At 60.5% G+C, this 57,671-nt stretch carries 41 protein-coding genes, 1 tRNA gene, 2 rRNA genes and 3 pseudogenes (1 of these 47 only partly in view); 27 read left to right on the top strand and 20 right to left on the bottom strand.

All coding sequences use genetic code 11. From position 1 onward, the window contains the following. Positions 1–11 precede the first annotated feature (11 nt). The 4 genes from ACRAQ3_RS20290 (at position 12) to ACRAQ3_RS20305 (ending at position 4,516) form a co-directional block, all read left to right on the top strand. A 23S ribosomal RNA gene (locus ACRAQ3_RS20290) occupies positions 12–2,844 on the top strand. A 187-nt stretch (positions 2,845–3,031) separates the two neighbouring features. After that, a 5S ribosomal RNA gene (gene rrf / locus ACRAQ3_RS20295) occupies positions 3,032–3,146 on the top strand. A 93-nt stretch (positions 3,147–3,239) separates the two neighbouring features. Then, a tRNA-Met gene (locus ACRAQ3_RS20300) sits at positions 3,240–3,316 on the top strand. A gap of 100 nt (positions 3,317–3,416) precedes the next feature. Continuing rightward, positions 3,417–4,516 (top strand): IS3 family transposase gene (locus tag ACRAQ3_RS20305; protein WP_432257151.1). Its coding sequence is split into 2 segments (ribosomal slippage): positions 3,417–3,666 and positions 3,666–4,516, totalling 1,101 coding nucleotides; the frame shifts between segments, so codons are not numbered across the junction. Between the two features lie 76 nt (positions 4,517–4,592). Here the strand turns inward: ACRAQ3_RS20305 and ACRAQ3_RS20310 are convergent. The 13 genes and pseudogenes from ACRAQ3_RS20310 to ACRAQ3_RS20370 form a co-directional block, all read right to left on the bottom strand. Beyond that, positions 4,593–10,478: a hypothetical protein gene (locus ACRAQ3_RS20310; RefSeq protein ID WP_432257152.1), complete on the bottom strand. Its 5,886-nt coding sequence runs from the start codon at positions 10,476–10,478 to the stop codon at positions 4,593–4,595. 624 nt (positions 10,479–11,102) lie between these two features. Beyond that, positions 11,103–11,789: pseudogene (locus ACRAQ3_RS20315) on the bottom strand (response regulator transcription factor); the annotation flags it as partial. A 482-nt stretch (positions 11,790–12,271) separates the two neighbouring features. Continuing rightward, on the bottom strand, positions 12,272–14,362 hold the full coding sequence (locus ACRAQ3_RS20320; protein ID WP_432257153.1) for a hypothetical protein: 2,091 nt from the start codon (positions 14,360–14,362) through the stop codon (positions 12,272–12,274). A 355-nt stretch (positions 14,363–14,717) separates the two neighbouring features. Then, positions 14,718–15,877, bottom strand: a protein-coding gene (locus ACRAQ3_RS20325) for an IS3 family transposase (RefSeq protein ID WP_432257154.1) whose coding sequence is annotated in 2 segments (ribosomal slippage) — positions 14,718–15,628 and positions 15,628–15,877 — 1,161 coding nt in all. Because the reading frame shifts where the segments join, the coding sequence is not laid out codon by codon here. Between the two features lie 241 nt (positions 15,878–16,118). After that, a complete protein-coding gene (locus tag ACRAQ3_RS20330; protein WP_432257155.1) occupies positions 16,119–17,990 on the bottom strand; it encodes a malectin domain-containing carbohydrate-binding protein in 1,872 nt (623 codons plus the stop codon). A gap of 799 nt (positions 17,991–18,789) precedes the next feature. After that, positions 18,790–19,788: an IS30 family transposase gene (locus ACRAQ3_RS20335; protein WP_432257156.1), complete on the bottom strand. Its 999-nt coding sequence runs from the start codon at positions 19,786–19,788 to the stop codon at positions 18,790–18,792. A gap of 306 nt (positions 19,789–20,094) precedes the next feature. After that, on the bottom strand, positions 20,095–21,120 hold the full coding sequence (locus tag ACRAQ3_RS20340; RefSeq protein WP_432257093.1) for an IS110 family transposase: 1,026 nt from the start codon (positions 21,118–21,120) through the stop codon (positions 20,095–20,097). A gap of 237 nt (positions 21,121–21,357) precedes the next feature. Beyond that, entirely contained in the window at positions 21,358–21,990 is a 633-nt protein-coding gene (locus tag ACRAQ3_RS20345) for a hypothetical protein (RefSeq protein WP_432257094.1), read from the bottom strand. 303 nt (positions 21,991–22,293) lie between these two features. Further along, a complete protein-coding gene (locus ACRAQ3_RS20350) occupies positions 22,294–22,872 on the bottom strand; it encodes a hypothetical protein (protein WP_432257095.1) in 579 nt (192 codons plus the stop codon). Positions 22,873–23,204: 332 nt separating this feature from the next. Then, positions 23,205–23,702: a hypothetical protein gene (locus ACRAQ3_RS20355; RefSeq protein ID WP_432257096.1), complete on the bottom strand. Its 498-nt coding sequence runs from the start codon at positions 23,700–23,702 to the stop codon at positions 23,205–23,207. A gap of 908 nt (positions 23,703–24,610) precedes the next feature. Then, a complete protein-coding gene (locus tag ACRAQ3_RS20360; protein ID WP_432257097.1) occupies positions 24,611–25,000 on the bottom strand; it encodes a hypothetical protein in 390 nt (129 codons plus the stop codon). 28 nt (positions 25,001–25,028) lie between these two features. After that, the gene (locus ACRAQ3_RS20365; protein WP_432257098.1) at positions 25,029–25,391 is read right to left on the bottom strand and encodes a hypothetical protein; all 363 of its coding nucleotides are present in this window, start codon (positions 25,389–25,391) and stop codon (positions 25,029–25,031) included. A gap of 183 nt (positions 25,392–25,574) precedes the next feature. Next, a complete protein-coding gene (locus ACRAQ3_RS20370) occupies positions 25,575–26,063 on the bottom strand; it encodes a hypothetical protein (RefSeq protein ID WP_432257099.1) in 489 nt (162 codons plus the stop codon). Positions 26,064–26,417: 354 nt separating this feature from the next. Between ACRAQ3_RS20370 and ACRAQ3_RS20375 the strand changes: the two genes are divergently transcribed. Further along, entirely contained in the window at positions 26,418–27,431 is a 1,014-nt protein-coding gene (locus tag ACRAQ3_RS20375) for a hypothetical protein (RefSeq protein WP_432257100.1), read from the top strand. Positions 27,432–27,753: 322 nt separating this feature from the next. Here the strand turns inward: ACRAQ3_RS20375 and ACRAQ3_RS20380 are convergent, their stop codons facing one another. Beyond that, the gene (locus ACRAQ3_RS20380) at positions 27,754–27,930 is read right to left on the bottom strand and encodes a hypothetical protein (protein ID WP_432257101.1); all 177 of its coding nucleotides are present in this window, start codon (positions 27,928–27,930) and stop codon (positions 27,754–27,756) included. A gap of 624 nt (positions 27,931–28,554) precedes the next feature. Between ACRAQ3_RS20380 and ACRAQ3_RS20385 the strand changes: the two genes are divergently transcribed. Then, a complete protein-coding gene (locus tag ACRAQ3_RS20385; RefSeq protein WP_432257102.1) occupies positions 28,555–28,755 on the top strand; it encodes a hypothetical protein in 201 nt (66 codons plus the stop codon). 423 nt (positions 28,756–29,178) lie between these two features. Here the strand turns inward: ACRAQ3_RS20385 and ACRAQ3_RS20390 are convergent, their stop codons facing one another. From ACRAQ3_RS20390 to ACRAQ3_RS20405, 4 genes are all read right to left on the bottom strand, one after another. Next, entirely contained in the window at positions 29,179–29,553 is a 375-nt protein-coding gene (locus ACRAQ3_RS20390) for a helix-turn-helix domain-containing protein (RefSeq protein ID WP_432257103.1), read from the bottom strand. A 99-nt stretch (positions 29,554–29,652) separates the two neighbouring features. Further along, positions 29,653–31,065 carry a hypothetical protein gene (locus ACRAQ3_RS20395; protein ID WP_432257104.1) on the bottom strand — a complete coding sequence of 471 codons (1,413 nt, stop codon included), beginning with the start codon at positions 31,063–31,065 and terminating at the stop codon, positions 29,653–29,655. Next, complete coding sequence (locus tag ACRAQ3_RS20400) at positions 31,062–33,008, bottom strand: hypothetical protein (protein ID WP_432257105.1); 1,947 nt, start codon at positions 33,006–33,008, stop codon at positions 31,062–31,064. Before ACRAQ3_RS20400 ends, ACRAQ3_RS20395 begins: the two co-directional genes overlap by 4 nt. A 134-nt stretch (positions 33,009–33,142) precedes the next feature. Further along, positions 33,143–33,505 carry a hypothetical protein gene (locus tag ACRAQ3_RS20405; protein WP_432257106.1) on the bottom strand — a complete coding sequence of 121 codons (363 nt, stop codon included), beginning with the start codon at positions 33,503–33,505 and terminating at the stop codon, positions 33,143–33,145. A gap of 640 nt (positions 33,506–34,145) precedes the next feature. Between ACRAQ3_RS20405 and ACRAQ3_RS20410 the strand changes: the two genes are divergently transcribed. The 6 genes from ACRAQ3_RS20410 to ACRAQ3_RS20435 all read left to right on the top strand — a co-directional run bounded on the left by ACRAQ3_RS20410 (position 34,146) and on the right by ACRAQ3_RS20435 (position 38,958). Then, a complete protein-coding gene (locus ACRAQ3_RS20410) occupies positions 34,146–34,892 on the top strand; it encodes a hypothetical protein (protein ID WP_432257107.1) in 747 nt (248 codons plus the stop codon). A gap of 418 nt (positions 34,893–35,310) precedes the next feature. Beyond that, a complete protein-coding gene (locus ACRAQ3_RS20415; RefSeq protein ID WP_432257108.1) occupies positions 35,311–35,574 on the top strand; it encodes a hypothetical protein in 264 nt (87 codons plus the stop codon). Between the two features lie 187 nt (positions 35,575–35,761). After that, entirely contained in the window at positions 35,762–37,729 is a 1,968-nt protein-coding gene (locus ACRAQ3_RS20420) for a hypothetical protein (RefSeq protein ID WP_432257109.1), read from the top strand. A gap of 116 nt (positions 37,730–37,845) precedes the next feature. Next, positions 37,846–38,079, top strand: a complete 234-nt coding sequence (locus tag ACRAQ3_RS20425; protein ID WP_432257110.1) for a helix-turn-helix transcriptional regulator — start codon at positions 37,846–37,848, stop codon at positions 38,077–38,079. Continuing rightward, positions 38,079–38,759: a HipA N-terminal domain-containing protein gene (locus ACRAQ3_RS20430; protein ID WP_432257111.1), complete on the top strand. Its 681-nt coding sequence runs from the start codon at positions 38,079–38,081 to the stop codon at positions 38,757–38,759. The genes ACRAQ3_RS20425 and ACRAQ3_RS20430 overlap by 1 nt, the downstream gene beginning before the upstream one ends. Continuing rightward, complete coding sequence (locus tag ACRAQ3_RS20435; RefSeq protein ID WP_432257112.1) at positions 38,740–38,958, top strand: hypothetical protein; 219 nt, start codon at positions 38,740–38,742, stop codon at positions 38,956–38,958. The genes ACRAQ3_RS20430 and ACRAQ3_RS20435 overlap by 20 nt, the downstream gene beginning before the upstream one ends. A 90-nt stretch (positions 38,959–39,048) precedes the next feature. Here ACRAQ3_RS20435 and ACRAQ3_RS20440 read toward each other — a convergent pair whose 3' ends face one another. Both ACRAQ3_RS20440 and ACRAQ3_RS20445 read right to left on the bottom strand, forming a co-directional pair. Next, a complete protein-coding gene (locus ACRAQ3_RS20440) occupies positions 39,049–39,450 on the bottom strand; it encodes a hypothetical protein (RefSeq protein WP_432257113.1) in 402 nt (133 codons plus the stop codon). A gap of 470 nt (positions 39,451–39,920) precedes the next feature. Continuing rightward, positions 39,921–40,310: pseudogene (locus tag ACRAQ3_RS20445) on the bottom strand (transposase); the annotation flags it as partial. Between the two features lie 156 nt (positions 40,311–40,466). On the opposite strand from ACRAQ3_RS20445, the pseudogene ACRAQ3_RS20450 reads away from it, so the two are divergent. The 15 genes and pseudogenes from ACRAQ3_RS20450 to ACRAQ3_RS20520 all read left to right on the top strand — a co-directional run. Then, positions 40,467–41,477 (top strand): annotated as a pseudogene (locus ACRAQ3_RS20450) (IS3 family transposase); the annotation flags it as partial. A gap of 2,197 nt (positions 41,478–43,674) precedes the next feature. Then, positions 43,675–45,027, top strand: coding sequence for a hypothetical protein (locus tag ACRAQ3_RS20455; RefSeq protein WP_432257114.1), 1,353 nt, complete (start codon positions 43,675–43,677; stop codon positions 45,025–45,027). Beyond that, a complete protein-coding gene (locus ACRAQ3_RS20460; RefSeq protein ID WP_432257115.1) occupies positions 45,027–45,932 on the top strand; it encodes a hypothetical protein in 906 nt (301 codons plus the stop codon). Before ACRAQ3_RS20455 ends, ACRAQ3_RS20460 begins: the two co-directional genes overlap by 1 nt. A 68-nt stretch (positions 45,933–46,000) precedes the next feature. Beyond that, a complete protein-coding gene (locus ACRAQ3_RS20465; RefSeq protein WP_432257116.1) occupies positions 46,001–47,209 on the top strand; it encodes a hypothetical protein in 1,209 nt (402 codons plus the stop codon). A 604-nt stretch (positions 47,210–47,813) separates the two neighbouring features. Continuing rightward, the gene (locus ACRAQ3_RS20470) at positions 47,814–48,701 is read left to right on the top strand and encodes a KpsF/GutQ family sugar-phosphate isomerase (RefSeq protein ID WP_432257117.1); all 888 of its coding nucleotides are present in this window, start codon (positions 47,814–47,816) and stop codon (positions 48,699–48,701) included. Positions 48,702–48,714: 13 nt separating this feature from the next. Next, the gene (locus ACRAQ3_RS20475; protein WP_432257118.1) at positions 48,715–49,506 is read left to right on the top strand and encodes a 3-deoxy-manno-octulosonate cytidylyltransferase; all 792 of its coding nucleotides are present in this window, start codon (positions 48,715–48,717) and stop codon (positions 49,504–49,506) included. After that, entirely contained in the window at positions 49,506–50,357 is an 852-nt protein-coding gene (gene kdsA, locus ACRAQ3_RS20480) for a 3-deoxy-8-phosphooctulonate synthase (protein WP_432257119.1), read from the top strand. Before ACRAQ3_RS20475 ends, kdsA begins: the two co-directional genes overlap by 1 nt. A 230-nt stretch (positions 50,358–50,587) precedes the next feature. Beyond that, positions 50,588–51,178 carry a dTDP-4-dehydrorhamnose 3,5-epimerase gene (gene rfbC, locus ACRAQ3_RS20485; protein ID WP_432257120.1) on the top strand — a complete coding sequence of 197 codons (591 nt, stop codon included), beginning with the start codon at positions 50,588–50,590 and terminating at the stop codon, positions 51,176–51,178. Next, on the top strand, positions 51,175–52,233 hold the full coding sequence (gene rfbB, locus ACRAQ3_RS20490; RefSeq protein WP_432257121.1) for a dTDP-glucose 4,6-dehydratase: 1,059 nt from the start codon (positions 51,175–51,177) through the stop codon (positions 52,231–52,233). Before rfbC ends, rfbB begins: the two co-directional genes overlap by 4 nt. Next, positions 52,233–53,102, top strand: a complete 870-nt coding sequence (gene rfbD / locus ACRAQ3_RS20495) for a dTDP-4-dehydrorhamnose reductase (protein WP_432257122.1) — start codon at positions 52,233–52,235, stop codon at positions 53,100–53,102. Before rfbB ends, rfbD begins: the two co-directional genes overlap by 1 nt. Before the next feature lie 11 nt (positions 53,103–53,113). Further along, on the top strand, positions 53,114–53,950 hold the full coding sequence (locus tag ACRAQ3_RS20500) for a sulfotransferase family 2 domain-containing protein (protein ID WP_432257123.1): 837 nt from the start codon (positions 53,114–53,116) through the stop codon (positions 53,948–53,950). Then, complete coding sequence (gene rfbA / locus ACRAQ3_RS20505; RefSeq protein ID WP_432257124.1) at positions 53,947–54,816, top strand: glucose-1-phosphate thymidylyltransferase RfbA; 870 nt, start codon at positions 53,947–53,949, stop codon at positions 54,814–54,816. Before ACRAQ3_RS20500 ends, rfbA begins: the two co-directional genes overlap by 4 nt. 167 nt (positions 54,817–54,983) lie before the next feature. Then, positions 54,984–55,889 (top strand): glycosyltransferase, encoded by a 906-nt coding sequence (locus ACRAQ3_RS20510; protein WP_432257125.1) that lies wholly within the window; start codon positions 54,984–54,986, stop codon positions 55,887–55,889. Positions 55,890–55,932: 43 nt separating this feature from the next. Then, complete coding sequence (locus tag ACRAQ3_RS20515; protein ID WP_432257126.1) at positions 55,933–56,784, top strand: hypothetical protein; 852 nt, start codon at positions 55,933–55,935, stop codon at positions 56,782–56,784. A 32-nt stretch (positions 56,785–56,816) separates the two neighbouring features. Beyond that, on the top strand, positions 56,817–57,671 hold the beginning of the coding sequence (locus tag ACRAQ3_RS20520) for a glycosyltransferase (RefSeq protein WP_432257127.1). 2,223 nt of this gene lie beyond the right edge of the window; 855 of the gene's 3,078 nt are visible here — the first part of the coding sequence; the start codon lies at positions 56,817–56,819; its stop codon lies beyond the right edge, outside the window.

Genomic DNA, 57,671 nt, shown 5'->3' on the forward strand with positions numbered 1-57,671 from the left:
TTTCTGGATCGGATCAAGCGCGAAAAGGGCGTTTGGTGGATGCCTAGGCAGTAAGAGGCGATGAAGGACGTGATACTCTGCGATAAGCCATGGGGAGCCGAGAATAGGCCTTGATCCATGGATTTCCGAATGGGGCAACCCACCTGAAACTTCGTTATTGTTGCTCGCAAGAGCACTCAATAGCGTCGTTAACCAGGTACTTTTGACCTGAATATATAGGGTTAAAAGAGCAAACCCGGGGAACTGAAACATCTAAGTACCCGGAGGAAAGGACATCAACAGAGACTCCGCTAGTAGTGGCGAGCGAACGCGGACCAGCCGAGCCTTGAATGTGACCAGAACGAGTTGGAAAACTCGGCCATAGCGGGTGACAGCCCCGTATGGGAAGCATGACGGGACGTATCAAGTAGGGCGGGACACGTGTAATCCTGTCTGAAGATCGGGGGACCACCCTCGAAGGCTAAGTACTCCTTACTGACCGATAGCGAACCAGTACCGTGAGGGAAAGGTGAAAAGCACCCCGACGAGGGGAGTGAAACAGTACCTGAAACCGAACGCCTACAATCAGTCGGAGCCTCCTTGCGAGGTGACGGCGTACCTTTTGTATAATGGGTCATCGACTTGGTCTCACGAGCAAGCTTAAGCCGGTAGGTGTAGGCGCAGCGAAAGCGAGTCTTAATAGGGCGCATGAGTTCGTGGGATCAGACCCGAAACCGAGTGATCTAGGCATGTCCAGGATGAAGGTGCGGTAACACGCACTGGAGGTCCGAACCCACACCTGTTGAAAAAGGTCGGGATGAGGTGTGCCTAGGGGTGAAAGGCCAATCAAACTCGGAGATAGCTGGTTCTCTGCGAAATCTATTTAGGTAGAGCGTCATCCGAATACCCCGGGGGGTAGAGCACTGGATGGGTAATGGGGCCCCACAGGCTTACTGATCCTAACCAAACTCCGAATACCCGGGAGTACTAGATGGCAGACACACGGCGGGTGCTAACGTCCGTCGTGGAGAGGGAAACAACCCTGACCTACAGCTAAGGCCCCCAATTCATGGCTAAGTGGGAAAGCAGGTGGGACGACCAAAACAACCAGGAGGTTGGCTTAGAAGCAGCCATCCTTTAAAGATAGCGTAACAGCTCACTGGTCTAAACAAGTTGTCCTGCGGCGAAGATGTAACGGGGCTCAAGCCATGAGCCGAAGCTTAGGATGCACATAGTGCATGGTAGCAGAGCGTGTGTGTGACATAATCCCATGTCTCCTTACCGACTCGGGTCGGCTTGGAGACGCGGGTTTTCTGTGAAGCCGGCGTGAGCCATCGTGGAGGTGGAGAGATCACAGCGAGAATGATGACATGAGTAGCGACAAACAGGGTGAGAGACCCTGTCGCCGAAAGTCCAAGGGTTCCTGCTTAAAGTTAATCTGAGCAGGGTAAGCCGACCCCTAAGGCGAGGCCGAAAGGCGTAGTCGATGGGAACCAGGTTAATATTCCTGGGCCAGATGGAAGTGACGGATTGCGAAGGTTGTTCGATCTTATCGGATTGATCGGGCCGCTTAGCAGTCCCTGGAAATAGCTCCATCATGAGATCGTACCCGAAACCGACACAGGTGGACTGGTAGAGAATACCAAGGCGCTTGAGAGAACGATGTTGAAGGAACTCGGCAAAATACCTCCGTAAGTTCGCGAGAAGGAGGCCCGGTTGTCACGCAAGTGGTGGCCGGGGGCACAAACCAGGGGGTGGCGACTGTTTACTAAAAACACAGGGCTCTGCGAAGTCGCAAGACGACGTATAGGGTCTGACGCCTGCCCGGTGCCGGAAGGTTAAAAGGAGAGGTGCAAGCCTTGAATTGAAGCCCCGGTAAACGGCGGCCGTAACTATAACGGTCCTAAGGTAGCGAAATTCCTTGTCGGGTAAGTTCCGACCTGCACGAATGGCGTAACGACTTCCCCGCTGTCTCCAACATCGACTCAGCGAAATTGAATTGCCGGTCAAGATGCCGGCTTCCCGCGGTTAGACGGAAAGACCCCATGCACCTTTACTACAGCTTCACACTGGCATCAGGATTGCGATGTGCAGGATAGGTGGTAGGCAATGAAGCGGGAACGCCAGTTCCCGTGGAGCCTCCCTTGAGATACCACCCTTCGCACTCTTGATGTCTAACCGCGGACCGTGATCCGGTTCCGGGACCCTGTGTGGCGGGTAGTTTGACTGGGGCGGTCGCCTCCCAAACAGTAACGGAGGCGCGCGAAGGTTGGCTCAGAGCGGTCGGAAATCGCTCGTCGAGTGCAATGGCATAAGCCAGCCTGACTGCAAGACTGACAAGTCGAGCAGAGTCGAAAGACGGCCATAGTGATCCGGTGGTCCCGAGTGGAAGGGCCATCGCTCAACGGATAAAAGGTACGCTGGGGATAACAGGCTGATACTGCCCAAGAGTCCATATCGACGGCAGTGTTTGGCACCTCGATGTCGGCTCATCTCATCCTGGGGCTGGAGCAGGTCCCAAGGGTATGGCTGTTCGCCATTTAAAGAGGTACGTGAGCTGGGTTTAGAACGTCGTGAGACAGTTCGGTCCCTATCTTCCGTGGGTGTAGGATACTTGAGAGGAGTTGCCCCTAGTACGAGAGGACCGGGGTGAACGATCCACTGGTGGACCTGTTGTCGTGCCAACGGCAGTGCAGGGTAGCTATGATCGGACAGGATAACCGCTGAAGGCATCTAAGCGGGAAGCCCCCCTCAAAACAAGGTATCCCCGAGGACCGTGGTAGACCACCACGTCGATAGGTCGGAGATGTAAGCGCAGCAATGCGTTCAGTTGACCGATACTAATGGTCCGATAGGCTTGATCCGATCCAGAAACAGCAAGGCTGGATCCGAAACCATACGCACCAAAACGGTGTACGACGACCTGGAACACCGCTCCCCGCAAGGGCAGGGCGGCTGATATGGTGACCTCCCATCGGAGCACGCGACAGGCCGCACCGGCCTCAAGCAGCCCTCCGGGCGGTAGGCCACCAACAAGATGTTCTTTCCTCGGTCTGGTGGCCATAGCACGAGCAAAACACCCGATCCCATTCCGAACTCGGCCGTTAAGTGCCGTCGCGCTGATGGTACTGCGTCTCAAGACGTGGGAGAGTAAGTCACCGCCAGACCTAGTAAAGAACATCACATTCTCTCTGGACGATCTCGAAAAGCACCATTCGGCCGCAAGCAGCCCTCCCGGGGCGACAGGCCAGACAAAATGGCGCGGGATGGAGCAGCCCGGTAGCTCGTCAGGCTCATAACCTGAAGGTCGCAGGTTCAAATCCTGCTCCCGCAACCAAATCCACTAGTATTGGTCTACTCCCATTTTAACCGGGGTGACCTGAGACCCTGTTCCTCCTCCAGTTTGGAGTAGAGTCCGTCCAACTCAGGAGACGGACATGAAGCGATCGCGTTTCACGGAAGAACAGATCATCGGAATGCTGAAGGAGCAGGAGGCCGGGCTATCGACGGCCGAGGTATGCCGCAAGCACGGCGTCAGCCAAGCCACTTTCTACAAATACAAGGCGCGCTTCGGCGGGCTGGAGGTGTCGGACGCGCGTCGGCTGCGGGCCCTCGAAGATGAGAACGCCAAGCTCAAGAAACTGCTGGCCGAGCAGATGCTCGACAACGCCATCCTGCGGGATGTCGCGGCAAAAAAATGGTAGCGCCCGGCGTCAGGCGGGAAGCGGTGGCTCATGCCTGTGCATCGCACGGGGTGAGCCAGCGCCGGGCGTGCCAGGCACTGGCGGTGGATCGATCGAGCGTGCGCTACCGGAGCATTCGGCCCGACGACGCCGAAGCGCGCATGGCCATGAAGGCGGTGGCTTCGGAGCGACGGCGGTTCGGCTACCGGCGCATCCATGTGATGCTGGAGCGGCAGGGGATCGTGATGAACCTCAAGAAGCTGCGGCGGCTGTATCGCGAGGAGAAGCTTCAGGTGCGCCGTCGTGGCGGCCGCAAGCGGGCCTTGGGCACGAGGCGTCCCTTGCTCGTGCCGGATGCTGCGAACCAGCGCTGGAGCCTTGATTTCGTCAGCGATGCGCTGACGGATGGCCGCCGGTTTCGGATACTCGCCGTGGTCGACGACTTCACTCGCGAATGCTTGGCGCTGGTCGCGGACACCTCGTTGTCGGGGCTACGGGTGGCTCGGGAGCTCGATGCGCTCATCGCCCGGCGCGGCCAGCCACAGACCATCGTCAGCGACAACGGGACCGAGTTCACCTCCATGGCCATCCTGACCTGGAGCCAGCGCACGGCGGTTGGCTGGCATTACATCGCGCCCGGCAAGCCGATGCAGAACGGCTTCGTCGAGAGCTTCAACGGGCGGCTCCGGGACGAGCTGCTCAACGAGGTGCTATTTTCGACGCTCGGCGATGCCCGACGTCAGATCCAGGCATGGCAGCTCGATTACAACCTGCACCGCCCCCATTCAGCCCTGGGCAACATCCCACCTGCCGAATTTGCCATGAAAACAACACTGGAACAGCAGGCCGCATAGCCTCAGAAATCACCCACGGATTCTCCGTCAAACCGGAGGAAAGACGGGTCTCAGGTCAGGGGGCGTATGCATGGGCTCACATCGTGAGCGTGCTTCCGTCGTCGAGCACGAGGACCAGCTCGGGCGCGTCGCCGTTGTTGAAGCTGCTCGCCACCCGGCTGCCGCTGCCCGCGACGATGAAGGCCAGGGCCGCGTTCGAGGCCCCGTCGGCGCCGATCACCGTTTCGATCAGTTCGCTGATGTCGGGCGTCCGGTAGGTTCCCCCGGCGGTCCACTGCTCGACATTCGACCAGGCGAACTCGTCGACGATGACGCGCGATTGCGGTGGCGCGCTGGAGGAGAAGGTGGCGGCGCTTTCGCTGCCCTCGATGCCGATGGTGAAACTCGCGGCGCCCGAGGACGTCCCGAATGCGGTGAATTGCAGGTAGACATCGGTGATGATCGCCGTCTGCGGGATGTCGATCCCGTCGAAGCGCATCCCCACGGCCTGTGCCCGGCTGCCGTTCAGGCCGAACTCGAGGACACTGCTGCTGCCGCCGCCGAACTGCTCCCAATCGTCGGAGGAAGCGCCGATCGGCGTGACAATCGTCCCGAAGGTGCTGCCGGCACCGCCGCTCACCGGCCCGCCCTGGTTGGTGAGGTAGATCGGCTTGGTGATCGGGCTGATCGGCGCGTTGCCGTTGGCCGGGTCGACCACCGCGGCGACGAAGCCGATCGGGGACACGTCGTCGCCCGGGAAGGTGCCGTCGGCCTTGTTGTTGGCCGGGCTGTCGTCGTAGTCGAACCGGTGCGACAGATCCGCGATGCCGCTGCTGTTCAGCTTCACCACGACGTGCTGGTTGTCGAAGGTGTTGTTGGCCTTGAAGGCGTAGGCGTCGAGCCGGTTTTCGACCAGCGCCGGGATGTCGCCCGCGCCCTGCACCGGGTTGAAGCCCTTGGTCAGCGTCACCATCACCGTGTCGCCCGGGGTGCCGGACACGATCACCGAGGGCTGGCTGCCGCCATAGGTGCCGGTGCCGCCCGCCCCGACGCCGTTGACGCTCAGCGTCGGCGCCGCCGCGCCGGCGCCGCTCTGCGTGGCGATGGCGTGGCTGCCCGAGGCGCTGCCGTCGGAGCCCAGCTGGCCCGAGGCGGTGGTGCCGTCGTCGAACAGCACCGTGAAGGTCGAGCCGATCAGCTCGTGCCCCGAGATGCCGCCGACGTCCCAGCCGTCGACGGCCAGGGCGTCCAGCGAGCTCTTGGTCAGCCCGGCGATCGAGTTCGGGTCCATGTCGCCCGAGAAGCCGACGGTCTCGTTCTTGCCGAAGCCGCCGCTGACAGTCGGGTCGAACTTGACCATCGCACCCTTGTAGCCGCCATTGGAGGGCTTGCCGGTGCCGGTGGTGTTGGGCAGCGGGTCGGGCCCGGGCAGGAAGTAGCCGCCGGTGCCGCCGCCGATATAGGCGCCGGTGTTGCCCGCTGCGTTGACCGCCCAGGGCTTGGTCGCGCTGTCACCGCCGGCGCCGTCGGGGTCGAAGACGCTGTCGGGGTAGAGCGCGCTGGAGACGTCGATGAAGATCGCCGAGATCTTCTTGTCGCCGGTGTTGGTCACCTTGAAGCTGTTCAGGCCGAAATTCGACGCCTCGATGTTGGCGTTGCCGAGCATGATGCCGAGCTTGGCCGCACCGACGGTCCCGGCCGCGTAGCTCTGCGAGGTATCGAGATCACCCTGCGCCGCGAAGGCCTCGAGCGCGTTGGTCGGCTGTGGCGGCGGGGCAGTCACGTCGTCTTCGGTGACCATGCCGCTGGCCTTGGCGGTGCCGAGCGTCGCCGCCACGCCGGTTCCGCTGGCCCCGGCCAGGGTGAGCGCCACCGTTTCGGTGCCGTTGGCCAGGTCGTCATTGGCGACCGGCACGACCAGCGTGCCGACCCCATTGACGAAGTTGACGCTCTGGCTCTGGTTCGTCGCCGTCCCGGTGTCGTAGGCCACCTGCAGGGTGCCGGTGAAGCCGGTGTCGTCCAGGCTCAAGCCGAAGGCGAGATCGGTGGTCCCGGTGTCACCGGTCTCGACCAGCGTCGGCGCGTCGGCGATCGAGAGAACGATGGCAATGACGTCGTCTTCGGTGACCACGCCGCTGGCCTTGGCGGTGCCGAGCGTCGCCGCCACGCCGGTTCCGGTGGCCCCGGTCAGGGTGACCGCCACCGTTTCGGTGCCGTTGGCCAGGTCGTCATTGGCGACCGGCACGACCAGCGTGCCGAGCCCACCGGCGAAGTTGACGCTCTGGCTCTGGTTCGTCGCCGTCCCGGTGTCGTAGGCCACCTGCAGGGTGCCGGTGAAGCCGGTGTCGTCCAGGCCCAAGCCGAAGGCGAGATCGGTGGTCCCGGTGTCACCGGTCTCGACCAGCGTCGGCGCGTCGGCGATCGAGAGAACGATGGCAATGACGTCGTCCTCGGTGACCATGCCGCTGGCGGTCGCGGTGCCGAGCGTGACCGCCACGCCGGTGCCGGTGGCGCCGGCCAGGGTGAGCGCCACCGTTTCGGTGCCGTTGGCCAGGTCGTCATTGGCGACCGGCACGACCAGCGTGCCGACCCCATTGACGAAGCTGACGCCCTGGCTCTGGCTCGTCGCCGTGCCAGTGTTGTAGCTCACCTGCAGAGTGCCGGTGAAGCCGGTGTCGTCCAGGCTCAGCCCGAAGGCGAGATCGGTGGTCCCGGTGTCACCGGTCTCGACCAGCGTCGGCGCGTCGGCGATCGAGAGGACGACGGCAGTGACATCGTCCTCGATGACCATGCCTTTAGCCGTGGTGGTGCCAAGCGTCGCCGCCACGCCGGTGCCGGTGGCGCCGGTCAGGGTGACCGCCACCGTTTCGGTGCCGTTGGCCAGGTCGTCATTGGCGACCGGCACGACCAGCGTGCCGAGCCCACCGGCGAAGTTGACGCTCTGGCTCTGGTTCGTCGCCGTCCCGGTGTCGTAGGCCACCTGCAGGGTGCCGGTGAAGCCGGTGTCGTCCAGGCCCAAGCCGAAGGCGAGATCGGTGGTCCCGGTGTCACCGGTCTCGACCAGCGTCGGCGCGTCGGCGATCGAGAGAACGATGGCAATGACGTCGTCCTCGGTGACCATGCCGCTGGCGGTCGCGGTGCCGAGCGTGACCGCCACGCCGGTGCCGGTGGCGCCGGCCAGGGTGAGCGCCACCGTTTCGGTGCCGTTGGCCAGGTCGTCATTGGCGACCGGCACGACCAGCGTGCCGACCCCATTGACGAAGCTGACGCCCTGGCTCTGGCTCGTCGCCGTGCCAGTGTTGTAGCTCACCTGCAGAGTGCCGGTGAAGCCGGTGTCGTCCAGGCTCAGCCCGAAGGCGAGATCGGTGGTCCCGGTGTCACCGGTCTCGACCAGCGTCGGCGCGTCGGCGATCGAGAGGACGACGGCAGTGACATCGTCCTCGATGACCATGCCTTTAGCCGTGGTGGTGCCAAGCGTCGCCGCCACGCCGGTGCCGGTGGCGCCGGTCAGGGTGACCGCCACCGTCTCGGTGCCGTTGACGAGGTCGTCATTGGCCACCGGCACGGTCAGCGTGCCGAGCCCATCGACGAAGCTGACGCTCTGGGTCTGGTTCGTCGCCGTGCCAGCCTTGTAGCTCACCTGCAGAGTGCCGGTGTAGCGGGTGTCGTCCAGGCTCAGCCCGAAGGCGAGGTCGGTGGTCCCGATGTCGCCGGTCTCGATGAGCGTCGGGGCATCGGCGATCGAGAGAACGACGCCGGCAGGGGGCGCCGTGACGTCGTCCTCGGTGACCATTCCGCTGGCCGTGGCGATGCCGAGCGTCACCGTCCGGCTGGTGCCGCTGGCCCCGGTCAGGGTGACCGCCACCGTTTCGGGGCCGTTGGCCAGGTCGTCATTGGCGACCGGCACGACCAGCGTGCCGATCCCGCCGGTGAAGCTGACGCTCTGGCCCTGGTTCGTCGCCGTCCCGGTGTCGAAGCTCACCTGCAGAGTGCCGGTGTAGCGGGTGTCGCTCAGGATCAGGCCGAAGGCAAGGTCGGTGGTCCCGGTGTCGCCGGTCTCGATGAGCGTCGGGGCATCGGCGATCGAGAGAACGACGCCGGCAGGGGGCGCCGTGACGTCGTCCTCGGTGACCATTCCGCTGGCCGTGGCGATGCCGAGCGTCACCGTCCGGCTGGTGCCGCTGGCCCCGGTCAGGGTGACCGCCACCGTTTCGGGGCCGTTGGCCAGGTCGTCATTGGCGACTGGCACGACCAGCGTGCCGATCCCGCCGGTGAAGCTGACGCTCTGGCCCTGGTTCGTCGCCGTCCCGGTGTCGAAGCTCACCTGCAGAGTGCCGGTGTAGCGGGTGTCGCTCAGGATCAGGCCGAAGGCGAGGTCGGTGGTCCCGGTGTCGCCGGTCTCGGCCACCACCGGCGCATCCGCGATCGAAAGAACGATGGCGGTCACGTTGACCCAGTTGCCGCCTTCGCGGACATAGGTGGTGTCGTCGAACTCGAGCCGCTCCATGCCGCTCATCACGCTGCGGTCAGCATCGATGGTGACAATCACCTTCTTGCCGAAGGACATGTCGTAATCGCCGACATCACCGTCGAAGACGACCGTATCGCGGCCCCTACCACCGAACATCTTGTCGTTGCCGGGGCCGAAGATGAAGACGTCCGAACCACGGCGGCCCTTGAGCACGTCGTCCCCCTCGCCGCCGATCAACAGGTTACCGGCCTTGGAGCCCAGGAGCTTGTCGTTTGCACCGGAGCCGATCACGCCTTCCATGCTCTTGAACTTGTCGCCGCGCGCCTCGCCGCCCTTTCCGACACCCTTTTGCAAGTTGACCAAGACGCCCTTCGCGGAGTCGCTGTAATCGAGCGTGTCGAAGCCCTTGCCGCCCACGAACTTGTCGGGGCCCTTGCCGCCGGCCATGATGTCATCGCCCTTGCGGCCGATGAGCGTGTCCTTGCCGGCAAACCCAAGGATCAGGTCGTTGGCCTTCGTGCCCTTGAGCTTCTCGCCGGCATTGCTGCCTTCTACTATGTTGGTCAGTGCCGACAGCCAGCCCTCGGTGACGTCCTGCACGGCGATCTCGAAGTCTTCGGTCACGTTCACACCGTTCGCCGTCGCGGTGACAGACAAGCTGATCTTGTAGGCCTCCTCGAAGTCGAGACTGGTCCTGGCCTTCAGCTTCAGCACGCCGTCCACCACCTGGAAGCGGTCATCCGAAACGGTGAACACATACCCGTCGTCCGCGTCCGGACCGATGGTCGACAGATCGCCCACCGTGGCGCCGGGCTCGTTCTCGGCCACCCTACTGGAGGACAGCGCGATATCGGTGACCTCATCCAGGATCTGGCTGATCTGGATCGCGTTGATCTTCGGGTTTCGGTTGTCGTGCAGGAAGGTGAGGTTCAGCTCATCATCCACGGCCGTGTAGACCAGCTCGCGCGTGACCACCGTGCCAAGGAAGGGCTGTTTCGTTGCATTCTTCGACGGCGTTGGCGGCAGTTCTTGCTCCAACGCCGCCGCCGCTTCGCCCAGCGGGTTCAGATCGGCGAATTCGGCGAAGACCGTGCCATCGACCGTCACGTCGAAGATTCGATTGTTCCCTGGGCGGAACGCGCCGGTCCGGTTCTCGACGTAGAACAACGTGATCTTGTAGGTCGCACCAGTATCGACGTCGAAGTTGTAGGTCAGCGGCGCGTCGTCGTTCGGCGGCGGCCTGATCTTGTCGAAGCGCTCATGGACGAAGAGCTGCCAGGGCGCGATCACCGCCATGTCGGGGTCGGTGAAGGTGACCTCATCCTCGGTGTCTGTCAGCTTGCCGGTGAACTCGTGCTCGACATCGCCGGTGACGGAAACCGGGCCACTGGCGTTTTCGAGTGCCAGGTCGCCGGTCCAGCCCGGGCCGGCGTCGATCGCGGCGACATCGCCGCCACCGGCGTTGATGCGATAGACAATGCTCTCGCTGGAGTTTGTGGGAGAAATAGCCAAGATACTGGCCTCTGGAATACGCGTTAAAAAGGAGAAGCGCGAAATCCGCATCTCGAACGGCATGGTTGCCGGAACATGACGCGATCAGATTCGGAAGATGGCCTACAGAATGCAATAGGCCATCAGTCGGAATCCGTTCTCCTACTCGACGCTGCGATCACATTTGCGGATCCGCTCCCCCTCACACCTGTATCTGAGACGTCGACAGCCTTGTCTGAACGTGAAAGCGCGCGGAGTTGCAGGCGCCATGGTAGCTCTACTCGCAGGCCCCATGATCGCGCCAAGGAGATAACTGGGTAACGGTATTCGACTACATTTGCCGCATTGCCCAAGCCCGCTCCACCTTCGAGAACGGCTTCGGACAGCAGGACGGCGGCGCCAATATTATACCGAAACGGATCGAGACCCGACTGTTTTGCCAGAGCCCATGCCTCGGTGGAGCGACATGGCGAGCCCGCCTGCGACGGTGGAGTTAACACCATGCTGTGATCAAGGCTCGCGAGGCCGGATCGGTCTGGGGGTCTGCTCCGCGCCCCGCGCGACCGCAAAAGGCTCGTTGGGTGTGTTCAGAGACCTGACAAGCTTCTGACCAGTCACCGGCTCGGGCAATGGCGTTTCATAGACGCTGTAGCGGTAGCCGCTTCCATAGACCGTCTTGATGGCTAAAAAGCCTTCATCCACCTCGCGCATCTTCTTGCGGATACGCTTGATATGCCCGTCGATGATGCGATCGCACGAGGTGGTGTCGCCTATCTCGTCCAGAAGCTGATTGCGCGACACGACGATGCCCGGCCTGTGGGCAATGGCTTGCAACAGCAGGAACTCCGTCGGACTGAGCGACACCTGTTCGCCCCTCCACGTGACCTCATGGCGCGACGCATCCATGGTGAGCGGGCCACGGACCATGACCGGGACCTCGGTTCCGTCCTCATGGCTCGCCGCAGCCCAGATCCTCTGTCGGCGTAGAAGGGCGCGGATGCGCTCGAGCAGCACGAGTTGAGAGCAGGGCTTTCTGAGGTAGTCATCCGCGCCCATGCGCAGGGCCCAGAGTTCATCGATCTCGCCCTCTTTGGAGGACATTAGGATCACAGGAAGGCTGCTTTCTTCGCGTAGCCGCTCAAGCAGCTCCATGCCGTTCATCTGTGGTAACTTGCAGTCCAGTACGGCCAAGTCCGGCAGGCGCATGCTGAAGGCATCGAGCGCTGCCTCTCCATCGCTGTAGCTTTCCACCTCCAAGCCTTCCGCCTTCAAGGCCTTGGAGGCCGAAGCGAGAAACGTCCTGTTGTTACCCACCAGAGCAATCTTTGACATGAAACCACCTGACGACTAGTAAAAACGCCCCTCGAATGTCGGGCCAACACCCCAGATGCGCTGGGTAATTTGCAGCTCAGGCAACGCTTCCGTCTTGTGGTGTTGTGCTGGCTGGCGCGGCGTCGGCCCTCCTTCTCATGGTTCAGAGCTGGCAGCGGCAAGAGCGCCGGCAGCAGAAGCCAGCCTCAGGGGTGGTGGTCTATGCGGTGCTATTCCGCGTCCTCAATTACCTTCTGGCAGAATGGGCGAAAGACGAGGTTTCCAAGCTCTGCTTCTCTAACGATTCCGCCACCGTGGCCCATGCCTTGCAAGCGGAATTTCCCTAAGAGATCGCAGGCTGAGCTATGCACGCCGTAGAAGCTTGAAAACTCTACATCGAAAGCTCCATCGGGCGCGGGATCATTCCTATCAAGGCCCGCGATTCCGCATGGGAATTGGCTGGCCAGACGCCTGTCATGGTGTCCGGCCAGCGATGGTTCATCCTAGCCGAGCTCGCCCCAGCTGCCCCCCTCGCGAACATATATGGCGTCATCGAACTCCAGCCGTTCCATGCCGATCAGCACGTCGCGATCCTCGCCGATGGTCACGATCACCCTCTTGCCGAACGTCACGCCGTAATTACCGAACGCGCCGTCGAAGATGACCGTGTCGCGACCTGTGCCGCCGACCAACTTGTCGCTGCCGAGGTCGAAGATGAAGGTGTCGTCCCCGCCATCGCCCAGCACTACGTCATTGCCGGCACCGCCATCGAGCACGTCATGATCCGCACCACCGAAGAGCTTGTCGCGACCGCCATCGCCCGACAGCGTGTCGCCGCCCTTGCCGCCCAGAAGCTTGTCGTTGCCCTTGCCGCCATGGAGTTCATCGCTTCCGGTGCCGATGCCGCCCATGAGCTTGTCGCGGCCGGCATTGCCCCACAGCGTATCGTGGCCCTTGCCGCCCAGCAGCGTGTCGCGGCCACCGCCGCCCATGAGCTCGTCCCGGCCCGCATCCCCGGCAAGGATGTTTGCTCCGCCATCACCGATCAGCGTGTCATTGTGCGTGCTGCCATGGACGTTCTCGATCTTTACGAAGCGATCGCCCTCGGCTTCCCCGCCCGTGCCGGTTCCCTCCGCCAGGTTCACCGTGACGGCTTCATCCGAGTGGATGTAATCGGCCCAGTCGACGCCACCACGGCCATTGAGGATGTCGGCGCCATCACCGCCGATGAGCACGTTGCCGATCTTGCTGCCCAGAAGCTTGTCATCCGCAGCGGAGCCGATCGCGCCCTCGAAGCTCTTGAAAGTGTCGCCATCTTCATCGCCGCTCTTCGAGACGCCCTTCTTCAGGTTCACGGTGACGGCCTGCGCGAAAGAGCTGTAGTCGAGCGTATCGAAGCCCTTGCGACCGAAGAGCATGTCGGCATCCGCGCCGCCAGCGACGATGTCGTCGCCCTTGCGGCCGAGCACCATGTCCTCGCCGCCCAGACCGACGAGCAGGTCGTTGGCCTTCGTGCCCTTCAAGGTTTCGCCAGCATCGCTACCTTCCACCACATTGGTCACGGCCGAGAGGCGACCTTCGGCCACGTCTTGAACGGCGATCTCGAAATCACGGGTCAGGCCCAGTCCGGTTGAGTCCGTCGCAGTGACCGCGAGGGTGATGCTGTAGGCGTCCTCGAAATCGAGACTGGCCTTGCGCTTCAGCTTCAGCATGCCGCCGTCAGTCACCTTGAAGCGGTTGTCGGAGACGCTGAAACCATGCGTGTCGTCGGCATCCGGATCGGTGACGGTCAACCGGCCCACCTTGGCGCCGGTCGCGTTCTCGGCCAACAGGCCGAAGGAGGAGAGGGCGATATCGCTTGGGCCATTCAGGATCTGGCTGATCTGGATCGCGTTGATCTTGGCATTCTGGTTGTCCTTGATGAAGGCCAGGTTCAGCTCGTCATCCACGGCGGTGTAGACCAACTCGCGTGTCAGGACCGTGCCCAGGAAGGGCTGCTTCTCCGGCGGGTTCGAGGTTTTCGGAGGTAGCTCTTGCCCCAGCGCCGCCGCCGCCTCGCCCAAGGGGTTGAGATCGGAGAACTCGTCAAAGGCCACACCGTCCACCGTCACGTCGAAGATGCGGTCCTTGGCCGGAATGTCGAAGGCCCCGGTCCAGTTCTCGACATAGAGCAGCGTGATCTTGTAATGCGCACCGGCCTCGACCTCGAAATTGTAGGTCAGCGGCTCTTCCTCATCCGCCGTCGACGGCCGGCTTCTGTCAAAGCGCTCATGAACGAAAAGCTGCCAAGGCGCGTAGCCCGCCACCTCCGGGTCGATGTAATCGACCTCGTTTTCTGAGTCGGTGAGCTTGCTCATGAACTCGTTGTCGACATCACCGGTGACGGAGACCGGCCCCGGGCCGTTCTCAAGCGCCAGATCGCCGGTCCAGACCAGGCCGCCATCGATCGCGGCCACATCGGTGCTGCCGGCATTGACCCGGTAAATGATGTTTTCGGTGAAGTCGGGAGGATTGGAGTGAATAGCCAAAACAATGACCTCTGGGTTACACGTTAAAAAAACCGAGAGACGCAAAACCCGCGCCTCAGACGGCACGTCATGGGCTGTTGGACACGAAACGACAAAGCGGGAATGATCAACCAGAAATGGTAAAAACAATCATTCGCAATTCTGGTCCTATTCGACCCCGCAATCGCTTTTACGGATCCGTGGCTCCTCGCACCTGCCTTGAGGTTAAACGGACGCCGCCACGAAGCAACCATTTTTTTGCCACAATCCGCTGGCGATGAAATGATCTTGCGTCAGGATTCCCTATTGTCACCAATTTGGAAACGCTCCATCCGGCTATGCGCTTGGTTGCCGTGAGCAATAGGGCGTGCCCCTGCTTCGCAATCCGCGGGCCCTGCGGCTTCGGTCAAGACCGGTGACCTGCCCCCCGCCGGTCCCTCGGTCATAGTGAGAGTTTGCGGGTTTGAGATTGGTAGTTGGACTGGTCGTTTCGGGCAAGCGCGCCGGGCGCGGCGCTCTCAAATTGCTCAAGCGCTCGGCGCGCCTCGAGCGGCGTCTGGTTCCCGAGCGAGGAGTGCGGCCTGACGGTATTGTAGTCGTAGCGCCAGAAGGCCAGCTTTCGCCGGGCATCGTCCAAGGTGTCGAAGACCTCCTCGTTCAGCAGCTCGTCGCGCACGCTGCCGTTGAATGACTCGATGAAGGCATTCTGCTGCGGCTTTCCGGGGTCGATATAGTGCCAGGGCACCGCGTTCTGATCGGCCCATTTCAGAATGGCCCGACTGGTGAGCTCCGTTCCGTTGTCGCTGACAATGCAAGCGGGCTTCCCGTAGATCCGCACCAGCGCGTCCAGCTCGCGCGCGACACGGGCACCCGAGATGCTGGTGTCGGCGATCAGGCACAGGTTCTCGCGGCAGCAGTCGTCGATCACCGCGAGGATGCGGAACTTGCGCGAGGCGCCGAAGCTGTCCGACAGGAAGTCGAGCGACCAGCGGGCATTGGGATGCGTCGCCTCCGGCATCGGTGTGCGCGTGCCTCGAGCCCGCTTTCGCCCACGTCGTCGCTTCACCGACAGCCCTTCCTCGCGGTAGAGCCGATACAGTTTCTTGTGGTTCATGATCATGCCTTTGCGCTCCAGCAAGATGCCGATCCGGCGGTAGCCGAACCGACGCCGCTTCCCGGCGATCTCCTGCATCTCCCTGCGGATCTCGGGGCAGTCCGGCGGGCGTGGGCGCCGGACTGTCTTGGGATCGACACCGACAAGCTGGCAGGCCCGGCGTTGCGAGATCTGGTGATCCCGCATCGCCCGCAGGGCTGCCTCTCGCCGCCTGGCCAGTGTCGTCAGTTCTTTCCCAGAAGGTCTTTCAGAACCACGTTGTCCAGCATGGCATCGGCCAGCAGGCGCTTGAGCTTGGCGTTCTCATCCGCCAGCGCCTTCAACCTCGCGGCGTCGGACACTTCCATGCCGCCATACCGGGCCTTCATCTTGTAGAACGTCGCCGGGCTGAGCCCATGGCGACGACACACTTCGGCAGTTGGCATCCCGGCTTCCTGCTCCTTGATCATTCCGATGATCTGCGCCTCGGTGAAGCGGCTCTTTCGCATCGTCTGCTCCTTCGCGATTGAGCAAACTCTACATCAGACTGAGGGATCGCGAGGGGGGCAGGTCACCGGCATTGATCCATGCCATGAGCGCGCGCCCCGCACCGAATACGGCGGTGTCACCGGCACGGTTCTCCGGCCCGCGTGAGGGCGCGGAGTCCCATGGCCTCAGGATCGTGTCGCTCGAGACCGGGCTGTGGCCGGTCTCGGGCCAAGACGCGCGTTCGACCGCTTCGATCTCTTCCTAGCCGAGCTCGACCCAGTTCGCACCCTGGCGGACATAGGTGGTGTCGTCGAACTCCAGCCGCTCCATGCCGGTGAGCACGTCGCGATCCCCCTCAAAGGTGACGATCACCTTCTTGCCGAGATTCACGCCGTAATCGCCGAAGTCACCATCGAACATGACCGTGTCGCGGCCTTTGCCGCCCACCAGCTTGTCGTTGCCAAGATCGAAGATGAAGGTATCGGCTCCGCCGCCGCCCAGCACCCTGTCATTGCCGGCGCCGCCATCGAGCTTGTCGCCGCCGCCTCCGCCCGTGATCTTGTCCCGGCCATCATCGCCGACGAGAACGTTCTTGCGACCATCGCCGACGAGCGTGTCGTTGTGCGTGCTGCCATGGACGTTCTCGATCTTCAGCAGTCGGTCACCCTCGGCATCACCCCCCACGCCGCTGCGTTTGGCCAGGTTCACCGTCACGCCTTCATCCGAGGCGCTGTAGTCGGCCCAGTCCTTGCCGCCTCGACCATTGAGGGTATCGGCCCCCGCGCCGCCGATCAGCACGTTTCCAGCCTTGGAGCCCAAGAGCTTGTCGTTCGCGTCGGAGCCGATCACGCCTTCCATGCTCTTGAACTTGTCGCCGCGCGCATCGCCGCCCTTGGCCACGCCCTTTTGCAGGTTGACGGTAACGCCCTTTGCGGAGTCGCTGTAGTCGAGCGTGTCGAAGCCCTTGCCGCCCACGAACTTGTCGGCGCCCTTGCCGCCGGCCATGATGTCATCACCCTTGCGGCCGATGAGCGTGTCCTTGCCACCTAGGCCGACGATCAGGTCGTTGGCTTTCGTGCCCTTCAGGGACTCGCCGGCATCGCTGCCTTCGACCACGTTGGTCACGGCCGAGAGACGGCCTTCGGCCACATCCTGCACGGCGATCTCGAAGTTCTGGCTCAGGCTCAGCCCATCCGCATCCGTTGCCGTGATGGTGAGGGGGATGCTGTAGGCCTCCTCGAAGTCGAGACTGGCCTTGGCCTTCAGTTTCAGCACACCGTCCACCACTTCGAAGCGGTCGTCGGAGACGGTGATCTCGGGCGCGTCACCGCCATCCGGATCGGTGACCGACACTTCGCCCACCACGGCGCCGGCGGCGTTCTCGGTCACCTGGGTGGCGGACAGTTCGATCTCGCTGGGCATCTCCAGGATCTGGCTGATCTGGATCGCGTTGATCTTCGGGTTCTGATTTTTGTCGATGAAGGTAAGGTTCAGTTCGTCATCCACGGCCGTGTAGACCAGTTCTCGGGTCAGCACCGTGCCGAGGAAGGGCTGCTTGGCCGACATCTTCGACGGTGTCGGCGGCAGTTCCTGCCCCAGCGCCGCCGCCGCTTCACCCAGCGGGTTCATATCGGCGAACTCGGCAAAGGCAGTGCCATCGACCGTCACGTCGAAGATCCGGTCATTCTGCGGAATGCGAAACGCCCCGGTCCAGTTCTCGACGTAGAGCAGCGTGATCTTGTAGGTCGCACCGGTCTCGACGTCGAAGTTGTAGGTCAGGGGCTCGTCATCATTCGGTAGCGGCCTGATCTTGTCGTGGCGCTCGTGGACGAAGAGCTGCCAAGGCGCGTAGTCCGCCACTGCGGGATCGGTGTAAGTGACCTCCGCTTCGGAGTCGGTGCTCTTGCTGGTGAACTCGTGTTCGACATCGCCGGTGACGGAAACCGGCCCCGTGCCGTTCTCAAGCGCCAGATCGCCGGTCCAGACCGGGCCGCCATCGATCGCGGCGACATCGGTGCTGCCGGCATTGACCCGGTAGACGATGGTTTCGGTGGAGGCAGGGATGACCTGCTGCGCCTCGGGCGTATCGTCGATATCGGACGCGCTGGCGGAAAGATTGGGGGAAAGTGCCAAGATCGTTACCTCTGGAATACGCGTTAAAAAACGGAGAAGCACAAAATCCGCATCTCAAACGGCATGTCATGGCTGCCGGGAAATGACCTGATCAGGTTCGGAAAATGGCCTACGGAATGCAATAGGCCGTTATTGCCGATCCATGATCCCACTCGACACCGCAATATCTTTTGCGGATCCGCTGCTCCTCACACCTGTATGGAAGACGTTAGCAATCCCGCGCTACGGAGCAACCATTTTTTTGCCACAATCTAATATTGTGAAGACAATCTTCGGGATGGCTCTTCATTGGGTCGACCCGAGGGAACGCGCCGTTCGAGAGGGGCGGGGTGATGTCGCGGACGTTCCTGGCGATTGCCGCGCGCCTTCCAGCAAGGGGGAGACAGCTCAAGGCCGGACCCGGATGACACACCGCATTGACCGATCGCGAACCCATCCGCCTAGGTCGACTGGATCAGTAAAATGCCAATCTACCTTCGATGTCGTGGTCACTTTGCCTAATACCGACCTTCCGGTTTGGCTCGCGAGGGCAAACGCAGCGCATCTCACTCTCAGAGACGCTGGAACCACTCGATTGATGACCGACCACCGCACCTCGTGGCGGCGGGGTGAGAGCCGAGCGACTGCTTAGTCTGTCATGGGACCCCGCGATGCTTGGCGGGATCCCGCTTGTTATCGCGGTGGTTTCGGCTCTGATATGGGGTCAAGGCAGAGCCGACTGCCGCCGCCTCACTTATACGAAGGCGAAGTCGCTATCCTCGAAGACGAGTGTGAATTCAATGCTGGTTGCGACACGGGTTCAGGACCGGTCGAGTTGGCGGAGTTCCTCTGCGAAGGCCTCGGCCGGTGTCCAGTAGCCGAGGCAGCGTCTTGGCGTGGCGTTTAGCTGCGCGCTAATCTCGACCATCGCACGATCCGATAGAGCGACGATGGCCGTATCGCGCGGCAGGTAACGCCGGGCACGCTTGTTCAGGTTCTCGACCGAGCCCTTTTGCCAAGGTGCCTGCGGAGCGCAAAACCACGCTTCGGTGCCTATACCCGTTCTCAGATCACGCCAGCGGTTGAACTCAAGCCCCCGGTCGAAGGTAATTGAGCGCCGAGCAGACAGGGGCAGGGGCGACAGCAGGGTGATCAGGCGGTTCATCAGGTGCTTCGAGCTGCGGTCGTTGTTGCGGAACAGGACTGCATAGCGGGTCTTGCGCTCCACCAGCGAGGCCGCGTTGGCCTTGTCCAACTCCTTGCGAAAGATCATCAAATCGCCTTCCCAGTCGCCGAGCCGGCTGCGGTCGTTGACGTGATCCGGCCGGTTCTGGATCGCGCGTTCCAATGGAAAGACGAGACTTCGGGGCCGACGGGCGTAGCGAGGTTTGCGCTGGCGGCGACGCTCGGGCAGGTGACGCGCCAGGTCCTGGCTCTGACCATCCTGCGAATAGACGAAAGCGTAGATCGTCTCATGGCAAATGGTGCTGCGATGCTCTTCGAAGCGGAGCCGCCCGGCGATCTGCTCAGGTGACCAACCGGCTTTCAAGCGATCGATGACGGCCTCGCGCAGGGCCGTCATCCGGATCAGTTTGCGATGCCTGTGGCGACGCTCGGCAGCCCGTTTCTGGGCCAGCATGCCGTAGTAGCCGCTGAGCTGGGGCAGCTCGCTGTCTTCGAACCGATTACGCTGGATCTCGCGGTAGATCGTCGAACGGTGGCGGGACAATCTCGCCGCGATGTTCGCGACGGACATCTTCGCCTGTAGGGGGTCTTCAACCAGACGCTGTTCTCGTAGATCCAGCTCGCGGTAGGCCATCTTCCAAACTCCTGTATTTGCGACAGGATAGAACGTTTGTCGCAACCCACGTGTGGATGCCCCCGTTTATGCGAGTGAATTATCGACGTCTGGATAGCATGATCGGGTGCTGTCACGTGTCCGGCCTGTTTGTGCGGCGCATGTGACCGCTGGCCCTTATGGAGATACGCGAACTTGGGTCCAAATCAGTTTATCGGGCTCGAAGCCGCGAAGGGTTGCACTGGTTTCCCGAGTTCATTCTCGTCGATCCGCTTTCCTTAGTCGATCCTTTCGTCCTCACACACCTGCCGGGATCTGAGGTTTGCCTTATGCGACAGACCTCGGAACTCGATAGTCTTGGCCCGTCGCCAGCATTGCCCAAAGCCTCCGGGCCATACGGTTGGCCAAAGCAACCGCCACGACCATTCGAGGCCGCGTCTCGAGTGTACGGGTGAGCCACGGTTCGACGCAACGCTTTCTCCGTTCGATGGCATTGAGCACGGACATAGCTCCTATGATCAGCAGCCGTCTGACGTCTTTCTGGCCCATTTTCGTGACACGCCCCAACCGGTCCTTGCCGCCGGTTGAATGCTGCCTGGGAACCAAGCCAAGCCACGCGGCGAAATCGCGGCCGGTCCGGAAATTCTCTGCGGGCGGGCAGAATGCTTGAACTGCCATCGCCGACATAGGACCGACGCCCGGCATCGTTTGCATCAGCTGCGCGTCACGCGACGACCTCGCGCGCAGCTTGATCTTTGCATCCAAAGCCGAAATCTGCTCGCTTATTGTAGCGATCTGTACCAGAAGGCACTCTGCCAACGATCCTGCCAGGTCAGGCAACTCTCTGGCTCGTGCTTCGACTTCATGTCTGAAGGTGTCCGGGTTTCGGATCCTGAGCCGAAGCACAATCCCGAATTCGGCCAGATGTGCGCGAAGTCCATTGATGCTCTGCGTTCTCTGGCGCACGAACATCTCGCGCGTCCGGAAGAGCATCGCTTGGGATTGCTGGTCTGGCGTCTTCACAGGTACGAAGCGCATCGATGGCCGTAACGCCGCTTCAGTAATCGCCTCCGCATCGACGGCGTCGCTCTTGTGGCGTTTGACGAACGGTTTCACGTACCCAGCTGGAACCAGCCGCACCTCATGTCCAGCAGATTGCGCTTCTTGGCCCCAGTAGTGAGCGGAAGCACAGGCTTCCATTGCGATGACGCAGCGCGGTGCTTCTGCCAGAAACCTGGTGAACTGAGACCGGCTTAACTTCTTGCGGTAGATCGCATGGCCACCAACGTCAGCAGCATGAATCTGGAAGACGTGTTTCGCCAGATCAACGCCTACGATGAATACCTCTGACATCTTTTCCTCCTGCATTGCCCCGAGCCAGAGCAGCTCGGACGGTCCCACATTGGACCGGCAGGAGGGGCATCCAATCCATCAGTTTAGAAAGTGCCTGCTACAAACAGCCTATGCGTGTAACGTTCATTATGTTAAATATTGAAAGCGATTTGCGGACGTAGCCAAGATACGAACTAGACCCGTATCCTGGTTCGATGCCCTGCAAGCCACATTGATCGCAGGGCACCGAATTGCAAATCAGCCCTTGATGTCCAGTGACGGCCAGAGCGCTCTTTGCTGCAACGGAAGAATGCTCCGAACGATTTCGAGATACCGCTCGGCCTTCGGGATGACAGGCGTATCATCGTCCAGATCGTAGAGTTCGATGATGCAGGACCATGGCATAGGGCAATCCTCAGCATCCTCCCTGATACTGTCCGGATCATCGATCATAGCCATGTCGAAGAGAACGCGCGCCCTCGCGAAGATCACGACACAGATACGATAGTCATCGTAGTCATTTTTCGCGGTCATTTTGTAGCGGACCACGTCACCATGCACATGCTCCGCCATGTAAAGATGCTCCAAGGCAAATCGTGCAGCACGTTCCTTCAAGCCTCCTTCCGGAAGATTGGCGTAGCAGGAAAATACAACCTCGTCGTCCTTCGAAACCAAGAAGCCTTCGAGGTGTCGTTCAAGCCCGGTGGAATCAAAGAACCTGGCTGTGTGATGCGACATCATGCCGATGATATCGCCGGGCTGGGCTTCTTCGAGCGGCGGAAAGTTCCATTGCGCCGCACCCATACAGCGCCAGACCCGAGCCCGGAATGGTGTCACTTCCCATTTCCCCATATCTTGCATGGAGAAATTTATAGGGTTTTCAGGCTTCATTTCTTCCTCTTATTCGTGAGTGCTTGGATTCCGCTTCGCCAAAGCGAAACGAACACGTGCAGTGAATTCTACAAATTGGGTTCGTCTCGCTCGGCACCCGAGGTATCTGTTTTTCCTAACATTATGGATTTTTCCCAAGCCTAGTTTTCATTTTTAATTGCCGGTGCCGTCCTGTTTGCGAACCGCAGGCCAACGCTTCGGGGTAGATCTGATCCGCCTCACATCGTGATGATCGGCCCGCGCCTCACGACGAGCGAGCAAATTGCCGCGAACTCAGACCAATATCGAATGCTAGGCCTCCAGTTACGCATTAAGAAGACTTTCGGGATCGGAGAACTCGATCTGGCATGCTTCTGGCAGCAAGTTGAGCTCCCGCATGAAACCGAAATATGCCTTCAGTTCAGTGACTGTCTGTCGCATGTTTTCCAGCGACTCCTCCGCGTGAATGAGCACCTGAATATCGTTTACGGACTCCGTGTCCTTCGCCATATCGGGAGCAGTGCCGATCACAACGGTGAATTTCTCGAAGTGCAACGTCTCGCATTTCCCCTCGATCTTGCCGAGAAGGGCGAGGTAGGAACGCGCCAAAGTGTGCACCGAAAGCCAGCTGTCAGTGAGGGCCCTGACGGTGTCATGCGCGTCGGACGTCATGTTGAAGACGGTCGCATCGCAGGTCCGACCGTCGCCATTCGCCACCACGACATACGAGTATTCGGATACCGAGCCGCCTCGATATCGCTTCCCGACGCCGTGCGCGAGGCTGATCGCAAGAAGTTCGTCCTTTGCCGCGGTCTTCAGGGACCGGAGGCGCAAAAGAACCCGCGTAGGAAAGGTGGGACGCGGGGGCGGGACAAAGGAGAAGGTGGGGGTGACGATCGGCATCGTGAATCCTTTGGGTTGGGCGGTCTTGGTGTTCCCCGTATCTGGGTCCGTCTGCCAAATGCGAAAAACGGGTTGGTCAGATATCGGGAGATCGCGCCGCATAGGCCCCAAGCCTACGCGATCGGCATTCCAGAGATCGGGGCGCGCATGATTCCGCGCGAAGGCTTAGGGATGGGCATGAGATGCCCGGATTGAATAGTCGCGAATGAGGCGCCCATGTCAGGGTGCGACCTCCGCGCTTGGACGGAACCGGGTTACTCTTGCAAATCGTATTGCTCCGTCGGGTGCCGGGGACCGCAATACGCAATCCCCGGGCCGGGGGCAGATCTGCTTCAGTAGTAGCCGGCCTCCTGATCTTCCTCGCAGTCGAAGAACGCGACGAAGTCGAGATCAGGGAACTTCTCCCGCAGGGCCTCGATGATGCCTTGAGGCGGGCTCCAGGCCGTGGTGAAGCTATAGGACGCCATTTCTTCGTCAGTGTCCTCGAAGAGGTCGATCGGGCCCCATTTCGTGCCCCAATGCGCCTCACGCCAACAGTCGGGATCGAGCCGGGCCAATCCTTTGAAGTGGGCAAGTTCCGCTTTCGACAACGGGCGGGCCACCGTGTTTCCGTCCGGGCCTGCTTCCTCGATCCAGTGACTATGGGTCTGAATTTCGCCATCGACGGCAAAGTCCATTTTTCCCGATTGCATCAGGTCGAAGAAGGCAGGCTCAGGAAGGACGTTCTCGAAGGCGAACATGGAGGTGTCAGACTGCACGAGAGCATAGAACTCGGCCATGATTTCTTCGTCGCCGGCTACGGTAACGCGGTTGTCGCAATAGTTGGGCATGGTGGTGGTCTCCTTGGCATGCCGATAGGGGCCGCGCCGCCGATCAGACGGTGCGGATACTGGTTTGGTCTGGAATTCCGATTGGGCTTGCCGGGCCTGAGCCAACCCACCGCAAGGCACGCTTTGCCTCGCGCGGCATCACGCTGCGGGCGTCATGCCGATGATCGGGTCTTGAACAGGAGCGGGCCCGACGGGCCTTAGCTGAGGGGAGAAGGGTTGGGGTCGGTCCCGAAAGAGCGGACATCCCCATGAGCCCGAACATCCGGGCTGAAAGATCGGGCAGGCATGCCCTGCCAATCTGCCGGAGCGTCCGGCAGGTGAGTTCGATACATCATTTGCGTTTCAGAAGGCAAAAGAAGACCTGCACCGTGAAACGGCGGTGGGCCGTCAAACGGTGTTGAAACGAGGAGTCAAACCGGGTAGCAAGCCTGTGCTAGAGAACTTGAAAGCCCTTTGGAGCCTCGGTTTCGAAGGGTTTTCTTGTGCCTGTATCTGCTCCTTGTTTCGTTTCAGTTTTGACACCACGCAGAGGCGGATTTGCCTCCTTGTCGCTTGTGGTTGCGGCGCCCCGAAGCCGGGATGGTCTCAGCGGCAGTGCGTCGCAACACGGCACATTCTTAGCCAATGGTGCCCGCCTTGCCCATGGAGAGGAGTCAAACCAAAGGCCAATTTGCGTAAATCCCGCAAGAGCTGTTTTTCGAAAAGAAATGAGTGGCTTACGCGAAAAATACGCCAACACAGGGAAGTTTCCACACCCTATACTTATCCACAGGCTGTAACCTTTTCGTGAAACTTTGAAACATTTACCTCCTAGCTTTGTTGTGCCTCGACCGGTGCGCAACGGGGCCAAGTCGCTCAGGTTCTACCGGAGGTCGAGAGCCTCTGATCCGAGCCCGGCCCCTGCCCCTTCACTTTCGAAGTTCGCTCGCGATCCGTTCCGCGCGCAGCCGGTTGCGCACCGCCCCAATCCGCACGGTGAGAAGGCTCAGCGCCGACCGAAGGGCGATCAGCGCCATCGCCGCCTCGTTCGTCATCTCCTGTTCATAGCCTCTGGAAACGGCCTGCTCTTCGGCGCTGGTCCGGCTCCGCGTGCCTCGGCGAATGGTCGCGTCGAGGTCCGCCGAGAAAGCGTAGAACGCGTGGATCTCGAGCGCCGAGAAGATCGTCGTCTTTGCCAATGCCCGGCGCAGCATCGCGGCGCGATGCTGCTGCGACGGTGACAGTCCCCTTGCCCTTTCGGCTTCTGCAAAGGCCGTCTCGGTGGCTTCCACGGCGTCCAGGGCGTGGTTGATCCGCACGACGAGGCTGTCGCTTTCATGGCACCGATCACACATGACAGGCCTCCGTCTCCTGTTGAGCCTGTGCGGCGTTAAGCGCCTCCTTCAGGGCCTCGGCCAGCAGGCAGATTTCCTCGACTTGCGGTGCGATCGGATCGATCGCGGCGAAGCAGGCTGCCTCGATACGGCCGTCATCATGCACGTGTTCCTGGCGCAGCAGGCCGAGCAACGCCTGCGCATCGCGCGCCATCCTGCGCGTAAGCGGCACCGGTCGACCCAGATCGTCGAGCAGACGCTGCGCGCGCAGGAGCCAGGGCTGACCGCCGAGGCACCAGGCCGCGTTCTGTAGTGCGAGGTCGTATTGAAGAGCGAACCGGTGGAGAGCGGAAGGGGGGATTGGTGTGTCGAACATGGAATCTTTCCTTGAGATGTGCGGCCCGGCGGCACGCCGCGGGCGACAAGGCGGTCCTGTCCGAATTGGAGGACCACAACGGATTGACGGTGGAGGTGTGGAAGGCGGTCTTCGGGGGACATGGGACGGTGATCCGAGGCGCCTTTGCTCAGAGAGCGCAGGTTTGGCTCTACGGACGCAGCGCTACCTTCCCGACTGGTGGGTGAGGCCTTGCCGGTCGGCTGGCCTGCAGGACAGCAGGGGCCGGTTGTGGCGATGGAGGCTGGGTTCTGGCGTGCCGGAGGGCCATGCCCGGCCCCAGGGCATCCGTCGATCAGATCCGCGAGTGACTTGCCTCTGGACAAGCGCAAGCCGTGCCGCGGCTGCGCCTGTGAGCTGACCGATGACGGCCGTGTTCAGCACTGGATGCGTCTCGAACGCAGGGTCGTCGAGCGGCACGCGCAGCCGCCGCGCCGCATCGAAGACGGTCGGCTTGCGGAGCGACGCGCAGGCCAGTTCGTCCGGATCAGTCACTGGCACCAGAAGGTGAGGCGCGCGGGGGCGACCGCTCGAGGTGCCATAGGCGAGCGTTGCGGCGCACTGACCGTTCTCGATATAGATCGCGAGCACGAGCGTGGGACGCACCTTCGGCGGCTCATCGCCGTCGCGCTCATGCGGGAAACGGTAGGCCACGATGTCACCGGCGCAGAGCGTCGATCTCCAGTCCAGTGGCGATGAATGGCAGGCAGAATGCGTAGCATGCATGGGGCAGGATCCTTCGGAGAGTTCATCTCCACCCGTTCCGCTGGCTTGCGAGAGCACTGATGTCCGGTTGGGCGGCACCCCGTCGCGCCCAACCGGACATCAGTGACCTCGCACGCTTTTCGGCCGCGCTCATAGATCTGCCACTTGGCCATGAAAAATTTCGCCAAGATCAAAGCTAAGATCATAAGTAGCTGTTATAGATAAGAAAATATCGCCTCAAACTCGCGCTTCTCCCTTTTGCGTGACAACCAATTTCCTGATCACCAAAACCGGAGACACAGCATGACCACGACCCTTACCAACCGCCCCTTCTTCGACATCACCGCCGCCGACGCCGACGCCGAAGGCTGCCTGCAGCGCCTCGAGGCGATCTGCCCGCTCCATGCGTTCGACACGATCATCGACCTCACCGCAGGACCCAGTGCCCTCTCGACCAGCCTGCGCAATCGGGTCGCCCTGGGTATCCCTCCGCGCCCGGCCGGCCTCTGCGTTGCCAACCCCGAGACCTGGACGCCCAACTGCAACTACGGTTGTATTTTGGCGGTCGCCACCGCGCCATTCGGTAAGAGCGGCATTTCTGCCGTGGACTCCTTCAATGCCGCGGCCGGATATGCCGATACCATTGCTTTCCTGCTGCCGCGCAGTGTCCGCAAGCCGAGCCAGCAGAACCGCTTCGATCCGGCATTTCACCTGATCCATGACGAGGACGTCGTCGGCCTGATCATCGGCGCGGATGGCAAGGAGCGCACCGTGCTGTGCGCCTTCCAGATCTGGCAGCGCCGCGCCACGTCTCGGCCCAAGATCGTGCAGCCGAAGTCCCACCCCGATTTCATCTTCAGCGATCGCTCGAACGCCGATCTCGCGGTGCAGCGCGTCGGTGCCAATGCGGGCCGGATCAAGACAGTCGCCGAGGCGGGCAGTGCCAACTCGCACTACTTCCTGAAGGCCATCGATGGCCGTGCGGATGATCTGCGCACCCGCCTCGCCACCATCGACTTCGATCTCCTGCGGCACCAGGTGGCCGGCATTCCGTCGATCTCCAAGGGAGATCTCGCGTCCCTTTACGAAGCCGCCCGCGTGGCCGCAGGCGAGATCCCGGCCATCACCGGAGACGCCTCCGCAAGCGTGCTGCCTGCCGCGCCTCGCACTGCCATCTCCGACATGCCCTCTCCCGAAATGCCGCTCTTCTTGCAATTGATTGATGGCGAGGCCGATTGGGATGTCGAAACCAAGGCGGCGGGTCCGCTTCGTCGCGACGAGTTCCTGGTCCGGCTTCCGGAGATGGGCACGAACTGAAGGCGCGACATCCGGAGGTCCCTCACGCGGTGGCCTGGAGGCGGCCGCCGCGCGAGGCCAGCGGCCGTGAAGGCTGTTGCAGGCTTCGCCCCTCCTGGCGCTGCCATTGACGACCGCACGGACGAGAAGCCGCCTGCGGCACCGCTGCCGCCCTTCCCACCTGACCCCTGGGCAGCCGTGCCTTCACCAAGGCACGGCGCCGTGGTGCTTGGGGCCAAGGGGTTCTGCCGCTCGGCCTCCGCATCATGTTGCCCCCCTATCCCCTTCCCCTCAGTCCAGCGAGACGCCTCAACAATCAGGCGATGCCGGCTTGCCCGCAGACTTAGAGCCGAGCGAGCGCGCACAGTGCCTCGCGAACGTCATCCGGGTGGGTATCGAGCTCGATCTGCTCGGCGAAGGTGAGCGCGCTTTCGAGATAGATCCTGTCGATCGAAACCGGACCCGTCTTCAGCGCCACGCGCAGCGCTGCATAGGTGGTGTAGCCCAGCCCGCGGGCCACCAACTCCATCCTTCGGGAGGGGTCGACCTCGGGAAGATGTCTGGCGACTTGGCGCTTCAACTGCTCGATCGCGGAGGCTTCAAGCGTAAGTGCTACGAAGTTCAGTCCATGTCCTTTCGCGTTTTGTCAGGCCAAGCCTGGATCGGCTGCCCTGACGAGGACGTGGCTGCCTCTTGCGGAAGACAGAAATTATCGGGTCATTTCAGTCGTCAGCGCGGTCGTCGCCGGAGCCCCGAGAAAGGCGCAAAACGCACATCCTGTCGGGGATCTGCCGCTGCTCGCACCGAAAGCCCCGAACATTCCGCCGATGAATGTTTGGGGCCGGCTGTGCGGCTGACGAGGAACTGCCGCCATGGCGGGATTTCGACCATCGATCTGTGCGAACGTGTCCCGCGATCGGTCTGAGGTCGCGGAGAATGGATCGAACCGATCGCCAGTCGCGCCGGCGGGCTTCCTGTCAGACGCCTCGTGCCCGGACTTCGGATGTCTGTCGGGGCCCGCACTTAATCGAGGCCTTAGGCACGAACATCACTTATCGAACCAAACCGCTTTGTCGTTCCTGCCATCGAACCAAGCTTCCTCCTGAGGCGGCACAACGCCGTAACTTAAGAGGACCTAACCCCCATGACCACCAAGTATCCCCACATCAAAGTCAAGTTGATCGGCGAAGACGGCAATGCCGTCGCCATCGTCATGCGGTGTCGCCAGGCCGGCCGACGCGCCGGACTGAGCGAGGGCGAACTGACTCGTTTCCTCGATGAAGCGCTCTCCAGTGATTACAACAACGTCATCACCACGGCTCGGGACTGGTTCCGCTGCTATTGAGGACGCCATACGTTTTCCCGTTGGTGCGGGCGGCAGGGTGCCGCCCGACGCCGAGGGGCGTGTGAAATGCCGTTCCATTCTGCCTGTCCGGAAAAAGGATCGCTACGTCTACTCGACGGATCATGGTGGCAGGGGTAGGGCAATCGGGATCGCCGATAGTGGCGGTGCGGAGTGAACCTCAGGTTGGTCCAGCACTCGCTCGCCACCTATACCAAAAGGGGTGTCCGCAGTTCGTGTTGGATCGGTAGGCGCCTCTGCCTCTGCGCGCCCGTTGTGCTGTCGGCCAACGGCGACTTGCTCGCCAGAGGACGGTGCAGGCTGGGCGGCCTGGCTCGCTCTGCCCCCAAGTATCGTGTCCGCAATACCGGTATGTAAGCGGCAATACCGCGTACATACCGACACATAGTCGGCCAACACGATCTGCTAACCCTCTCTACCAAAATACCATTTCAACCATTCCTCGGCATCGATCTCAGCGATGCGGACGCTGCCGAAGACGTTGCGGGTGGGCAGGCCCTGTTCGATCCAGCGCTCCACGGTCCGCACGCTGACGCGCTCCTTGGCCGCAAGACCACTCTTGCTCAGGAGGGGGGCCTTGTAGAAGGCGGCACGATCTCCCTTGGGGGTGGGCCCCTTCTCCACGGCCCAGAGATCGGGCCAGCGGCAGCGCCAGTCACGGTTTCTCTTTGCCCCCCGCAAATTGCCCAGCCGGAGGTGGTGCCGCACGGTGCGTGGCGAGAGGTCGAAATGCGCTGCGACCTCATCGGTCGTGAGCATATACTCGTGGGTCTGTTCCATGAGAAGCAGATTGGCCCCGCAAGAGCGGGACCAAAATTTCCAGCGTGGAAAAGTGTCCTGCACCGGACGAAACGCATGTCCGGATCGCCGGCGATCCGTTTATCCGGACACCCCTGCCCGAATGGCCATCCAATCCCGCTGCGCAACGGTATCGGAGCACAGCGCCCGGTAAGCCTCGCCCGCCTGCCGCGTGGCATGGCCCAGCAGCGACGAAACGATGTCCGGTGCCTTCGCGGGATCGTGCAGGCGCAGGTAGTCCGCCGCGAGGGTGCGCAGGTCGTGCAGCGGTATGCCAACCACCGCCTTGACCTTTTCGCTCGGCCATTTCGATGCGTAGGCGTCTGATGAGAATGTCAGCCAGTTCAGCCCCTGCAGCGCGTCATGGCGCTGCTGGACCTGTCGGCCTGGCCGATCCCCGAGGATGTGCAGGTCGAGCACCAGTCCAACCTCGGGCCAGAGCGTGCCGGCATCCTGCCAGTGACCGGTCTTGCCCTGCCGCCAGCGCAACTGCCAGTCGCCACAGGGGTCGCGCAGGAGCTCCTCCCCGATCTTCCAGGCCGCGACATCGCCGGTGCGGGCGGGCATATTGACCGCCACCGCGAGGATCGCCGCTGCCGCGCGCGCGATCTCCGCCTCCGATCGCCAAGCGGGCAAGGCGGCCGCGCGCTCGATTTCATGGGCGATGACGCGCAGGATCTCGGCGTAGCCGCCATTTTCGTAAAGCGCCTCGATCCGGCTGGTCTTGCGCTTGGGGGCCCGCCTGGCCTTGCGCTGCAGATGCGACCGCACCGCGCGCAGCCCCTTGAGGGCCGCCGGCTCCAGCCCGCCATGCAGGCCAAGGCTCACCAGCGCGCCGATATAGGCGGCCGCACTACGCGGACCGATGCCGGTCACCTCTTTGCCCTGCCCCGCGCGCGCCTTCGCGGCTTTGCCGCCGCGCTCCTGGAGGATTTCCGCCAGTTCCCAGGCGAGCAGCCAGCCGAGCCGCGGTGGGCAGGACAGATCCGACAGCATCTCGGCACATCTGTTGATCGAGGCGATGTGCCTGGCGATCGAACTGTCGGCGATCGGCGCCGCCCGCAAGCCCGGCAGCAAGGCAAGCCAGGCGTCAGGCCAATCGCGCGGCTGCGGTAGCTGCGACGTTGCACCCTGACGCTCTTTCCGCACCTGTGGTTGCCCCGCGGGATCCTGTTGGTGAGCCGCCCCCTTGCCACTGGGTCGCGCGCGGTAATGCGCCTGGCGCAGGGCCCGGCCCTCGGCGAGCCCGACCTCGGGCGCATGCCGCTCAAGCACACGCAGCAGCAGGCCCAGGGTGGACTCGCTACCGCAGGCCGCCTCGAAGCTCGCCCGCGTGGGCGCATCGAAAAGCTCGCCGCGCTCGTCCAGCACGGCAAAGAACCGCGCCACCACGCTGATCGCGCCGGCCGGCAGATCGGGACGTGCCGCGAGCAGTCGGTTCCTGATGTCCGCAGGAACGCCGGCAAGGCGCGCCCGGGCGATCTCGTCCTTCATCGACGATGCCTCCTGTTCAGTGTCTTGAAGAGATCGGGATGCGCCGCGAGCATCGCCGCGCGGCTCTGGCGCGCCGCCGCTTCGCCATTGTCGCGCCCGTAGTGCTGGCGGGCCGTGGCCTCCGTGTTTCCGAGGATAGCCGATACCCGCGCGTAGTCGCCCGGGTGCGCGGCCAGCGTCAGCAATGCCACGACATGACGCATGCGATGCGGGGTTTCGTGAACACCGAGCACCGCCGAGCTATCGCGCCACAGGTCGAGAAAGGAGCTTGGCGCATAGGCTCCACGCGGCAATGCCACCGGATCTCCTTTGTCGGGCTTCGGAAGGGCCGCGCCGGGGAAGAGATAGACGTTGTCCGGATCGAGATCCTGCAGGGCGATCATCCGCGGCCGCCATTGGTCGAGCCATTCGCGCAAAATCTCCGCGTCGGATCCGGTCACGTCGACGGTGACCTCACGGACGTTCTTCACCTCCCACGGGGCGTAGCGGAAGGTCAGCAGATCCTTCCGGGGCGAGACGCGCTTCAGGTTCGCATGCGCATCATTCTTGCTGGCGATGCGGGTATGGCGCAGGCAAGTGGGCCGCAGCGGTCGCGACATCTGCAGCGCATAAGCGGCCGCCCCGGCGAAACGACGCAGCGCGCTGATCTCCCCGTCACGATCCCCGGCCGACTGGGCCGCTTCGACATCCCGCCGTGCGGTCTCGGCGATGCGGCCGGGTGCATTGGCCCAGATGCCTGCGAGCGCCGGCTTCTGACGCAGCATCGCGGCGATCCGGTCGACCTCCATCAGGATCCCGGCCCCACCGCGATCCTTCTTGAGCTTGAGGCGCGGCATCTCGTAGTGCTGCTGGCCCAGGAACTTCAGGATCGCCACGGCGCGCGCGTCCTCGAGCCCGCGGCGCGCCAGCGTGGTCAGCGCCACGAGGCGAGCCTTCAGCGTCGTGGAGTCGAGGGGATCGCGCAGGTCAGGCGCGCCCTTGGAACGAGCGATCTGATCGCGGATTGCGGTCTCGATGGTGGTCCGCTCGAAGAGCTGACGCAGGTCGCACAGCTCATCAGTATCGCCCCCGGCATCTTCCCACGACCGCACCAGCCAGCTTGCCGCTTCGCGGTAGCGCGTGCGCGCCGCCGTGGGCTTGCCGAGCTCGCGGCTCTTGCCCTCGGCCATGGCATCGGCTTCGGCCATGACGGTTTCCGGATCCTCCCCGGCTTCGATCCGGGCGAGAAAGGCTTCGGCATGATCGCCTGCCCCTTTCAGGCAGGCCTCCGCCGCGGCCTCGAACGAGTCGCGGAACGGTTTTGGCAGCCCGGCCCAGTCCAGCTTGCGGGCCCGCGACGAGCCTGCCGGAGAGCCCAGGGGAAGGAGCGGCAAGAAGCCTCGCAGCGCGGGCAGCTCGTTGGTCAGCCGTTGCAGCTCCCCGAGGAACGCCACGGCCCGGCGCAGCCCCTTGCGTTTGCCCGCGCCCATCTCGGCACTGATCCGGTCGATCTCGCCCTGCGTCAGCGCTTCGGGCGCAAAACGGGCCCGGGCGCGTAGCACCCACAGGCTGCGGTGCTTTCCAGTGTTCCAGCGCGCGCCGGAGCCCGGTGGGCCTTCCTCTGCCGCGATGATCTCGATCAACGCGTTGTAACGCGCCCGCACGGCCGGGTCGGTGGACCCCGTGTGCGATCGAGCGCTGTGGTAGCGGCGCAGCAGCGCGCGCAGCCGCGAGTCCTCGCGCGCGCCGCTCGCGGCCATGTCCCGCGCCCGGCTGACCAGGGCATGGCCCTGCCCGGCGATGCAGCGTTCGAAATGGCCGAGATCGGCCGGGATGGTGCCGAGATCGGCGTCCAGGAGCCCCAGCCGGGCCGGCACGCGTAGCAGCGCACGGATGGCGTCCGACGCCTCCTCTTGAGCCACGGCCCAGGAGTGAACGTCGGTGAGGGTGTCTGTGGTGGTCATCGTCATCTCCATTGAAGCGAGGCCGCTGCGACCCCTCATTCGGGAGGGGGTCGCAGCGGCGATCGCGAAGGAGATGATCCCGCTCAGGGGCCTACCAAAATCTGGAGATAAATCAGTTTGGTAGCCGATGTGCTTCAGGCGGAGTAGTAACACAATAGGGGCGTTGACCCCCCGACGGCACTGCGTAGCCTCTCAATAATTCGCCGGTAAACCGGCCGGAGCTCCGAGAGGTCGTAGTCGTCCTCGCAGTCGCCGCAGATCCTTTCGAACGCCGCCTTCGATAGCGCCGCTTCCGCGTGCACCACATCCTCGCCATCAATACCCCACTGGTCGGCCACCTCGTCGATCATCCATGCTTCGACTAGGAAATCGGTAAAGGGCTCCTGGAAAGGAGGAGGGTCGAAGTTGAAGAAGCTGGTGGCGAACGCATGGTGCTTGCGCAGGCTCGCGATCTCGGTCTTTGCGCGACGTTTGACGAAGCCCATATCAAGGCCCATGGATCTATCCTTTCGTTTTCAGTCTCGTGATCGGGAAGAGGGTCCGCGATGGCGGATCTGTCGTCATGCCCCGCTGGCATGCGCCCGACCGGGTGGAACTCTCCCGGCAGGCGGGATCTGGGTTCAGGGCAGAAAGTCGGAAACAAACCACCTGAAATCAGGTGGGCATGCCCTGACGCCTCAAACGATTGGATCAAGAGAAAGGCCTGCGATCGTGGACCGTCCCGCCCTGCAGAACATTGCACCTACCGATCAGTTGACGGGTGTCACCCTTCTTGGCCGGTAGGTCTGGCTACAGCCAAAGACTTCTGCTGGCTTGCGAGGGAAAGGCTGAACCGCCTTCTTTGAAGAGAAAGCGGGGACGAGAAGTTTCTCCATCCCCCTCCGGCAAAACCATTTCAGGGGGTTCTTATCATTCCCCGTATTCCCCAACTTCAGGGCTGAAAAAGCGAATGAATGCGGACAGATGCGGGCCCCGAAGAGGACTTCTGGCAGGCCGTTGATGCTGGGAAACAGGCTCAAGAAGAGGCGCGGCAGGCGCGTGGCGGCATGCGGCCGCCTTCCAGAGGCAGCTGGCATTTTTGCACCTCCACAACTCGAACCCATCTCGCTCCCGGATTGAATTGAAGGAGAAAAAGCGGTGAGCAATGGGAAGTTCAGAATATCGGAGAGTGTCGCGGAGTTGACGAAGCAGCTTGTCCTGACAGTGCCAGCGCAGAAGCTGTTCTACGCGCTGATCCACGAACAGGACCAGGAGGAGAATGGCTGGCGAACCGGAGAGGACTGGATGGAGTTTGCGTGCCGCCCCTGCCATCGCCATGTGAGCCGGTTTCGCGCCCTTGGATGTGCGCCCCGCGCGGACAATTTGCGCTTCTTTCAGAACGCGGTGCCGGCGCTGGCCGAGGTGCCGGCGCTGTTCGAGCATATCGAGTTGTGCCCACGTCGCAGGACTGTGTCGTGGTGCTTCGGCCTTCGGATGCATGCGCTGATGTCGGACATGAATGTCTACGGGCTGATGACTCTCTCGGATATCACCCTGCTGTCGCGGGACCTCGATCTCGCCCTGCTGGCGCAGATCACGCTGCACCGGAAGAAGAAATGGCCTGAGTTCATCCTGTTCCAACCGAACCCCGGTTTCGAGGAGTTCGAGGGTCAGAGGTGCCCACCGCAGATCGATCTGCGCGCGACCCGGGCGCGTCTCGAACCGGCCTTGAGCAAATGGGCCAGGCACACGGGCTATAAGTTCATCATCGGCTACGAGGAGGATCGAGGCACGCAGGCCTATCGTCAGGCCCGGATCCGGTTTCGCACAGACAACACGCTCTGGTCGCAGGATGAGTTCAAAAAATTCCATCCAAACACCAAGGTCATCATGATCGATGCATGAGCTCGGTCTGCAGGCCTCTCGTCCAAGGCCGGGGACAAGCACCCGAGCAAGTCGCTGCAGGCCGGTATCGTTGGCCCTGTATGGAAGGTCTTGTTGCAGGGTGGTGTCACCGGATCGCCCATGCGCACGGGTCTTCCGAAGGCTCCAATCTGGTCAGGAAGCCGACGGGGGCCTCCTGAACCTGCTGGTGTAAGCCCGTGTCACCTGGAGGGTCTGCCCAGCCGCTGGCGCCGCCTGACTGACCGTCCAGCCCCCCTCATGCGTAGCCCCCTTGAGCAACCCGGGAGACGTAGGACGCCACTGCCCCGCCGCGATCTTCCCGCAGCAGGTCCGCGGCGGTCCGGCCGCCGAAGGACGGAAGGGGCTGTGACGAAGCCCAGGCATAGGCCCCGTGGAGTGAGCCGGCCCAGGGGGCGACTTGCGCAAGGATTTCGATCAGATCCCTGAGCCGGCGCTGCGTATCCGGCCGGGATGGCTCGCACAGCGCTTCCTCCGGCAGGTCAAGAGCGAGCGCGAGTTCGGCCCGGCTCAGGCGGAGCGCATCGAGAAGGTCATCGATGGCGATCCTGCCATCGGGCCGTATCAGCTCCTGCGCGGTCGGGAACGGAGGGAACGGGTCAGCCATGCCGAGAAGCATAGGCTCCTTTCGCGGCAAGCACAGCCATCCGCAGAAATCAGCTGATACCTTCCGTCTTTGCCGAGCATGGTCCCGGCAGGACGGCAGACCACACGACATAGAATGCGGTTGCAAAAAATTTTGCCCCCAGTTTTTATAGCATTGAAAAATAAGGTTTAATTGGAAACAAACCCGCTTCTGGGCTTGGGTCCTCGGATCGATTTCCCTCTCACATCAACGAGGGACACGATCCATGACCATCAACACCAAGGCCGCCGGCACCCGTCACGTTTCCGCCGCCGCTGAGTTCAGCCAGTTTTACACCAACAGGCAGCTCGCGGCAGCAATCGTGAAGCAGGTCAAGACGTGCTACGCCGCCCACCCTTTCGATACCTTCATTGAACCCTCCGCAGGCGAGGGTGCCTTTTCGGGTTCTCTCGGACCCGACTGCATCGTCCTCGACCTCGATCCGAAGGCGCCGGGCATCGTGAAAGCCGACTTCCTGCACTGGTGGCCCACGGCTTCCTTGGGTCGCACCGCGATCATCGGCAACCCGCCCTTCCGCAACAATGCGGCACTCGCCTTCCTGAACCATGCAGCCCATCTCGCCGACGTGGTCGCGTTCATCCTGCCGGCGTCGTTCAGCAAAATGACCATGCAGAACCGCGTCGACGCGCGTCTCCACCTCGTGCACGAAGAGGAGGTGCCGCAAGATGCCTTCATCTTCGAGGGCAAGACCGTTGATGTCCCTTGCGTGCTGCAGATCTGGGAACGCCGCTCGGAACCGCGTCAGCTGCACACGCTCGAGACCACGCATCCGCATTTCGAACGCTGCCGCCAGGCCGAAGCGGACGTCGTGATCCGGCGCGTGGGTGCGCATGCCGGTCAGCTGAAGCCGCTCGAGACGCAATGGAGCGCCCAGTCCAACATCTTCCTGCGGGCCACCGGCTGCAGCCCCGAAGAGCTGAAGGCCCGGTTCGCGCGGCTCGACATGGCGGGGCATGCCCGCAACGGCGTCGGCGGTGGCTCGATCAACATGAGCGAGATCGTTGATCTCTACGCGGCAGCCCTGGCGGAGGAAGCCCGGACCGTGGCCGCCGCCCCCGCTGCCTCGATGCCGCGGCAAAGCGCTCAGGCGGTGCCCGTCGCCCCTGAAGCCCTGCCGATCGAGCACGCTGACAGGACCGCGCAGCGGGCAGCGCTCGGCGAGCCAGCACATTGCGAGACCAGGGGCGGCCCCGCGGCGGTTGCGGTGAAGTCCGACAGGCTCAAAGCCGATACCCCCGTGCTGTCCGGCCAGGTGGTCATCGACGACATCTCGGGAGGTGCACCGGCTCGGGAAGCCATCGCGCGTTTCAATGCAGCTGCGGTGGAGGCACAGCTCATCACGATCAAGGTGCCGCTGAGCTTCCGGAAGACGAGCATGCAGAACCAGCTTGATCCCGCCTTCCACCTTGTCAACGACATCGACGCCACGGTGCAGGTGTCGGGATCCAACGGCCGGCCGTACGAGCGGCGGTGCGCGATCCAAACCTGGGAGCGGCGCGCCACGCCCCGGTCCCGGCCCGCGCGGGAAATGCGGCATCCTGACTTCGAGTTCTGCGACCGGGCTGAGGCCGACTTCGCGATCCAGCGCGTTGGCACCAATGCCGGACGCCTGAAAACGCTGGAAGAGGCCGGCAGCACGCAGTCGCATCTGTTCGTGCGTGCCGTCACCTGCGGCGCAGCCGAACTTCTGGCACGCTTCGAAATGATCGACTTCGATGGGGTGCGGCGCAATACGGCAGCGATGCCTTCGGTCGCAAAGACGGAAATCGTCGCGCTTTACGAGGCCGTCCGGCGCCTTGCCGCTACGGCGGCGGACCAGAGCGCGGCCGATCCCTCCCCGGTTCAGCCCGGCAATCCCGGGGGTCCCGTGGGCTTGGTGGCGGCTGCATCGCAGCGGATGAGGTCGGACCGTGCAGCACTGCGGTCCCTCACGCATCTCACCACGGTCAACCGCCCGGACACCCGGACCCGGTGCGATGCTCGACCGGAGGCTTTCGCTGCTTCGGAGGAGCAGGACGCGATCTACGGGGGGCGGCGTGAGGTTCGAGTGTTGGAGGGCATGGCCGTTCTCCGACCGCATTGGAACGCCGGGTCTGGTGAGTGTCGCACTTGGCGCGCTTCGACCGCCTTTCCAAAGGATCGATCTTCAGGACATGTTTGGTATAAATTATAAATTCTACATGGCTGTAGTATAACGACTATGCTACAGAGATGGCATAAAAGTCAGATGCTACAAGCATGGCATACGAGGCAGGTGTGGACACAAGCATATTCCGGGACGTGAAAGCCTTGGGTCAACAGCTCCGTCAAGCGCGCAAGGCGAAGGGCTGGTCGCAAGGCGATCTGGCTGAGCGGGCGGGCACGGACCCACGCCAGATCTCGCGGATCGAGACGGCTGCCCATGAGCCGAAGCTGAGCCTCCTGCTCGCCGTGGTGGCGGCGCTCGAGATGGACCTGAGCCTCGTGCCCCGACAGGGCGCCTCTCCTCAGACGGCGCGCGCGAAGCCCGAGGACATCTTCTGATGGGGCGCAGATCGCTCACCCGCACGCTCGACGTCTATCTCAACGGGCGGCTTGCAGGATATTACGGTTATCGCCCCTCCGCCGGCGCAAGCTTTCGCTACGACGAGGCCTGGCTCGGATGGCAGTTCCGCTTTCCGATCTCGCGCGCCTTGCCCCTGATGTCGTCGACCCAGACTGGAGATCACGTGGACGCGGTCTTCGAGAACCTGCTTCCCGATGTGCCCGAGCTGCGACGGGCGATCGCCGAGCGCACGGAGGCGCGCAGCGATCGCCCCCATGACCTCCTTGCCGCGATCGGCCAGGACTGCGTGGGGGCGATGCAATTCCTGTCCCATGGAGTGGCGCCCGCCGATCCGTTCCGGATCGAGGGTACGCCGCAATCCGAGGCCCAGATCGCACAGACGCTCAGATCGCTCAGCACGACGCCGCTCGGCATCAACCCGGATGAGCCCTTCCGGATCTCGCTCGCGGGCGCGCAGGAAAAGACGGCCTATCTCAGGCATGACGGTGTCTGGCTAAGGCCGACCGGGCTGACACCGACGACGCATATCTGCAAGAGACCCATGGGCGTGGTCGGCGGCGGTCTCGACCTCACCCGCAGTGTCGAGAACGAGTTCTTCTGCCTGCTGCTGGCGCGGTCACTATCGCCTGGACCAGATCGTGCCACGCCATTTCGATGAGACGGCACAGAAGGCCGGCGTGCCCAGGGAGGCGCGACGGCGCGCATTCGGAGACCTCGCAGCGGCGGCGCCCGAGGCGCTCCGCAGCGCCCCCGAACAGCTGCCCGAGACATTTCCAGCGGAGATCGCAGAGCAGATCCTGGCCTATGCCACGGATCGCCTGCGGCTGTTGAAGGGCTATGCCGATAGCCTGGAGTAGGTCCGGCACGAATGCGGCGAAACCGGAGGTATCTTCCTCCGGTTTCAGATGGCCACCTGACGCCGAGGGGCGGGGCCGACCGGGTCAGGGTTAGAACGCGCGCGCGGCCTCGCGTTCGGCCGTCAGGCGGTCGGCGTAGCGCTCATGGCAGTCACAAAAGTGCTTGTAGGCCTCCGCCACGCGACGCAGTTCATCGAGGCGAGGCTCCCAGAGCAGATTGTCATACCGCGTATCCTCCTGCATCGCGCGGTCACCGTAGCCTGCACGCTCCGTGTTGAGCACGCGACGCAGCGCCTCGCCCATGGCCGTCACGCCGTCGAGATCGGTCCCCTTGAGCAGCCGACCCGCCTCGAGCTGGTTGAGTGTGATGGTCCAGGAGGGGCGTGTGACCCTGTGGTCTTCGATTCCGGCATCGTGCCAGAGACGCGCGAAGGCGCGGCCGCTGCGGATGGCGTGAAAGGCGAGGTCTTCAAGGAAGTTGGAGGTCGTCATGGGTCAGGTCCTTGTCTTGAAAAAGATCGAAGGTCCCGAGGTCGACGGCTTTGCAACCGCGTGCCGCTCTCCAGCGGATCAAACCAGGCGAAGCAGAGCATATTCCGCTGTTCGCCTCGGGCCTTCGTCAGGACAGGCCTGAGACGAACGGGGGAATATGAGCGGGCGCAATGAGTTCGGGGGCATTTCTCGAGCAGCGCGGCGACCTGCACATGCGCGCAATCACGAGATCGTCGCGAGCGCGTGCCACGTGCCCCAGCCGGACAGCCGTGGCGGGACCGTCGAACCTCCCGACTCTGAATCGTCGACCCTGGCGAAGCAGGTCTGCGGTGGACGTTCTCCGGTCTTCCCTTGCCTCCAACGAGAGAAAAGGAGGATGTCTACGTCGTCCGCAGCAAGGCCACCAGATCGTGTCCCACGACGTGGTGTAGCTCTTGGCTGGCCTGACGGGTTTCGGCGGGCCGAGCTGATCAGTCCGTCTGCGTGGCAGGCAGGCTGACGATGGGATCGTCGCAGACCGGCGCGAGCGTTTCCAGCGTCATATAGCGGGAGCGCTGCACGGCCCATTCCTCGGTTTGCTCCATTAGGATTGCTCCCACCAGTCGACGGATGGCGGCCTCATTGGGGAAGATACCGACGACGTCGGTGCGCCGTTTGATTTCACCGTTCAGGCGCTTAATTGGGTTCATCGAGTGCAGCTTTGCCCGGTGCTGCTGGGGAAAGGTCATGTAGGCGAGGACATCCTCCTCGGCCCCGTCCATGAGAGCTGCCAGCTTCGGCAGCTTGCCCCGCATCTGATCGGCCACGAGGCGCCATTGCGTTCTGGCGATACCAAGGTCGACCGACGCACGCGCCGCCGCAGCACAACAGCGCCATCGGCGTCCATCCCGGCAATGCTGCAGAGCGTCTTGCCCAGATCAATTCCAAGAGTAACGATCGTCATGGTCCGCTCCTTTCCCTCAAACATGCACCAGCATCTTAGCCGATGCGCTCCGAGAGGGGCGGGCCATCCCATAAAGCATGCCCGGGGATGGGGGAGACGAGGCATGAGATATCCCGCTTCCGAGAAGCTCGAGATCATCCGGCAGGTGGAACGCTCGCACCTGCCGGCGAAGCGGACCCTCGACATGCTCGGCGTGCCGCGCACGAGCTTCTACCGCTGGTATGATCGCTATCTGTCGCTGGGCCCCGCCGGGCTCGAAGACCGGCCCTCGCGACCGAGCCGGGTCTGGAACCGAATTCCCGACAAGGTGCGCGAGCAGATCGTCGATCTGGCCCTCGAGCAGCCCGATCTGTCGCCCCGGGAGCTCGCCGCCCGCTTCACCGACACCCGGCGCTACTTCGTGTCAGAAGCCAGCGTCTACGGGGTTCTGAAGGCCCACGACCTGATCACCAGCCCGGCCTTCGTGGTGATCAAGGCGGCGAACGAGTTCCACGAGAAGACAACCCGGCCCAACCAGCTCTGGCAGACCGACTTCACCTATCTGAAGGTCGTCGGCTAGGGCTGGTTCTACCTCTCGACCATCCTCGACGACTACAGCCGCTACGTCGCCGCCTGGCGGCTCTGCACGACGATGAAGGCGGCGGATGTGACCGCGACGCTGGAAGATGCCCTGGCCGCCTCGGGCTGCGACCGGGCCACCGTCGCCCACCGGCCCCGGCTGCTCAGCGACAATGGCAGCAGCTACATCTCCGGGGAGCTGGCCGGGTGGCTCGGTGACAAGGGCATGGACCATGTGCGCGGCGCCCCGAACCACCCCCAGACCCAGGGCAAGATCGAGCGCTGGCACCAGACCCTGAAGAACCGCATCCTGCTCGAGAACTACTACCTGCCCGGAGCGCTCGAGGAGGCCGTGGCGGCCTTCATCGACCACTACAACCATCACCGCTACCACCAGAGCCTCGGCAATCTCGCACCTGCCGACGTCTATCTCGGCAGGGCCGAAACCATCCTCAATCAGCGAAAGGAAATCAAAGGCAGGACGATCGAAAAGCGCCACTCGCTGCATCGCCAGACGGCGGCATGAACCGAAACCCGAACGAGCCAGACCCTCCGGTCAACATCAGGCCATCGTGTCCCAAATCATCTCACGACGGACGAAGAACAGGGTTGTATGGATGTAACATATCTTATATCGAAGCCCTGATTGGTTCGCTCCAATCACCACACAAACGACTAATTTTACAGACTTTTTCAAGAGAGTGGTGAGGGGCTATAGGATTTCGTAAGCGGTGTCTCGAAACCTCGCGAATTTCGGAGCCGTGATGAAGCCTCGCACTAAAGAGCAGGACCAGCCTTTGCGGCTCCACCTGACCGACTTGATCAATCTTCAGAATGAGCAAGCAACGTTCGCAGAGCTGATCCATGCAGAATTCTTCAAGCGTAAATGGGCCGGGTCCTTTATATCTTCAGTCGGGCATCCAGCGACACTGTACTGGGCTTATCTTCTTACCTCCAGCACGTCTACCGGCTTTCAGACGAAGCCATGATTAAAGATTGGTCGAGAACCCGTATTATCAGAAATTCTGCAGCAGGACGTTCTTCTAGTACGGTCTGCCGATTAACCCTCCTCGCCTACCGCTCCCGCAAGCGCAGAGGGAGTGAATGCGTGAAACAGCTGTTAATGAAGATCAGTGAAGCAGATCACGCTTCAGGCACGGTAGCGTATAAAAGCTTGGGCGAGTGTCTATCGACACGAATGCTCCACCGACCCAAGGTTTCCTGAGACACCGCCGAAGAATAATTTTGGGTTCTGACGAAGTGAAAAATGAAGGAGGATTGGACGGTAAGCGCCTCGGGCGCGGAGAAATCGAATCTCGCAACGACCGAAGCGCCGGGCCACAATCTTCGCCAACCACTGCACCTTCGAGCCTTTTTAAACTCATACGTTCGGCACAGCCATGGCCTCGAGGCAATTAAAGAGCCGATCAGTCATCTACTATAAAGCGCACGAGAAGCTCCATGGATAACTCAGAAATATCGAAAGAATCTTAACGGAGATCCGCGTAAAGAACCAGGCTGGCGGCATGACGATGATACGATAACTGCATTAATTGCCCTATCGCCCAAATTGCGATAACAGCTCCCCAAGCGGCCAACTCAGACTTAGAGAAAACATTCGCACAGACTATCTCCGGGGGTAAAGAGAAGTAAATATGAGAGTTCTTTTTCTAGTGTGGAGCTCGTATCCACAAGACAAGATATACGCCGACCCTTCAGTGTTCTACCGCTGCTTCCACCCGGCAGAAGCTCTGCGACGTCGAGGTATTACAACTACTGTAATACACTACCAAAACGCGAAACTAGAAAACCTTACAGAGTACGACTATACAATATTCTTTCGGCCGCAATTCTCAGACTCTTTTTTAAAACTATATGACGCGGCCGACAAGCTAAATTTGCCCTGCATAGCTTCTTACGACGATCTATTCTTCGACATTGAAATGTTACGGCAATCGAACTTCCGCGGACTAAATGCCCCCCAACACAAGATCCTCGCATCAAGGCCATACAATTACGCTCAGGCGATGTACTTCTTCGATACATTTATATCGTCAACCGACGTACTATCGGAAAGAATTGAGAAAGCTCTACCGCAGAGCAAAGTACATATTATGTATAACTCAGTATCCGAAGAAATGTTCTCACTAGCAAAGCTAAGCACGGAAACAATAGATCGTGTTCCTCGACGCATAGGTTATTTCGCCGGAGGCGCAAGCCACGGGCCCGACCTGCTTGCTATCGCCCCTCAGCTAGCACGAGCTCTAAAAGATAGTAATGCCGAGTTTTTTTGCGTAGAGACCATAAATGTGCCCAAAGTATTACGAGAAACAGGGCGAGTAGTTACGACTCCGCGAATGAGCTACGCGGAAATGATAATGGCCTATGCCACATGCTCAACAACTATTGCGCCCCTCCACGTCAACCCATTCACAGAATCGAAATCGGGGATAAAATACCTAGAAGCCGCGCTGGTAGGCGCAAGTACTGCCGCAACTCCCATCCCTGACATCATGCGAATCGCCGATAAACGACTAATTCCAGTCGAAAACTGGGATGAATGGCACAAGGCAATAATACAAGCCGTAAATCTTCCTACATCAAAAGAGATAACTGAGCAGCAGCAATCCCGAATAAGAGAAAGCTACTCGAGTACAGTTGAAGCGGACAAACTGACGTCCTTTCTAAGCCGAATTTAAACAAAGATCGCACATGAGGCGAGAATGAAAATTCTATTCTACGTAGAGCCGCATGGAATACGAGATTCCTTCACGGCTCACAAAATGCCCTACAACAGATTCCGTGATATAGCGAGGGAGATAAACTTCTCCGGCAAGCCGCAATTCGATGAAGTCGAAGCTAGGGTATTCTCAAACCACTTTGTATCAACTGCGGACTTTGATGCGAACTACAGCGATTGGCCGTTTATACTACAGCCAACCACTGATGAACAAACCATGATAGAGTCGCAAGCTCGTCTTTGGATGGGGGAGGGTCTAAATGACTGGATCTCCCTAATGACCGACCCAGAGGCGACCATAACTAAATCGTACGTCTCGCTACTGGAGAGGATAAAAAGAGAGGAGTACAATTACGACGTGATCGTTTGCTGGGGAGAGAGCATGCCCGCTCGCGAAGCTGCCCGAAAGCTTGGCGCGAAGATCGTATTTTTTGAACTAGCCAGTATGCGAGCACCATTTCTCAACTCGGTACTTATCGATCCAGTGGGCGTCAATGGCATGGCTAGCGTTGCGCATATGGATATATCACATATAAAAAGCATACTTAGCCCATTACCGCTACGGCTTCTACCGCTGCTGCAAAATGAGGAATTTGCAAGAGGAGTTCAAAATACCGTTCTACCTAACGCTCTATTTCATCCACTGAGCCAAAACGTTCGTGCGTTTCTAGATCGCCCTGGGAGGAAAGCATTTGTACCGTTGCAGCTTGCTGACGATGCAAACCAACTTCTATACTCGAAATACAGGACGGTTGAAGAGTTTGCGAGTGCCGCCATTGAACCCCTCCTTCGCGCCGGGTTCGGAGTAATAATAAAACCACACCCTCATGCAAAAATGCGAGGGGGGTTTGTGATGCGTGAGCAGAAGAAGATCCTTCAGAAGTATATGAAGTATTCAGAGGTATTGGTCCTTTCAGAAGATGATGGGCAAGAAGAGTATCTGCCGATGCTGAAGGCTGTTGACTTGGTAGTTACCAACAATAGCAGTGCTGGATTTGAGGCGCTTATGCTAGAAACTCCAGTCGTCGTAATGGGCCAGGCGTGCTACGCACCGCAGTCCGGGCTGCCAACTATTTCCGAAGCAATAAGATGCTTTGTAGACCAAGAACTCGATCAGGCATTCCTCGAAAACCGTAGGTATATTGCAAGCTATATGCTAGCATGTGCCTTTCCGCTAGCGCGCAGGCTGGGAGAGGAACTCGTCAAGCGACTCCAGCTCTGGAACCAATTTAGCGACCCGTCCGGCCTGGAATGGCTCGACTCAATGATGGAAACTTGCGCTTGGGATACCTGGCACAATAAGGACTTCCTGCGCAAATCTACGGCAATTGCATAATGATTGACCTCAGATCACTAGCAGCTTTTGAAGCTGCCGCAGCTAAAAACTCCCCAATTGATTTTGACACAAAGAATATATCCATTCCTGGGTCAGAACACTTCCTTCCTATTGCCGCAAACAACGGCCTGCGGTTTCATGTTGATTCGTGTAGATACATCGGCGGCAAATTTAGCTGCAGCGGCTGGGCTCTTTCTCCCTTAACGGGAGAACCATTAAAGCGTATTTTTGCCCTGTTGGACAACAGGATAATCGGAATGGCGGCGCCAAAACTGCGGGTTGACGTGCGGCAAAGCCTCCAAGCAGTGTATGATAATCTCGGCTATACAATTAATAACCAGGTCAATCGAACCATTTTCAATGGCGAAATAGTGAAGCTACTGGCCATTACGAATCACGGCGCAACAGCAATCGATGCAGAATGTCGATCCGAGAACAAGACGAATATTGTATACCCATCAAGAATTGAGTTTGATGAATATCGCATCATACTTTCAAATGCCAAACGCGAAACACACACTCGCTTTAAGGTAGACAATAATATTAGGCACCATGTGGATGAGATAAGTATCAGTAGTAGCGATGTTTCTGTATCCGGCTGGGCTGTGTTGCCGTCAAACACGAAGGCTAACTTAAACGTTTCTCTCGTTTATGAGGACAATGTATTTAGCCCTCCGGAGTTATTTTTGCATCCCCGCCGAGATGTAGCCTCCAAGATTGGCATGCCTCCGGTTGGGATAAATGCTGGCTTCATTTTGCGATTCAGCTCGGGTGATATTAAAAACCTAGACCCTACAAAACTAAAATTACTGATTGCTTCTGACGATGAAATCAATGCTGTCGCAAACATTGTAGATATTGTGCCTTCAATCAGCACTGCCCGCCACCTTTACTCCCCACTCTAATGAGGTGCTCCTTATAGATATTGCCCGACGCGACCGTGTGAACTTAAATAGCGAGAATGACTCCCGCCATGAGAAAGACCATTATTGCTGGCCCCTCACATATTCAGAGGTGGAAGTCAAACATCGCAAAGGGAGCATTGCCGCACGCTGATGCCGAGGTCGTGATGGTGGGGTTTGGCGGAGCACCAATGTGGTCTGCTTCCATTAGAAATGAAGTTTGCAGGTCCTTTGAGCCGGGCAACTCAGATATCTACCTGTTGATAGGAGATTATCGCTTTGGAAATTCCATTTTTGATGACCCCAGCCAGAATGGGAGCGACACATTTGTGGATGGGCATTCGTCAATTAGGAGAGATCTAATAAACACAAATAGCGACAGGCTCCTAGCGCTAAAGGTCGAAGAAGCGCTTGACTATTATGTCGCCACCTTCGGGGAGTCCGTAAAATTAATCTACTGGGATATGGTTGGGCGCCGCGCAATTGACATGCTTCAAGGTCGATATGTTATCGCAGGAGAGTACAATCACCCCTCGTGGGGCAAGTCCTTTCCCGGTAAATTTCGAAAGAGTAATGTCGTGGAGATGCGCGACCTCTTTGACTATCCGCTAGGTGAGATTTCTAGGCTATATCTTGATGATAGCCTGCACCCGACCCACGTTGGCTACAACTTTCTTTCAAATATTATTTTTAATGGCATGGGGGTATCTAAGGCCTTTGATGTTGCTCGGCAATCGACATTAGACATGTACATGAAGGAGTTTAGCAGGTTCTCTCTCGGTGGTTCACTTTTAATTTCCGGGAACTCTGTTTGGGTTGATACCCTTAGAAGAGTTCTAGGTATTTCTGGAATTAAGGCGTTTGAAAGCGCAGGAATTTTCATCAGGCCTACGGGCTTCGCCAATGGAAGACCCATCACCCAGGACTTCAAACCTTACTACTTCGATTATGTTCTTGTCGTGTCTTTTGAAGAAGACATTGGTAGCTTTTCCAGTAACAATCCTTACTTCAAGAACAATGTGATGTCCTCACCCATCAGTCCGAAGGTGGCGTATATTCCTTGGGAGCCTAGCATATCCCAGATGTTTGGGAATGGGACTTTCACAAGCCCGCGTGCCGTTTCCTCGCTATCAGCGATGAGCGAGCCTCGTGCGCACTGGTGTCGAGGCTTGGAAGATTATGAGATGCGGGACCTCATAGAGATTGGCTTGCGAGGCGAACCTAATTGGAACGGCATAAAGGCTGTGGTCGAGGTAGGAGTATCACAGTTCTCCGCCTGATGGAGATTCTTCATCACTACTTGATCGATTATCTTCTATCTTTACCCCCTCAAGAACCTCTTCTTTCGTTCAATTGCCGCCCCCCCCTTAGACTTCATGTTGATTTGAATGGCTCAACTTTTATTGGTTTTCTTTGCCTTCCATACTTCGATTGCTATTCGTGGAGAGAAGGTGACATTACGGGGTGTCACTTTTATCTTAGTAGATCGAAGCTCGGACATCGCGGTTGATCGGCCGGGGCCCTTTTTATCGCCTGCTCTAGGTTTCTGGTATCAGCCCTGTAACCTTGTGAGGCTCTGCCCACTGATTGACGGCTACCGCCAAGATGCGATGAAGCCTGCTACCAATGTGAAGCCCTTCGCAAGTCGTCATGAATACTGCGCGGCGGCATATCATTTAATCATCTAACTCTATGCCTCGGAGCTAGTTGCCATGCCAAGCATAGGCGTGTAACCAGTTTAAGCCCCCTATAAGTTCGAACGGGGCGTGAGCAAATCGTTGATGCCTTGGAGTTGTTGCCTTGAAGGATCTTAAATGTAGCATCCGGTCGTCTATGGATATCGGGCGGAATGTTCTTAGAACGGAAGCCGAGGCAATACTCTTCATGGCTGACAATATGCCTGAAGATTTTGAAGATGTTGTTGATATAATATCTAAGTCTGATGGTCGAGTTATCGTATCTGGCGTTGGTAAATCCGGTCATATTGGCCGCAAGATCTCAGCTACGCTGTCTTCTACCGGAACACCTTCGTATTTTGTGCATGCTACCGAGGCTAGTCACGGCGATCTTGGGATGATCGCTCGAAACGACATGTGTCTCTTGATATCTAATAGTGGGGAAACAGTTGAGTTACGCGATATCGTCGCTCATACCCGTCGCTTTTCAGTGCCTATGGTGGCAATATCCTCTCGACCTACGAGTACGCTTATGAAGGCCGCAGATTATCGATTGACTCTTCCGGCCTTTCCTGAAGCTTGCTCTATTGGCATGGCTCCAACTACCTCGACTACTTTGACGTTGGCGCTCGGCGACGCCCTTGCCGTTTCTCTTATGGAGCAGCGTGGTTTCCGGCCCGAGAACTTTCGCGTTTTTCACCCAGGTGGGCGGCTTGGGGCCCAAATGGCGACGGTTGGCCAATTGATGCACGGTGGCACTGAGGTGCCACTGGTCGATGTCGGGACGTCAATGAGCGAGACGCTCTTAGTGATGACATCAAAGGGCTTCGGTATTGCCGGAGTTGTTTGTGATGGGAAGTTGATTGGCGTAGTGTCCGACGGAGACCTCCGGCGTAATATGACGACGCTGATGGCACAGCAAGCTGGCGAGGTCGCTAACATCAATCCCAGCACAGTCCCGGCCGATACTTTGGCGGCTACGGCCTTGTCCTTGATGAACGAGCGTAAAATCTCCGCTCTCATGGTGATCGACGCGGAGGCACGCCCCATCGGTGTGCTACATATCCATGACTGCCTGCGCGCAGGGGTCGCCTGAGACTGAGGTTTGAATGAAAACTGTTGTTGTGATCCCCGCGCGATATGCGTCAACACGCTATCCTGGTAAGCCGCTGGCCGCACTGAGCCAGCCAGATGGCTCCCGCAAAAGTCTGATACAGATGAGTTGGGAGGCCGCTTGCCAAGTAGGAGGGGTAGATGCGGTTTATGTAGCCACTGACGACGAACGTATCCGCGAAGCCGCTGAGGGGTTCGGGGCGGATGTCCTTATGACACCGGAAAACTGCCGAAACGGTACTGAGCGCTGTGCTGCTGCGTTGAATGTTCTCAGCGAGAGCCCTGACCTTGTGGTAAATTTTCAAGGCGATGCGCCGCTCACCCCCTCATGGTTCGTTGAAGATCTGATTGCGGTTATGGGTTCAGATGGCGATGCGCAGGTGGCAACTCCAGTTCTACGCTGCGATGAAACCACGCTTGCTCACTTCCTAGAGGACCGAGCCGCTGGCCGTGTCGGTGGAACAACCGCTGTGTTCGACCGAAATCAGAGAGCAATGTACTTCTCCAAGGAGGTGTTGCCCTACCTATCGCCCTCCGCCCGGTGCCAGTCTGGGCTCCCCGTCTACCACCACGTTGGCGTCTATGCCTACCGGCCTACAGCATTGCGCGCGTATGCTGAATGGCCCGAAGGGGAAATCGAGAGGCTCGAGGGGCTCGAGCAGTTGCGCTTTCTCGAGAATGGGTGCCCCGTGCGTTGCGTAACTGTCGAAGCCCGTAATCGGGTATTCTGGGAATTGAACAACCCCGAGGATGTGGCCCGGATCGAAACCGTCTTGAAGGACTCTTAATGCACCCCATTAGCACCCGCACTGTCAAAATCGGCGATATCGCCATTGGCGGCAATGCTCCAATTTCGCTAATTGCCGGCCCCTGCCAGCTCGAAAGTATCGAGCATGCGCGGATGATGGCTGATCGTATTGCTGAAGCCTGCGCGCAAAGCGGCACACGCTTCATTTTTAAAGCTAGCTACGACAAAGCGAACCGTTCCTCACTCGCAACCCATCGTGGACTCGGGATGGAAAGGGGTTTGGAGATCTTAGGTCGGATTCGCGAGGAGTTTGGCGTACCCGTGCTGACGGATGTACATGAGCCTGAGCATTGCGTCCAAGCTGCCGAGGTCTGCGACGTACTGCAGATTCCAGCCTTCTTATGTCGCCAGACCGACCTGCTGCTCGCAGCAGGTCGAACAGGTCGGGCGGTTAACATTAAGAAAGGCCAGTTCCTCGCGCCCTGGGATATGGGAAACGTGGCAGAAAAGGTTGCGTCGACTGGCAACAAAAATATCATGCTCTGCGAGCGCGGCACTTCCTTTGGATACAATACGCTCGTTACTGATTTCCGGGGCCTACCGACAATGGCAGATACCGGGTGGCCGGTAGTATTCGACGCTACCCATTCTGTTCAGCAACCTGGTGGCCAAGGCAACTCCTCTGGCGGCCAACGTGAGTTCGCGCCCGTTCTAGCGCGCGCCGCATGCGCTGTGGGTGTTTCAGCATTGTTCATTGAAACGCATGAAGATCCTGACAATGCGCCAAGTGATGGGCCTAATATGATCCCAGTCAGCCAGTTTGGTGCTCTTGTAAACGAGCTGCGTGCTTTCGATGATCTGCGAAAGCAGCCTAATATCGCTTTAAATTGAATGCAATAAAAATCATTGCTGTAAATTTTTCTGTTAATTGCGCTCAGTTATGCTTATTATCAATTGCGCTGATCACCACCACTGCCTGGCGTTACGGTCGCTGATAAAAAGTTTGCTCCATGACTAAAATAATTATCAAGGCTGAGCAATTCAAAGTCAGCTTTTACTGAGTGACATCTCCTCGGATAATTGCTAAGCGGATACTGCACTTAAAAACTGGGTTTAACAGCTTGCAGATTGAACAGACTTCCCTTCCTGGCGTTCTCGTCCTAACTCCTACCCGTCATGGCGACGCGCGTGGGTTTTTCTCAGAGAGCTGGTCCCGCCATTGCTTGGCCAAGGCTGGCATCGACCTTGACTTCGTGCAGGACAACCACTCGCTCTCAGCACAAACCGGCACACTGCGTGGCTTGCACTTCCAGACCCCACCGCACGCCCAGACAAAGTTGGTGCGCTGCGGGCGGGGACGGCTTTATGATGTGGCGGTGGACATCCGACGTGGTTCACCAACTTATGGCCGCTGGGTGGGGGTGGAGTTGAGCTTCGAAAACGGTAAGCAGCTTTTGGTGCCTGCTGGCTTCGCACATGGTTTCGTCACACTCGAACCTAATACCGAGATCGTTTACAAATGCTCGGACTACTATGCGCCGGATTGCGACGCAGGTATAGCTTGGGACGATCGCGACCTCGAAATTGAGTGGCCGCTTTCTGGCATGCCAGTGCTTTCGGGAAAGGACGCCGCTGCGCTGCGATTGGCGGAAATTGAAAGTCCTTTCGCTTATGAGGGATCGTTTCCTTGGGAAAAAGAGAGGCAAGCATGAAGCTTCTGATTACAGGGGGCGCCGGCTTCATTGGCTCAGCCGTGGTGCGACTTGCGGTCGCGCGGGGGCACCAAGTTGTCAATCTCGATGCGCTAACCTATGCCGCCTGCCTCGACAACGTCGCGCCCGTGGCGGATAGTCCGCTTTACACCTTTGAGCAGGCCGATATTCGCGATCGGGCCTCGCTCAACCGGATCTTCACTGAACATGCCCCCGACGCGGTGATGCACCTCGCGGCCGAGAGCCATGTCGACCGCTCAATCGATGGGCCCGGCGACTTCGTTGAGACCAATATTACCGGCACCTACAACATGCTAGAGGCGGCGCGCGTCTGGTGGGTGCAGGCGGGCCGACCTGATGGCTTCCGCTTCCACCACATCTCGACCGATGAGGTGTTCGGCTCGCTGCCCGCTAATCCGGAGGTGAAGTTCACCGAAGATACGCCCTATGACCCGCGTTCGCCTTACTCGGCATCGAAGGCTGCCTCAGATCATTTGGTGCGAGCTTGGCACGAAACCTACGGGCTGCCGGTCGTGCTCACCAACTGCTCGAACAACTACGGCCCCTACCATTTCCCCGAAAAGCTGGTGCCGGTGGTTATCCTCAACGCACTCGCAGGCAAGCCGCTGCCGATCTACGGCAAGGGCGAGAACATCCGCGACTGGCTCTATGTCGAGGATCACGCCGATGCGCTGCTCACCGTTCTGGAAAAGGGCGTTTTGGGTCGCAGCTACAATATTGGTGGCGAGAACGAGCGGACAAACCTCGAGCTGGTCCGCACGCTCTGTGCCATCCTCGACGAGATCCGGCCTAAGTCAGCGGGCCGCTATGCTGACCAGATCGCTTTCGTCGCCGATCGGCCCGGTCACGACGCGCGTTACGCGATCGACCCTAGCCGTATCCGCGAGGAGCTGGGCTGGCGGCCTTCGGTGACGGTCGAGGAAGGGCTCAAGCGCACAGTGCAGTGGTATCTCGACAACGAGGCTTGGTGGCGGCCGCTGCAAGCTCGCGACGGCGTGGGCCAGCGCCTCGGCACCGGTCGGGGGGCGGCGTGATGCGGCTTTTGGTTCTCGGCCACTCGGGCCAGGTCGCGCGTGAGCTGGCCCAGCTGTCGGGCGAGGGCTACGAGATCCGCTGCCTAGGCCGCGCCGAGGCCGACCTCTCGCAGCCCGACGCGGCGATGGGGGCAGTGCGCCGCGCGGTGGAGGCTTTCCGCCCCGATGCGCTGATCAACGCCGCCGCTTGGACCGCCGTGGACGCGGCCGAGACCGAGGAGGAGGCGGCGCAAACGCTCAACGCCGAAGCGCCCGCCGCGCTGGCCCGGCTGGCGGCTGAGACGGGGCTGCCCTTCGTACATATCTCGACCGACTACGTCTTCGACGGCGCTGGTGAGACGCCCTTTGCGACCGATGCGGTCACGGCACCGCTCGGCGCCTATGGACGAACCAAGCTTTCGGGCGAGCAAGGCGTGGCAACGGCCGCGAACCCGGCCGGCTGGGCCGTGCTGCGTACGTCATGGGTTTTCTCGGCGCATGGCGCTAATTTCGTGAGGACAATGCTGCGGCTCGGCGCAGAGCGCGACGCACTGCGCGTGGTAGCCGACCAGGTCGGCGGCCCGACCCCGGCCGACGCCATCGCACATGCTTGCGCAACCATCGCGGAGGTGCTTGCCGCTGATCCGGGAAAGAGCGGGACCTATCATTTCTCGGGCGCGCCGGACACCAGCTGGGCCGGTTTCGCGCGCGAGATCATGGCGCGGGCCGGAATCGATTGCCATATCGAGGAGATCCCCAGCGCCGATTATCCCACTCCCGCGCCGCGACCACTGAACTCCCGGCTCGACTGTCGCACGACTAAGGCTGCTTTCAACCTTGAGCGTCCGGACTGGCGCATTGGGCTCGACTGTGTCCTGGAACAGGTGTGAAAGGACTGAGGATGGGCCGCCAGCTCCGCCACTCCGGGGCATCTGTGATGCCACTGACGGCCAATTCCGCCCATGGTTTCGCCGCGGCGCACGCGCTCGTGGCCTATGACAGCGGCAGCGTCTACAGCTTCATTCCTAAGAACGGCTGTTCGACCATGAGGTACAGTCTCGCTCTAGCGAACGGTTGCATTTCAGGGCCGGAACAATGGAGCTGGATCCACGCTAATAACCACACTTTTCAAGCTAGCCTGCGCGAGTTGGTAACAGCGCCCTTCAGCTTCGTGATCCTTCGCTGTCCGCACCGCCGTCTCGCAAGCTGCTTTCTCGACAAGATCCTTAGTAGGACACAAGAGTTCTGGGCGTTGCACCGGTTGACGCGTGACAAACTGGACCCGGATAAACTGAGCTTCCGTGATTTCGTTATGGCAATTTCTGACACATCGATGCTGCGGGCGAACATCCACTGGCGACCGCAGATCGATTTCCTCGTCTACGAGGAATATGACGCCTATTACGCGCTGGAAGGTTTCGCTCAAGCCATCCCCGAAATTGAGAACCGGGCCAAAATTTCCGTGCATGACGCGCGCGGGCTGACTAACCATGCCACGAGCCAAACATGGAAGCAGTCGCCAGACGCACCGCGCGATATCTGCGCCGACATGCCGCTACACGAACTCGCGGCATTACGCCGTGAGGGACGGATACCCCGTAGTACCGATCTCTACGATGCCGTGCTGATTGAACATGTCGCCCGGCTCTATGCCGAGGACATCGTTCTCTACGACCAGAAATTCGGAAACGGCGACCGCCTGTTTCCCGCCTTTACCCAGCCAGGACGAACACTATGACACGACGCAAGGGCATCATTCTCGCCGGTGGGTCCGGCACGCGGCTCTACCCGATCACCATGGGGGTCTCGAAGCAGCTCCTGCCGGTCTACGACAAGCCGATGATCTACTACCCGCTGTCGGTGCTGATGCTGACCGGCATCCGCGAGATCGCGGTGATCACCACCCGCGAGGACCAGATGCAGTTCCGGCGCCTGCTCGGTGACGGCAGCCAGTGGGGCATCTCGCTCACCTATATCGAGCAGCCTAGCCCCGATGGTCTGGCGCAAGCCTATATCCTGGCCGAGGATTTCCTGGCCGGAGCCCCCTCCGCCATGGTGCTGGGCGACAACATCTTCTTCGGCCACGGTCTGCCCGAAGTGCTGGCGCAAGCGGATGCCCGCACCGAGGGCGGCACCGTGTTCGGTTACCACGTGGCCGATCCCGAACGCTATGGCGTGGTCGATTTCGATGAGCGCGGGCGGGCCCGTTCGATCATCGAAAAGCCTGAGGTGCCCCCCTCCAACTATGCCGTAACCGGCCTGTATTTCCTCGACTGCTCCGCCTCGGAGCGAGCCCGTTCCGTGCAGCCTTCGGCGCGTGGCGAATTGGAGATCACGACCCTACTCGAAAGTTATCTCAACGAGGGCAAGCTTTCGGTCGAGCGTATGGGTCGCGGCTATGCTTGGCTCGACACCGGCACGCATGGATCGCTACTCGACGCGGGCAACTTCGTCCGCACGCTCGAGAAGCGGCAGGGGCTGCAAACTGGCAGCCCAGATGAGATCGCCTTTAGTTCCGGCTGGATCGACTCGGCGGCCCTGCGGGATCGTGCAAAGCTCTTTCAAAAGAACGATTACGGGCGTTTTCTGTCGGATATCGGCTGATCGCCCCCTGCCCGGACTGACAGCGTCCGGGCAGGGATGGCCTTGCATTCAAGGCAGCCCATGGATCAGAACATGCTATGCCTGTTTTTGCACCCCTCGCGGCGTCCAGCCATATCCTCGCCGGGAAACTGAGGAGGCTCGGCCGACCGCCGCGGGTGGCGGTGCTGGTGCTGTGCTACGACTCTCTGGACGATACGCGGCAGTTGGTGTCGACGCTCAGGGCATCGACGTCTCGCGACGTCGACATCTACGTGGTGGACAACGACAGCCCCGGCCTGGGCGTGGCGGAGCTGTCGACTGCCCTGCCGGACGTGACCGTGCTGCGTGCGAAGGAGAATCTCGGCTATGCCGCCGGCAACAACATCGGCCTTTCACGGATCGCCGCGCAAGGCCATGAGTTCGTCTGGATACTGAATCCCGACATGGAGGCCGACGCCGCGGCGCTCGACCGGCTTCTGTCCGCGGCGGAGCAGTTTCCCCATATCGACGTGTTCGGCCCCGTCATCTTCCGGGGCACCAACCGCGACCGGATCGCCACGGCGGGCTCCTTCGTATCGCTTCAAGACGGCTTTGCTACAGGACACCTCCTCGCAGGTAGGACAGCCTCCGACCTACCTACCGCGCCCTATGAGGTCGATTGTCTCACCGGCGCCGCTCTGTTCATCCGATGCTCAGCGCTGCCCCGGCTGGGGCCAATTCCCGAGCACTACTTTCTCTATTTCGAAGAAACTCACTGGCTGATCGCAGGTCGCCGAAAGGGGGTACGCTGCATGGTGCTGCCCGACCTGCACCTCGTTCATCACAAGGCCTCCGGTGCGGGCGGCATCCCGGCCCGTCATTTCCTCTACTACTATGTGCGAAACTTCCTGCTTTTTGCAAATTGGATGGGCGTGCAGAACCCCTATCCGAGTCTATCACGCCTTAGACACGGCTTCGTGGCCGATGCCTTAAATAAGGTGGCAGAGAGAGCGCCGCTGGAACTTCCTCTTTACGAGTATATCGCCGAGCAGGCCCTTCAGGATGGGTTAGCAGGACGGGAGGGAAAGGTCGCACTTCCCGGCTTGTCCCTGTAACCCTCCCGACATACCGCCTGCCAAGAGCACGAAAGATACCGACATGCAGATCGACCGCTTCGAAGTCACGAGTTCTGAAACGGAGCGCTTCGTCGCAGAAGGCCACTACGCGGTCCGTTTCGAGAATTTCGTACTCGATCTCTACTTCGTCCCTTCACAGGAACGGCGCGCCCTCATCTTCAGCCCCGGCTACCTCGATCGCAAGACCTTCCCGATCCCCTACTTCCAGAGGACAAGTTGGCTTTCCCAATTGGGAGGGATCGGCATCAGCCTGACCGACCCGACGCTCAAATTGGGAGAGGACTTTGGCGTCGGCTGGTTCACGGGCACGCGACAGTGTCATTACCTTCTCGAAATAGCCGAGTTCCTGGCACGGCTCCTGACGAAACTGGGTGTTCCGGCCGAGCGCACGCTCTTCTTCGGCTCGAGCGCGGGCGGCTTCGCCTCGATCGGCTTCGCCGGACATCTTCCCGGCAGTTTGGCCTTCGCCGTAAATCCCCAGACCAACCTGCTGCGCTTTCATGCCTTGAGCGAGATCGCGAACCTCACGCGCCATGGGTTCGGAGGAATGAGCGTCATGGGCCTCGAATCTCATTTCAAGAGCCGGTTCCACTTGGCGACCCTGCTCCGTCAGGCTGGCCACGTGCCGCATTCGCTCATCTGGCAAAACATCCATGACGGCTATCACTACGATCGCCACGTGGTGCCGTTTCTTTCAGAATTGACGGACCTGCACCCCGCCCGGATCCGGTTGGAGATCGGCGCGGACGAAGCTCTGGGCCACAATCCGCCCGGCTTGCCGTTTCTGAGACCCTATTTCGACGAGGTTCTGAGCTGGATGCCACCGGCTCCGGTCGCTGCGGACGCGTTTGCCTTGAAGGAGGCCAGCCGGTAATAGGCAACAAAACGGCATCCAGAGGCGGCATCATGAAGGAACCGGGCAGGGACTATGAGAACGAGGCCGTCTCTCTCGGGCTCTTCGATGCACAATGGTATCAGGCGACCTACCCCGACGTCTCGAAGGTCGGCCTCCCGCCCTTCGAGCACTTCCTGAGGCTCGGCACGCTCCTGCGCCGTGATCCCTCCGAGAGCTTCAGTACCGCATATTATCTGGAGCAGCGGCCTGAACTCATCGAGACCGGCATGAACCCGCTGATTGACTACCTCGAGCACGGCCGGGAAGAAGGTCATCAGCCCCACCCCGATGTTGGGCAGATCGCTTTGGTCGTGCATGCCTTCCACCTTGATGTTGTCGACGAGATCGTCTCCTATGTCGGGAATTTTCCCGAAGATGCCGACCGTTTCGTCACCTATCCCGAGACGTTCTCCGCCGATGCCGTCCGGTTCCTCGAGAAAAGCTTTCCGGGCGCGATCCTGATGTCTATCCCGAATGCTGGGCAGGATCTCGGCGCGCTCATCGCGCTGGCGCGACAGCACGACCTCACCCGCTATGCCGCGATTTGCAAGATCCATACGAAGAAGGGCATGAAGGAGCCGGAGCGTTGGCGCCATGCGCTGCTACGCGGCACGCTCGGGGGCCGTAACCAAGTGGCGCAGACCATCAAAGCCTTCCGGCGTGACCCCAATCTCATGCTGTCGGGACCGCGGCAGCTCTACCTGCACGGTCCAACCTACATTTGGAAGAACGCGGCCACGCTGCGCGAGACCTTCGGCGATGTGCTCGGCGGCTTCGATGTTGAGCGGGAGGACTGGGGCTTTATTGGCGGCACCTGCTTCTGGATGTCCTCCAAGGTGCTCGCTCGGGTGCTCGAGGCGACCCGC

This window comes from Limimaricola sp. AA108-03 (assembly GCF_050847355.1).
GTDB lineage: Bacteria > Pseudomonadota > Alphaproteobacteria > Rhodobacterales > Rhodobacteraceae > Limimaricola.

What these genes read in the sequence shown, in the direction of transcription:
- ACRAQ3_RS20335 (WP_432257156.1), bottom strand. Translation starts at nt 19,788, where the DNA reads ATGGCCTACCGCGAGCTGGATCTACGAGAACAGCGTCTGGTTGAAGAC.
- ACRAQ3_RS20340 (WP_432257093.1), bottom strand. Translation starts at nt 21,120, where the DNA reads ATGTCAGAGGTATTCATCGTAGGCGTTGATCTGGCGAAACACGTCTTC.
- ACRAQ3_RS20345 (WP_432257094.1), bottom strand. Translation starts at nt 21,990, where the DNA reads ATGAAGCCTGAAAACCCTATAAATTTCTCCATGCAAGATATGGGGAAA.
- ACRAQ3_RS20350 (WP_432257095.1), bottom strand. Translation starts at nt 22,872, where the DNA reads ATGCCGATCGTCACCCCCACCTTCTCCTTTGTCCCGCCCCCGCGTCCC.
- ACRAQ3_RS20355 (WP_432257096.1), bottom strand. Translation starts at nt 23,702, where the DNA reads ATGCCCAACTATTGCGACAACCGCGTTACCGTAGCCGGCGACGAAGAA.
- ACRAQ3_RS20365 (WP_432257098.1), bottom strand. Translation starts at nt 25,391, where the DNA reads ATGTTCGACACACCAATCCCCCCTTCCGCTCTCCACCGGTTCGCTCTT.
- ACRAQ3_RS20375 (WP_432257100.1), top strand. Translation starts at nt 26,418, where the DNA reads ATGACCACGACCCTTACCAACCGCCCCTTCTTCGACATCACCGCCGCC.
- ACRAQ3_RS20385 (WP_432257102.1), top strand. Translation starts at nt 28,555, where the DNA reads ATGACCACCAAGTATCCCCACATCAAAGTCAAGTTGATCGGCGAAGAC.
- ACRAQ3_RS20390 (WP_432257103.1), bottom strand. Translation starts at nt 29,553, where the DNA reads ATGGAACAGACCCACGAGTATATGCTCACGACCGATGAGGTCGCAGCG.
- ACRAQ3_RS20395 (WP_432257104.1), bottom strand. Translation starts at nt 31,065, where the DNA reads ATGAAGGACGAGATCGCCCGGGCGCGCCTTGCCGGCGTTCCTGCGGAC.
- ACRAQ3_RS20400 (WP_432257105.1), bottom strand. Translation starts at nt 33,008, where the DNA reads ATGACCACCACAGACACCCTCACCGACGTTCACTCCTGGGCCGTGGCT.
- ACRAQ3_RS20405 (WP_432257106.1), bottom strand. Translation starts at nt 33,505, where the DNA reads ATGGGCCTTGATATGGGCTTCGTCAAACGTCGCGCAAAGACCGAGATC.
- ACRAQ3_RS20420 (WP_432257109.1), top strand. Translation starts at nt 35,762, where the DNA reads ATGACCATCAACACCAAGGCCGCCGGCACCCGTCACGTTTCCGCCGCC.
- ACRAQ3_RS20430 (WP_432257111.1), top strand. Translation starts at nt 38,079, where the DNA reads ATGGGGCGCAGATCGCTCACCCGCACGCTCGACGTCTATCTCAACGGG.
- ACRAQ3_RS20440 (WP_432257113.1), bottom strand. Translation starts at nt 39,450, where the DNA reads ATGACGACCTCCAACTTCCTTGAAGACCTCGCCTTTCACGCCATCCGC.
- ACRAQ3_RS20455 (WP_432257114.1), top strand. Translation starts at nt 43,675, where the DNA reads ATGAAAATTCTATTCTACGTAGAGCCGCATGGAATACGAGATTCCTTC.
- ACRAQ3_RS20460 (WP_432257115.1), top strand. Translation starts at nt 45,027, where the DNA reads ATGATTGACCTCAGATCACTAGCAGCTTTTGAAGCTGCCGCAGCTAAA.
- ACRAQ3_RS20465 (WP_432257116.1), top strand. Translation starts at nt 46,001, where the DNA reads ATGAGAAAGACCATTATTGCTGGCCCCTCACATATTCAGAGGTGGAAG.
- ACRAQ3_RS20470 (WP_432257117.1), top strand. Translation starts at nt 47,814, where the DNA reads ATGGCTGACAATATGCCTGAAGATTTTGAAGATGTTGTTGATATAATA.
- ACRAQ3_RS20475 (WP_432257118.1), top strand. Translation starts at nt 48,715, where the DNA reads ATGAAAACTGTTGTTGTGATCCCCGCGCGATATGCGTCAACACGCTAT.
- kdsA (WP_432257119.1), top strand. Translation starts at nt 49,506, where the DNA reads ATGCACCCCATTAGCACCCGCACTGTCAAAATCGGCGATATCGCCATT.
- rfbB (WP_432257121.1), top strand. Translation starts at nt 51,175, where the DNA reads ATGAAGCTTCTGATTACAGGGGGCGCCGGCTTCATTGGCTCAGCCGTG.
- rfbD (WP_432257122.1), top strand. Translation starts at nt 52,233, where the DNA reads ATGCGGCTTTTGGTTCTCGGCCACTCGGGCCAGGTCGCGCGTGAGCTG.
- ACRAQ3_RS20500 (WP_432257123.1), top strand. Translation starts at nt 53,114, where the DNA reads ATGGGCCGCCAGCTCCGCCACTCCGGGGCATCTGTGATGCCACTGACG.
- rfbA (WP_432257124.1), top strand. Translation starts at nt 53,947, where the DNA reads ATGACACGACGCAAGGGCATCATTCTCGCCGGTGGGTCCGGCACGCGG.
- ACRAQ3_RS20515 (WP_432257126.1), top strand. Translation starts at nt 55,933, where the DNA reads ATGCAGATCGACCGCTTCGAAGTCACGAGTTCTGAAACGGAGCGCTTC.